Source organism: Rubrivivax gelatinosus IL144 (assembly GCF_000284255.1).
Lineage (GTDB): Bacteria > Pseudomonadota > Gammaproteobacteria > Burkholderiales > Burkholderiaceae_C > Rubrivivax > Rubrivivax gelatinosus_A.
Map to the genome: position 1 here is coordinate 386,690 of NC_017075.1, position 57,391 is coordinate 444,080.

The 57,391-nt window shown below is 72.0% G+C and carries 48 protein-coding genes (2 of these 48 cut by a window edge); 33 read left to right on the top strand and 15 right to left on the bottom strand.

The genetic code is table 11. The features are described from left to right. The 4 genes from RGE_RS01840 to RGE_RS01855 form a co-directional block, all read right to left on the bottom strand. Positions 1-274, bottom strand: the beginning of a protein-coding gene (locus RGE_RS01840) for a lysylphosphatidylglycerol synthase domain-containing protein (RefSeq protein ID WP_014426597.1). 656 nt of this gene lie to the left of the window's left edge; only the first 274 of its 930 coding nucleotides appear in the window; the start codon lies at positions 272-274; the stop codon falls past the left edge of the window. 28 nt (positions 275-302) lie between these two features. Then, on the bottom strand, positions 303-1,547 hold the full coding sequence (gene clsB, locus RGE_RS01845; protein ID WP_014426598.1) for a cardiolipin synthase ClsB: 1,245 nt from the start codon (positions 1,545-1,547) through the stop codon (positions 303-305). Further along, positions 1,544-2,299 carry an endonuclease/exonuclease/phosphatase family protein gene (locus tag RGE_RS01850; RefSeq protein ID WP_014426599.1) on the bottom strand — a complete coding sequence of 252 codons (756 nt, stop codon included), beginning with the start codon at positions 2,297-2,299 and terminating at the stop codon, positions 1,544-1,546. Before RGE_RS01850 ends, clsB begins: the two co-directional genes overlap by 4 nt. A gap of 334 nt (positions 2,300-2,633) precedes the next feature. Next, the gene (locus RGE_RS01855; RefSeq protein WP_014426600.1) at positions 2,634-4,853 is read right to left on the bottom strand and encodes a dehydrogenase; all 2,220 of its coding nucleotides are present in this window, start codon (positions 4,851-4,853) and stop codon (positions 2,634-2,636) included. A 74-nt stretch (positions 4,854-4,927) separates the two neighbouring features. On the opposite strand from RGE_RS01855, the gene RGE_RS01860 reads away from it, so the two are divergent. Further along, a complete protein-coding gene (locus RGE_RS01860; protein WP_043784499.1) occupies positions 4,928-6,223 on the top strand; it encodes an iron-containing alcohol dehydrogenase in 1,296 nt (431 codons plus the stop codon). On the opposite strand, the gene RGE_RS01865 is transcribed toward RGE_RS01860, so the two are convergent. From RGE_RS01865 to RGE_RS01875, 3 genes are read right to left on the bottom strand one after another with little or no spacing between them, the layout of a single operon-like run. Beyond that, complete coding sequence (locus RGE_RS01865; RefSeq protein WP_014426602.1) at positions 6,224-6,916, bottom strand: anaerobic ribonucleoside-triphosphate reductase activating protein; 693 nt, start codon at positions 6,914-6,916, stop codon at positions 6,224-6,226. Continuing rightward, entirely contained in the window at positions 6,903-7,121 is a 219-nt protein-coding gene (nrdD, locus tag RGE_RS01870) for an anaerobic ribonucleoside-triphosphate reductase (RefSeq protein WP_014426603.1), read from the bottom strand. Before nrdD ends, RGE_RS01865 begins: the two co-directional genes overlap by 14 nt. Positions 7,122-7,147: 26 nt before the next feature. Beyond that, a complete protein-coding gene (locus RGE_RS01875; protein WP_014426604.1) occupies positions 7,148-9,190 on the bottom strand; it encodes a ribonucleoside triphosphate reductase in 2,043 nt (680 codons plus the stop codon). A gap of 278 nt (positions 9,191-9,468) precedes the next feature. On the opposite strand from RGE_RS01875, the gene ubiU reads away from it, so the two are divergent. From ubiU to RGE_RS01910, 7 genes are all read left to right on the top strand, one after another. Next, entirely contained in the window at positions 9,469-10,488 is a 1,020-nt protein-coding gene (gene ubiU / locus RGE_RS01880) for a ubiquinone anaerobic biosynthesis protein UbiU (protein WP_014426605.1), read from the top strand. A 4-nt stretch (positions 10,489-10,492) separates the two neighbouring features. Further along, positions 10,493-11,422 (top strand): U32 family peptidase, encoded by a 930-nt coding sequence (locus tag RGE_RS01885; RefSeq protein WP_014426606.1) that lies wholly within the window; start codon positions 10,493-10,495, stop codon positions 11,420-11,422. Next, positions 11,419-11,871, top strand: coding sequence for a ubiquinone anaerobic biosynthesis accessory factor UbiT (gene ubiT, locus RGE_RS01890; RefSeq protein ID WP_014426607.1), 453 nt, complete (start codon positions 11,419-11,421; stop codon positions 11,869-11,871). The genes RGE_RS01885 and ubiT overlap by 4 nt, the downstream gene beginning before the upstream one ends. Before the next feature lie 174 nt (positions 11,872-12,045). Continuing rightward, on the top strand, positions 12,046-13,788 hold the full coding sequence (locus RGE_RS01895) for a methyl-accepting chemotaxis protein (RefSeq protein ID WP_014426608.1): 1,743 nt from the start codon (positions 12,046-12,048) through the stop codon (positions 13,786-13,788). A 185-nt stretch (positions 13,789-13,973) separates the two neighbouring features. After that, the gene (locus RGE_RS01900; RefSeq protein WP_014426609.1) at positions 13,974-15,380 is read left to right on the top strand and encodes a bifunctional enoyl-CoA hydratase/phosphate acetyltransferase; all 1,407 of its coding nucleotides are present in this window, start codon (positions 13,974-13,976) and stop codon (positions 15,378-15,380) included. Next, positions 15,377-16,558, top strand: coding sequence for an acetate/propionate family kinase (locus RGE_RS01905; RefSeq protein ID WP_014426610.1), 1,182 nt, complete (start codon positions 15,377-15,379; stop codon positions 16,556-16,558). The genes RGE_RS01900 and RGE_RS01905 overlap by 4 nt, the downstream gene beginning before the upstream one ends. A 16-nt stretch (positions 16,559-16,574) precedes the next feature. Continuing rightward, complete coding sequence (locus RGE_RS01910; protein WP_014426611.1) at positions 16,575-18,344, top strand: PHA/PHB synthase family protein; 1,770 nt, start codon at positions 16,575-16,577, stop codon at positions 18,342-18,344. On the opposite strand, the gene RGE_RS01915 is transcribed toward RGE_RS01910, so the two are convergent. After that, complete coding sequence (locus RGE_RS01915; protein WP_014426612.1) at positions 18,341-18,532, bottom strand: hypothetical protein; 192 nt, start codon at positions 18,530-18,532, stop codon at positions 18,341-18,343. The two genes, RGE_RS01910 and RGE_RS01915, sit on opposite strands and share 4 nt — an antisense overlap. A gap of 175 nt (positions 18,533-18,707) precedes the next feature. Next, on the bottom strand, positions 18,708-19,775 hold the full coding sequence (selD, locus tag RGE_RS01920) for a selenide, water dikinase SelD (protein WP_043784503.1): 1,068 nt from the start codon (positions 19,773-19,775) through the stop codon (positions 18,708-18,710). Positions 19,776-19,896: 121 nt separating this feature from the next. Between selD and RGE_RS01925 the strand changes: the two genes are divergently transcribed. Genes RGE_RS01925 through RGE_RS01945 form a run of 5 tightly spaced genes read left to right on the top strand, consistent with a single transcriptional unit; the run spans position 19,897 to position 24,209 of the window. Continuing rightward, positions 19,897-20,757: a putative selenate ABC transporter substrate-binding protein gene (locus RGE_RS01925; protein WP_014426614.1), complete on the top strand. Its 861-nt coding sequence runs from the start codon at positions 19,897-19,899 to the stop codon at positions 20,755-20,757. Positions 20,758-20,768: 11 nt separating this feature from the next. Then, positions 20,769-21,584, top strand: a complete 816-nt coding sequence (locus tag RGE_RS01930; RefSeq protein ID WP_014426615.1) for a phosphonate ABC transporter ATP-binding protein — start codon at positions 20,769-20,771, stop codon at positions 21,582-21,584. After that, on the top strand, positions 21,578-22,399 hold the full coding sequence (locus RGE_RS01935) for a PhnE/PtxC family ABC transporter permease (protein WP_014426616.1): 822 nt from the start codon (positions 21,578-21,580) through the stop codon (positions 22,397-22,399). Before RGE_RS01930 ends, RGE_RS01935 begins: the two co-directional genes overlap by 7 nt. Continuing rightward, positions 22,396-23,160, top strand: a complete 765-nt coding sequence (gene phnE, locus RGE_RS01940; protein ID WP_043783707.1) for a phosphonate ABC transporter, permease protein PhnE — start codon at positions 22,396-22,398, stop codon at positions 23,158-23,160. The genes RGE_RS01935 and phnE overlap by 4 nt, the downstream gene beginning before the upstream one ends. A 41-nt stretch (positions 23,161-23,201) precedes the next feature. Beyond that, positions 23,202-24,209 (top strand): NAD-dependent epimerase, encoded by a 1,008-nt coding sequence (locus RGE_RS01945; RefSeq protein WP_014426618.1) that lies wholly within the window; start codon positions 23,202-23,204, stop codon positions 24,207-24,209. On the opposite strand, the gene RGE_RS01950 is transcribed toward RGE_RS01945, so the two are convergent. Both RGE_RS01950 and RGE_RS01955 read right to left on the bottom strand, forming a co-directional pair. Further along, on the bottom strand, positions 24,197-25,006 hold the full coding sequence (locus RGE_RS01950; protein ID WP_232504974.1) for a S1C family serine protease: 810 nt from the start codon (positions 25,004-25,006) through the stop codon (positions 24,197-24,199). The genes RGE_RS01945 and RGE_RS01950 overlap by 13 nt on opposite strands. A 120-nt stretch (positions 25,007-25,126) precedes the next feature. Continuing rightward, positions 25,127-26,440: a PilZ domain-containing protein gene (locus tag RGE_RS01955; RefSeq protein ID WP_014426620.1), complete on the bottom strand. Its 1,314-nt coding sequence runs from the start codon at positions 26,438-26,440 to the stop codon at positions 25,127-25,129. Between the two features lie 230 nt (positions 26,441-26,670). Between RGE_RS01955 and RGE_RS01960 the strand changes: the two genes are divergently transcribed. From RGE_RS01960 to RGE_RS01975, 4 genes are read left to right on the top strand one after another with little or no spacing between them, the layout of a single operon-like run. Next, on the top strand, positions 26,671-27,333 hold the full coding sequence (locus RGE_RS01960; protein WP_014426621.1) for a hypothetical protein: 663 nt from the start codon (positions 26,671-26,673) through the stop codon (positions 27,331-27,333). Positions 27,334-27,353: 20 nt separating this feature from the next. Then, positions 27,354-27,635: an HPr-rel-A system PqqD family peptide chaperone gene (locus RGE_RS01965; RefSeq protein ID WP_232505045.1), complete on the top strand. Its 282-nt coding sequence runs from the start codon at positions 27,354-27,356 to the stop codon at positions 27,633-27,635. After that, complete coding sequence (locus RGE_RS01970) at positions 27,632-28,549, top strand: HprK-related kinase A (RefSeq protein WP_014426623.1); 918 nt, start codon at positions 27,632-27,634, stop codon at positions 28,547-28,549. Before RGE_RS01965 ends, RGE_RS01970 begins: the two co-directional genes overlap by 4 nt. Continuing rightward, the gene (locus RGE_RS01975; RefSeq protein WP_014426624.1) at positions 28,546-29,652 is read left to right on the top strand and encodes a nucleotidyltransferase domain-containing protein; all 1,107 of its coding nucleotides are present in this window, start codon (positions 28,546-28,548) and stop codon (positions 29,650-29,652) included. The genes RGE_RS01970 and RGE_RS01975 overlap by 4 nt, the downstream gene beginning before the upstream one ends. 1 nt (position 29,653) lies before the next feature. Here the strand turns inward: RGE_RS01975 and prsT are convergent, their stop codons facing one another. The 4 genes from prsT to RGE_RS01995 all read right to left on the bottom strand — a co-directional run bounded on the left by prsT (position 29,654) and on the right by RGE_RS01995 (position 37,410). Beyond that, the gene (prsT, locus tag RGE_RS01980; RefSeq protein ID WP_014426625.1) at positions 29,654-32,419 is read right to left on the bottom strand and encodes an XrtA/PEP-CTERM system TPR-repeat protein PrsT; all 2,766 of its coding nucleotides are present in this window, start codon (positions 32,417-32,419) and stop codon (positions 29,654-29,656) included. Between the two features lie 69 nt (positions 32,420-32,488). Then, positions 32,489-33,862 (bottom strand): PEP-CTERM-box response regulator transcription factor, encoded by a 1,374-nt coding sequence (gene prsR / locus RGE_RS01985; protein WP_014426626.1) that lies wholly within the window; start codon positions 33,860-33,862, stop codon positions 32,489-32,491. Next, positions 33,859-35,961: an XrtA/PEP-CTERM system histidine kinase PrsK gene (gene prsK / locus RGE_RS01990; protein ID WP_014426627.1), complete on the bottom strand. Its 2,103-nt coding sequence runs from the start codon at positions 35,959-35,961 to the stop codon at positions 33,859-33,861. The genes prsR and prsK overlap by 4 nt, the downstream gene beginning before the upstream one ends. A 66-nt stretch (positions 35,962-36,027) precedes the next feature. Further along, positions 36,028-37,410, bottom strand: a complete 1,383-nt coding sequence (locus tag RGE_RS01995; protein WP_014426628.1) for a TIGR03013 family XrtA/PEP-CTERM system glycosyltransferase — start codon at positions 37,408-37,410, stop codon at positions 36,028-36,030. A 502-nt stretch (positions 37,411-37,912) separates the two neighbouring features. Between RGE_RS01995 and RGE_RS02000 the strand changes: the two genes are divergently transcribed. The 16 genes in view from RGE_RS02000 to RGE_RS02075 are tightly spaced (at most 37 nt apart) and all read left to right on the top strand, a layout consistent with a single transcriptional unit that may run on beyond the window. Then, on the top strand, positions 37,913-38,506 hold the full coding sequence (locus RGE_RS02000; protein ID WP_043783710.1) for an XrtA/PEP-CTERM system exopolysaccharide export protein: 594 nt from the start codon (positions 37,913-37,915) through the stop codon (positions 38,504-38,506). A gap of 34 nt (positions 38,507-38,540) precedes the next feature. Then, positions 38,541-40,127 carry an XrtA system polysaccharide chain length determinant gene (locus tag RGE_RS02005; RefSeq protein ID WP_014426630.1) on the top strand — a complete coding sequence of 529 codons (1,587 nt, stop codon included), beginning with the start codon at positions 38,541-38,543 and terminating at the stop codon, positions 40,125-40,127. Positions 40,128-40,134: 7 nt separating this feature from the next. Continuing rightward, a complete protein-coding gene (locus RGE_RS02010) occupies positions 40,135-41,082 on the top strand; it encodes an XrtA-associated tyrosine autokinase (RefSeq protein WP_014426631.1) in 948 nt (315 codons plus the stop codon). A 4-nt stretch (positions 41,083-41,086) separates the two neighbouring features. Beyond that, positions 41,087-42,586: a TIGR03016 family PEP-CTERM system-associated outer membrane protein gene (locus RGE_RS02015; RefSeq protein WP_014426632.1), complete on the top strand. Its 1,500-nt coding sequence runs from the start codon at positions 41,087-41,089 to the stop codon at positions 42,584-42,586. Positions 42,587-42,588: 2 nt separating this feature from the next. Further along, positions 42,589-43,692 (top strand): XrtA/PEP-CTERM system-associated ATPase, encoded by a 1,104-nt coding sequence (locus RGE_RS02020; protein WP_014426633.1) that lies wholly within the window; start codon positions 42,589-42,591, stop codon positions 43,690-43,692. Continuing rightward, positions 43,689-44,810, top strand: a complete 1,122-nt coding sequence (gene wecB / locus RGE_RS02025; RefSeq protein WP_014426634.1) for a non-hydrolyzing UDP-N-acetylglucosamine 2-epimerase — start codon at positions 43,689-43,691, stop codon at positions 44,808-44,810. Before RGE_RS02020 ends, wecB begins: the two co-directional genes overlap by 4 nt. A 13-nt stretch (positions 44,811-44,823) precedes the next feature. Further along, on the top strand, positions 44,824-45,687 hold the full coding sequence (locus RGE_RS02030) for an XrtA system polysaccharide deacetylase (RefSeq protein WP_014426635.1): 864 nt from the start codon (positions 44,824-44,826) through the stop codon (positions 45,685-45,687). 6 nt (positions 45,688-45,693) lie between these two features. Further along, complete coding sequence (locus tag RGE_RS02035; protein ID WP_014426636.1) at positions 45,694-46,731, top strand: FemAB family XrtA/PEP-CTERM system-associated protein; 1,038 nt, start codon at positions 45,694-45,696, stop codon at positions 46,729-46,731. Between the two features lie 2 nt (positions 46,732-46,733). Next, positions 46,734-47,945 (top strand): TIGR03087 family PEP-CTERM/XrtA system glycosyltransferase, encoded by a 1,212-nt coding sequence (locus RGE_RS02040; protein WP_014426637.1) that lies wholly within the window; start codon positions 46,734-46,736, stop codon positions 47,943-47,945. An 11-nt stretch (positions 47,946-47,956) separates the two neighbouring features. Then, the gene (xrtA, locus tag RGE_RS02045) at positions 47,957-49,510 is read left to right on the top strand and encodes an exosortase A (RefSeq protein WP_014426638.1); all 1,554 of its coding nucleotides are present in this window, start codon (positions 47,957-47,959) and stop codon (positions 49,508-49,510) included. Between the two features lie 37 nt (positions 49,511-49,547). After that, entirely contained in the window at positions 49,548-50,828 is a 1,281-nt protein-coding gene (locus RGE_RS02050) for a nucleotide sugar dehydrogenase (protein WP_014426639.1), read from the top strand. A gap of 22 nt (positions 50,829-50,850) precedes the next feature. Continuing rightward, positions 50,851-52,032 (top strand): TIGR03088 family PEP-CTERM/XrtA system glycosyltransferase, encoded by a 1,182-nt coding sequence (locus RGE_RS02055; RefSeq protein ID WP_014426640.1) that lies wholly within the window; start codon positions 50,851-50,853, stop codon positions 52,030-52,032. A gap of 4 nt (positions 52,033-52,036) precedes the next feature. Then, on the top strand, positions 52,037-53,980 hold the full coding sequence (locus RGE_RS02060) for an XrtA/PEP-CTERM system amidotransferase (RefSeq protein ID WP_014426641.1): 1,944 nt from the start codon (positions 52,037-52,039) through the stop codon (positions 53,978-53,980). Positions 53,981-53,982: 2 nt separating this feature from the next. Then, positions 53,983-55,191, top strand: coding sequence for a TIGR04063 family PEP-CTERM/XrtA system glycosyltransferase (locus tag RGE_RS02065; RefSeq protein ID WP_043783713.1), 1,209 nt, complete (start codon positions 53,983-53,985; stop codon positions 55,189-55,191). Between the two features lie 2 nt (positions 55,192-55,193). Continuing rightward, positions 55,194-56,426, top strand: a complete 1,233-nt coding sequence (locus tag RGE_RS02070) for a glycosyltransferase (RefSeq protein WP_014426643.1) — start codon at positions 55,194-55,196, stop codon at positions 56,424-56,426. Positions 56,427-56,431: 5 nt separating this feature from the next. Beyond that, positions 56,432-57,391 carry the 5' portion of a phenylacetate--CoA ligase family protein gene (locus RGE_RS02075; protein WP_014426644.1) on the top strand. 429 nt of this gene lie beyond the right edge of the window, so only the first 960 of its 1,389 coding nucleotides appear in the window; the start codon lies at positions 56,432-56,434; its stop codon lies off the right edge, out of view.

Sequence of the window (57,391 nt, forward strand, 5' to 3'; positions counted from 1 at the left end):
GGTTGAAGGCGTAGGAGATGAAGCCGACCGCGGCCACGCGGGGCGCGGCCAGGCCGTGGCCGGTCAGGTGGCGGCCGATCAGGTCGTAGGTGGCGTAGAGCGCGTGGCTGGCCGCCGCCAGCGCCGCGGCGAGCGCGAGCGTCGCCGGCTCGACGCGCTGCAGCGCGTGCCAGGCCGCGCCCCAGTCCATCGAGCGCGCGACGTTGGCGACGAGCGCACCGACGGCGACGACGAAGGCGATGCCGAGCCAGCGTCGGGCACGCGCCCAGCGCACAGGCGTGGCGGGGGCGGGCGCCGCCGCCTCATCCGACATGCAGGCCCCGCGCCTCGTCGGCGCGTTCGGCCGGCGCCGGTGCAGCGCCGGGCGGCGCCTCGACGAGTTCCAGCGTCGGCCGGTGCGCCGGCAGCACGCGCGCCCAGAGCGGGAAGCGCTGGGCGAAACGCAGCACGAAGTAGCTGCGCATGCGCACCCACAAGCGCCAGCGCGGCGTCGGCTCGGGCTGCACCTCCTCGCAGCTGTGGCGGATCAGGTGTTGCAGCCGCTCGCGCAGCTGCGCGGCGAAGCCGCGGTCGCGCAGGATGACGTTGGCTTCCAGATTCAGCGACAGGCTCAGCGGGTCGAGGTTGCTCGAGCCCACCGTCGCCCAGTCCTCGTCGACCACCGCCACCTTGCCGTGCATCGGCCGGTCGCAGTACTCGTGGATGTGCACGCCGTCGCGCAGCAGGTGGTCGTAGAGCAGGCCGGCGGCGGTCTTCACGATCGGCATGTCGGGCGTGCCCTGAAGGATCAGACGCACGACGACGCCGCGCCTGGCCGCGCGGCGCAGTTCCTTCAGGAAGCGCCAGCCGGGGAAGAAATAGGCGTTGGCGATGATCACGCTGTGGCGTGCGGCGCGCAGCGCGGCGCGGTACTGGCGTTCGATGTCGGCGCGGTGCTCGAGGTTGTCGCGCGTGACGAGCATCGCCTGCACCGGCCCCTCGGCGCGCGGCGGCGGCAGCCGCGGCCGCTGCACCGGCGGCTCGCCGCGTGTGCCGCCGCGGATCGCGCCGATCGCGAACTGGCGGATCGTCTCGACGACCGGCCCGCGCAGCCGCACCGAGTAGTCCTGTTTGGCCTCCGGCCCGTAGTCGGCGAGGTGGTCGGCCGAGTAGTTGATGCCGCCGACGAAAGCCGTCTCGCCGTCGACGACGACGATCTTGCGGTGCATGCGGCGCAGCACGTTGAAACGCTTGCCGAACAGCCGCCAGCTGGGATCGAAGCTGCGCAGGCGCACGCCGGCGGCGCGCAGCGAGCCGGTGAACTCGGGCGAAAGGTCCGGCGAGCCGAAGCCGTCGACCATCACGTCGACCTGCACACCGCGCTGCGCGGCCTCCAGCAGCGCCGCGTGCAGCGCCAGCCCGACCTTGTCCTCGAACAGGATGAAGGTCTCCAGCAGCACCTCGTGGCGGGCGTTGCGGATGGCGTCGAAGACGGCCGGGAAGAAGGCCTCGCCGTTTTCGAGCAGCTCGACGGCGTTGCCGTCCTGCCAGCGCGGCCGCCGCTTCACAGCGCGATCTCCGCGGCCAGCGGCGCGTGGTCCGACAGATGCGCCCAGGGCCGCCGCGGCAGCGGCAGCGGCCGGTGGCCGCGCGTGTTGCGCACGTAGATGCGGTCCAGGCGCAGCAGCGGGAATCGCGCCGGGAAGGTGCGTGCCGAACGCCCGTGCGCCTTCACGAACACCTCGTGCAGACCCAGGCCGCGCTCGAGCACCGGGTGGGCGCGGTCGCGCCAGTCGTTGAAGTCGCCGGCGACGACCAGCGGCGCGCCGTCGGGCACCTCGCGGCGCACCAGCGCGCACAGGTGCTCGAGCTGGCGGCTGCGGTGCGCCTCGCTCAGCCCCAGGTGCACGCAGACCGCGTGCACCAGCGCGCCGTCGGCCGGCAGGCGCAGCGTGCAGTGCAGCAGCCCGCGCGCCTCGTGGCCGTCGATCGAGACGTCGTGGTTGCTGTGGGCGACGATCGGGTACTTGGACAGCAGCGCGTTGCCGTGGTCGCCGTGCGGGTAGACGGCGTTGCGGCCGTAGGCGAACTGCGGCCACAGCTGGTCGGCGATGAACTCGTAGTGCGGCGCCTGCGGCCAGCGTGCGACGCCCTCCGAATGGCGGCGGTGCGTGCCCTGCACCTCCTGCAGGAAGACGAGGTCGGCGTCGACGGCGCGCACCGCGTCGCGCAGCTCGTGCAACACGAAGCGGCGGTTCAGGGCGTTGAATCCCTTGTGCGTGTTGACGGTCAGGACACGGATCGACGGCGGGCTCTTCATCGGGGCGAAGCGGGCAACAAGTCCGCCGCCAGTGTCCGCAGGCGCAGCCGCCATGCCGTGTAGGAAGAGGCCGTTGGCCGACGCCGGTGGCGGCCGTGCCGCGCTGCCGGTCAGCGTGCCGGCGGGCGCGGCGCACGCGGCGTCACCCGCCAGGGCGGCGGGCGTCGGGCCGCGGCGGCGCGGTGTGGTGCCCGCGGCCGGCCGGCGGCCAGGCCGCAGAACGAGCGGCTGGGCGGAAGGCGCGCGGCGCTCACCGGCTAAGGCCTGCGGAATCGAGGGTCATGGCCCTCCGGGGCAAGGCCCATGCCCGTGCCGGCCCTCGGCCGGCGTCGGATCAGGCGACCGGTTCGCTGCGCACGCGCGCGCGCCGGGCGGCGCCGTTCAGCGCCGGCTGCTTCGCCGCCGGGGCGGCGGGCGCGCGCCGCGTGCGGGCGCCGTTCTTCGCCGCCGGGCGGGCGGCGGGTTCCGGCGCCGGCGCTTCGGCGGCCTTGGCACGCCGCTTGGGCCGGGCCGCGGGGGCCGAGGCGGCCTCGCCCTGGCGCTTGCGCGCCGCCAGGGCCAGCCGGCGCACGCGGGCGATGTCGCGCTCGGTGATGACGCCGTTGACGCCGGAGATCGCGGCCAGCTTCATGCCGTGCTTCAAGCCCAGCTTGTAGATCTCGCGCACCTTCTCCCACTCGATCGCGCGGCCGACGGTGAAGTTCTCGAAGCGGCCTTCCAGCGCCAGCACGATGGTCTCGGCCAGGCAGGCGTAGGCCACGCCGGGCGGCAGGCCGATGTTCTTCATCTTCACCTGGCCGGGCAGCTGGATCTCGCCGGACTCGATGACCAGCACGTCGGGGCGCTTGGCCACGTCCTCGGGCGACAGGTCCAGCGGCCGCGCGACGTCGGTGATCACGCAGCCGGGCTTGACCTTCATGATGTCCAGCACCTTCTTGCCGGCGCCCGAGGTCGCGGTGACGATCATGTCCATCTCGGCGACGTGCGTGTCGGCCTTGGCGCTGAGCACGATCTTCGCGTCGGGCGTTTGGCGCAGGATGGACTCCTGCAGCGCCAGCAGCTTGGCGGTTTCGGGCGAGACCAGCGTCACCTCCTCGGCGGCGCGCACCAGCAGCCGCGCGCAGGCCGAGCCGATGGCGCCGGTGGCGCCGACGACCATGGCCTTGAACTTCACGCGTTCGTCGCCCTTGGGCGGCTCGACGAGCCTCAGCCGCAGCAGCGCGTCGTGCGCCGCCCACAGCGCGCCCGAGGCGCTGTAGCTGTTGCCGGTGGTGATCGGCAGCGTCGCGCGCCGCGCCACCGTCGCGCCGGCGTCGCCGACGACCTTGGTGAACGCGCCCAGGCCCATGATCTGCGCGCCGAGCTTGCGCGCCATCTCGGCGGCGGCGAGCAGCCGGCGGTAGGTGAACTCCGGCGGGTGGCTCATGATCTCGCGCGGCGTGCCGCCCACCGAGATCAGCCAGCCCTCGGCCTCGGCGCCGGTCGGCGAGCGGATGCCCTCGATCTTCGAGTAGACGAAAGGCGGCGCGTAGGCCATCGCCTTTTCCAGCGAGTCCATCAAGAGCGGCGGCGAGACCTTGGACAGCATCTCGATCGGCTTGACCTTCTTGAAGTACTCCTGCGACAGCGGGTGGATGACGAAGGCGAAGCGGTTCTTGCGCTGGTAACCGTTGGGATAGAGCACGCGCGGGCGCGCATCCAGGGTCTGGATCAGCTCGAGGTAGTCGTCGTCGTACAGCGTGCCCGGCGCCTTGCCGGTGGCCGCGAGGATCATCGCGTCGAGCAGCTCGTGGCCGAGCACGTGGCCCTGTACCACCGGGGAGGCGTCGACGACCATCGCCACGCCCTTCTCGCGGAAGGCTTCCAGCCGCGCGTCGTTGACGGTCGCGGTGACGATCGTCTTGCCGGCCAGCTCCTCGGTGCCGAAGCGGTCGAGCTCGTGCACCGGCGCGACGATGACGGTGGCCTTCTTCATCGCCTGGCGCAGCACGTGGTCGGTCCAGCGTTCCAGCAGCGCCGTGCTCGGCAGGCGCTTGGGCGCCCAGCCGGCGACGTAGTGCGAGCCGGTGGCGTACAGCGACAGCGCGTCCAGCGAGGTCAGCAGCTTGGGCACGCCCAGCTGCAGCAGCGGGTCGGCGAAGAACAGGTTGGGCGTGAACTCGGCCATCGCCGAGGCCAGCTTGCGGTTGGCGACGCCGGAGAAGAACAGCACCAGCGCGTTGTCGAAGTAGCGCCCGAGATCGGCCTGCACGTGGCGCAGCGCCCATTCGAGATAGATTTCGGCCAGGTGGTCGCCGGTGGTGCAGGGCGCGTGCTTCAGCGTGGCGGCCAGCTCGGCACCGCCGGTGGTCGCGCCGACGCTGCGTGCGTCGGGCCCGGCGCCGATGCCGATCGCGGCGGCGCGACGGTCCCAGTAGGCCAGGCGGCGGGCCGCGACCGCGTCGTCGCCGTCGGTGCCGATGCGCCGCACGCGCAAGGGCTGGCCGAGCAGCGTGGTGCGGAAGTCGAAGTCCTGCGCGGCTGCGCCGAGGCTGATGCCGATCACGCTCTTCATACGTTGTTCGCGCCAGAGTGGACCCGGAACGGGCATGGTGGAGGGTTGACGAGATGGCCAACTTGATCGGGGACATGGCCCGCAGCGTCGGGCTGCCCAAGCTGAAGCAGGCGGCAGGCCTGGTGACGAAGCGGCTGCCGATACCGCAGCCCCTCTTGATCGTAGGGCCGGGAGCGAGCGCCAAGCTCGGCCAGGCGATCGGGGATTTCACCCATCGGAAGGTCATGCTGGTCACCGACGCGACGGTGATGAAGCTCGGCCTGGCCGAACCCTTGCGCGCCGCGCTGGCCGCGGCGGGCACCGAGGTCGTGGTCTTCGACCGCGTCGAGCCCGACGCGCCGATCCCGGTCATCGAGGCCGGCATCACGCTGCTGCGCGACGAAGGCTGCGACGCGATCGTCGCCTTCGGCGGCGGCTCGGTGATGGACGCGGCCAAGGTCATCGGCCTGGCGGTGGCCAACGGCAAGCCGCCGCGGGCGCTGGTCGGCTACTTCAAGGGCCTGCACGGCCCGCTGCCGTTGTATGCAGTGCCAACCACCGCCGGCACCGGCAGCGAGGTCACCGTCGCCGCGGTGATCTCCGACCCGAAGGCGCAGCGCAAGCTGGTCGTCGCCGACACGCGCCTGGTGCCGCGCATGGCGGCGCTGGACCCGCAGCTGATGGTCGGCCTGCCGCCGGCGATCACCGCGGCCACCGGCATGGACGCGCTGACGCACGCCGTCGAGGCCTACATCGGCGATTGGTGCACCGACACCACCGACCGCTGGGCGCTGGCCGCGGTCGGCATGGTCTTCGAGCAGTTGGAGCGCGCCGTCACCGACGGTCGCGACCTCGTCGCGCGCGAGCGCATGGCCTTGGCCTCGACCTACGCCGGCCTGGCCTTCACACGCGCCAACGTCGGCAACGTGCACGCGATCGCGCACCAGTTGGGCGGCCTGTACCACGTGCCGCACGGGCTGGCCAATGCGATCGTGCTGCCGGCGGTGCTGCGCTTCTCGGCGCCGAACTGCGAGCCGCGGCTGGCGGCGCTGGCGCGGCGCTCCGGGGTCGGTGCGCCTGACGACGGCGACACGACGCTGGCGCACAAGTTCATCGACGCGGTGGCCGAGCTGAACCGGCGCATCGGCATCCCGGGGACGGTCGAGGCGCTGCGTGCCGCCGACATCCCCAAGCTCGCCCAGGCCGCCTGCCGCGAAGCCGACGCCAACTACCCGGTGCCGCGCGTGATGACGCCCGGCGACTGCGAGGCCATCCTGCGTTCGCTGCTGCCGGCCAAGGCGCCGGCGCGCAAGCGCACGGCGGCCAAGACAGCCGCCAAGCCGGCGGCGAAGAAGACTGCCGCGCGCAAGAAGGCCGCCGCGCCGGCCTGATCAGCGCAGCGCGAGCTCGGGGCCGAGTTCGCGCAGCCAGGCCAGCACCGCCGGCTCGGGCCAGTGCCAGGGCTGCTCGAAACCCGGCGTGCCGTCGCGCGGGTGCCACTGCTGCAGCACCCAGCGTTTCGCGCCGGCGCGCTTCAGCGTCAGCGCCATCCTGGCCAGCGTCTCGTCGGACTGCAGCGCCGGGTGGTAGGTGGTGCGCACCTCGTGGTCGACGCCGCTGGCGACGACGGCGGCCAGCGCCTCGTGCACCGGCGCGCCGCTGCACGGGCGGCCGGTCAGCGCGTCGTGGCCGGCGAGGTCGGTCTTCAGGTCCAGGCCGACCCAGTCAAGCGCCGGCAGCAGCGCCTCCAGCTTCTTCGGGTAGATGCCGGCGCTGTGCAGGCCGACGGCGAAACCCAGGCCGCGCGCGGTGGCCACGGCCTCGGGCAGCGCCGGGTCCAGCGTCGGCTCGCCGCCGCTGAAGACGACGCCGTCGAGCAGCCCGCGGCGGCGCGCCAGCGTCGCGACGACTTCGTCCCAGGCCGGGCCGGCGGCGCCGTCACGCGGCTGCAGCGCCGGGTTGTGGCAGTAGACGCAGCGCCAGGGGCAGCCCTGAACGAAGACGACCGCCGCGAGGCGGTCGGGCCAGTCGCTCGTGCTCAGCGGCTGGAAGCCGCCGATCGCCAGGGCCTCAGGCGCAGCCACACTCGACGGTGGCCGTGACGTCGGCCGCGGCGGCCGGGCGGCCCGGCTCGTCGAAGTAGCGGCGTTCGAGGAACTCGCCTTGCTTGCCGATGTTGAACGAGGCCATCGGACGGTGGTAGCCCATCACGCGCGTCCAGACTTCGCAGCGGGTGCGTTCGTGCTCTTCGAGCTGCGGGTGGACGAGGGGGGTCTGGCTGTGGCTCATGCTCTTCCTTTGTGGTGGTCGGGCCGTCAGGCGGCCGGGGCGGCGCGTGCGGCCTTGGCGGCCTTGCGTGCCAGGGCTTCCTCGTCGCACTTGGGGCAGAACGCGTGCTCGCCGGCGAGGTAGCCGTGTTTCGGGCAGATCGAGAAGGTCGGCGTCACCGTGATGTAGGGCAGCCGGTAGCGTTCGAGCGAACGCCGCACCAGGTCGCGGCAGGCGCGTGCCGACGAGACGCGCTCCCCCAGGTACAGGTGCAGCACGGTGCCGCCGGTGTACTTGCGCTGCAGTTCCTCCTGGCGCTCCAGCGCCTCGAAGGGGTCGGTCGTGAAGCCCACCGGCAGCTGCGAGGAGTTCGTGTAGTACGGGCGCTCGGCCGTGCCGGCCTGCAGGATGCCGGGCAGGCGCTTCCTGTCTTCCTTGGCGAAGCGGTAGGTCGTGCCTTCGGCCGGCGTCGCCTCCAGGTTGTAGAGGTGGCCGGTCTCCTCCTGCAGTTCGACGATGCGCGCGCGGATGTGGTCCAGGTAGCGCACCGCCATCGCGTGGCCCTCGGGCGAGGTGATGTCGTGGCGGTCGGCCGTGAAGTTGCGGATCATCTCGTTGATCCCGTTCACGCCGATCGTCGAGAAGTGGTTGCGCAGCGTGCCGAGGTAGCGCTTGGTGTACGGGAACAGGCCGCTGTCGATGTGGCCCTGGATGACCTTGCGCTTGATCTCCAGGCTGGTGCGCGCGATGTCGATCAGGCGGTCGGTGCGCGCCAGCAGGCCGGCTTCGTCGCCGGCGTGCAGATAACCCAGGCGGGCGCAGTTGATCGTCACCACGCCCAGCGAGCCGGTCTGCTCGGCCGAGCCGAACAGGCCGTTGCCGCGCTTCAGAAGCTCGCGCAGGTCCAGCTGCAGCCGGCAGCACATCGAGCGCACCATGTTCGGCTGCAGGTCCGAGTTCAGGAAGTTCTGGAAGTACGGCAGGCCGTACTTGGCCGTCATCTCGAACAGCGGCAGCGTGTTCGGGTGCTCCCAGTCGAAGTCGCTGGTGATGTTGTAGGTCGGGATCGGGAAGGTGAACGAGCGGCCCTTGGCGTCGCCTTCCATCATCACGTCGATGTAGGCGCGGTTGATCATGTCCATCTCGGCCTGGAGATCGCCGTAGGCGAACGGCATCTCCCGGCCGCCGATCACCGGCACCTGCTCGCGCAGGTCCTCGGGGCAGGTCCAGTCGAAGGTGAGGTTGGTGAACGGCGTCTGCGTGCCCCAGCGCGACGGCACGTTCAGGTTGTAGATCAGCTCCTGCAGGCTCTGGCGCACCTGGTCGTAGCTCAGCCCGTCCTTGCGGATGAAGGGCGCGAGGTAGGTGTCGAAGGAGCTGAAGGCCTGGGCGCCGGCCCATTCGTTCTGCAGCGTGCCCAGGAAGTTGACGATCTGGCCGACGGCGCTGGACAGGTGCTTGGGCGGGCCTGCCTCGACCTTGCCCGGCACGCCGTTCAGGCCTTCGTGCAGCAGCGTGCGCAGCGACCAGCCGGCGCAGTAGCCCGAGAGCATGTCCAGGTCGTGGATGTGCAGGTCGGCCTCGCGGTGGGCGATGCCCACTTCGGGCGGGTAGACGTGGTTGAGCCAGTAGTTGGCGACGACCTTGCCCGAGACGTTGAGGATCAGCCCGCCCAGCGAGTAGCCCTGGTTGGCGTTGGCGTTGACGCGCCAGTCCTGGCGCGCCAGGTACTCGTTGACCGAGCGCTCGACGTCGACGGCGACGCTGCGGTCCTGGCGCAGCGCGCGGCGCTGCTCGCGGTAGACGATGTAGGCGCGCGCGGTGTCGAAGTGGCCGGCGGCCTGCAGCACACGCTCGACCTCGTCCTGGATCTGCTCGACGCCGGTGACGCGGCGGTGCAGGCGCTCGGTGACCTGGCGCGTCAGCTCGGCGGCGCGTTCGGCGTCGTACTCGCCGGTGGCGGCGCCGGCACGCGCCAGCGCGTCTTCGATCTTGGACGGGTCGAAGGCGACGGTGCGGCCTTCACGCTTGATGACCGCCAGCGGGGCGGTCTGGGTGTCGGCTGAGGGGGGCAGGGCGGCGTCTGACATGCGCGTGGACACTAGCTATGGTGTGTAGGCGCCGAACGATACCCAACCGCTAGCGTCCATCGGGCGAGAACTCGGCTGCGCTTGATGCAGTGCAAGTTCGCTGCGCGAGGGGCTTGCGCCGGCCGCCGCGTGGCGCTTGGCCCGCCCGGCCGCGGTCGGCAGACCCTGCTGACGGTGTGGTGTCCATGCCGTTTCGGGGCGTCTGCCGGTGCGCGGTTCGCACCGCTCTTGACGTCCCGCAAGCCGTCGGCGGAGCCGGCGCCTAGACTCCGCCCGCCATGCAACAGCCCCCCTTCGCGGCGCCCGAACTGGTCTGCCCCGCGGGCTCTCTGCGGGCCCTCCAGTTGGCCGTCGACGCCGGCGCCGACACGGTCTACCTGGGCCTGAAGAACGCCACCAACGCCCGGAACTTCGCCGGCCTGAACTTCGACGACGCCCAGGTCCGAGAGGGCATCGCCTACGCACACAAGCGCGGCCGCAAGGTCCTGATGGCGCTGAACACCTTCGCCCAGTCGGCGGACGTGACGCCCTGGTACCGCGCGGTCGACACGGCGGTGGACTTCGGCGCCGACGCGCTGATCTGCGCCGACACCGCGGTGATGGCCTACGCCACGCGCACGCACCCCGAGCTGCGTCTGCACCTGTCGGTGCAGGCCTCGGCGACGAGCTACGAGGCGATCAACTTCTACCAGCGCCACTACAACATCCAGCGCGCGGTGCTGCCGCGCGTGCTGACGCTGCAGCAGGTGCAGCACGTGCTGCGCAACACCTCGGTCGAGATCGAGTGCTTCGCCTTCGGCAGCCTGTGCGTGATGGTCGAAGGCCGCTGCACGCTGTCGTCCTACGCCACCGGCCAGTCACCGAACAACGTCGGCGTCTGCTCGCCGCCGTCGGCGGTGCGCTGGACCGACACGCCGACGGGCGTCGAGTCGCGCCTGGGCGGCATGCTGATCGACCACTACGCGCCCGACGAGCCGCGCGGCTACCCGACGATCTGCAAGGGCCGCTTCGTCGTCGAAGGCAAGCGCGACTACGCCATCGAGGAGCCGACCAGCCTGAACACGCTGGCCATCCTGCCCGAGCTGATGAAGATGGGCGTCAAGGCGCTGAAGATCGAAGGCCGCCAGCGCAGCCCCGCCTACACCGAGCAGGTGACCAAGGTCTGGCGCCAGGCGATCGACGCCGCCAAGGCTTCGCCCGACCGCTTCAGCGTGCAGCCGACCTGGACCGCCACGCTGGGCCACCTTGCCGAAGGCCAGCAGCACACCCTCGGCGCCCTGGACCGCCCGTGGCGGTAAGAGCATGAGTTCCGAACGCATTTCGCTCACCGTCGGCCCGGTGCTGACCTACTGGACGCGCCAGGCGCTGATGGATTTCTATGCCGGCGTCGCCGAATCGGCCGCCGACACCGTCGTGCTGGGCGAGGTCGTCTGCTCGCGCCGCTACGAGTTCAAGCTCGACGACTGGCTGGACCTGGCCGCCGACCTGCGCGCCGCCGGCAAGGAGATCGTGCTCGCGACGCAGGGCCTGATCGAGTCCGAGGCCGACCTGCGCGTCGTGCGCCGCATCGCCGAGCAGCGCGACTACCTCGTCGAAGCCGGCGACGCCTCGGCGCTGGCGGTGCTCGAGCCCGCCGGCGTGCCGTTCGCGATCGGCCCGCACCTGAACGTCTACAGCCGCGCCGCGCTCGAAGAGCACGCCGGTTTCGGCGCCGTGCGCTGGACGGCGCCGGCCGAACTGCCGCTGGAAGCGATGGGCCGCGTCAACCCGGCCGCCGACCCGGTCAAGGCCGGCGAGACGCCGGTGGCGACCGAGGCCTTCGGCTTCGGCCGCATGCCGCTGGCGTTCTCGGCGCGCTGCTTCACCGCGCGCCACCACCGGCTGAGCAAGGACCAGTGCGAGTTCCGCTGCCAGGACTACCCGGACGGCCTGCTGCTGTCGACCAGCGACGGCAAGCCCTTCCTGGTGCTCAACGGCATCCAGACCCAGGGCGCGGCGCAGCATTGCCTGATCGAGCAGCGCGAGCAGATCGTCGCCAACGGCGTGCGCCGTCTGCGGCTGTCGCCTTGCTCGCAGCACTTCACGACCGTCGTTGCCTGCTTCGAGCAGGTGATGAACCAGGGCGCACCGGCTGCCGCCGCGCGCCGTGAACTCGAGGCCATCGCACTGCCGGGCGGCCTGGCCAACGGGTACGCGCAAGGTCGCGCCGGCATGGAATGGAAAGCCGCATGAGCACCAAGTCCCACGCCTTCGTCGCGCCGCGCTCACTGGCCGAGCTGCACGCGCTGGCTGCCGCCAAGGTCAAGCCCCTCGTGCAGCGCCTGCCGATGCAGCCGCCCAGCATGGTGCTGGCGCTGGCGATGAACAAGCTCTTGCTGCCGCGTCTGCCGGCCGACGCCAAGGCGGCGCTGTCGGGCCGCAGCGTCGAGGTCGCGGTCACCGACCTGGGCCTGGCGATGAAGCTGCAGCTCGGCGAACGCGGCTTCGTGCTCGCGCCGCAGAGCAAGCCGGTCGCGCTGCGCATCGCCGCCGCGCTGCCCGACTACCTGCGCCTGCTGCGCGGCGAGGACGACGCCGACCGCCTGTTCTTCGAGCGCGCCCTGGTGATGGAAGGCGACACCGAGATGGGCCTGGTGCTGAAGAACACGCTCGACGCGCTCGGGCCGCTGTTCCGCTTCTGACCGGGCGCAAATGATCGTGGGGTCGAAATTGCGCTTTCGCGCAATTTGACCGCTTCGGAGCGTTTCAAGGCCGATAAACCGGTCTTTTGCAACGACCGCCGTCGCTGTTCTTCCCGATGATCGTCGCAGGCGCCCCCGCCCGGGGTGCCGGCTCGATCCTCGAAGAAGAACGGCATGAACATCACCGCTTTCACCGTGCGCACCCGGCTGCTGGTCAGCTTCGGGGCGCTCGCTTCCCTCGTGCTCGTGGTCTGCGGCTTCGCGCTGCATGCCCAGTGGAAGAGCTACCGGGTCTTCGCCAGCTACGTCAACGAGGATGCGCAGCGGCTGCAGCTCTCCAACCGGGTGCTCGATGCGGCCAATGCGCGTGCGATCGGCGCCCGTGACCTGGTCATCGTCGACTCCGAGACCGAGCGCGCCGCGCTGAAGTCGGCCGTCGGCCAGGCCGACCAGCGTGTGCAGCAGAACCTCGCGCGCCTGAAGCAGGCGCTCGCCACCGCCGACGACATCGGCGAGCGTGAGCGCGAACTCTTCAGCACGATCGAACGCATCGAGGCCGAGTACGGCCCGGTGGCGCGCGCGATCGTCGATCTCGGCGCCTCGGGCCGGCGCGAGGAGGCGATCCGCCGCATCGACGAGCAGTGCCGCCCGCTGCTGGCGCGGCTGATCGCCGCCGCCGACGCCTATGTCGAACACGGCAACAAGCTGGCGGCCGAGCACGTCGCGCTGGCCGACGCCGCGTTCGCCGCGCAGCGCTGGCTGCTGGTCGGTGTCGGCCTGGCCGCGATGCTGCTGGCCGGCGTGCTGGCCCACCTGGTGACGCGTGGCATCACGCGGGCGCTGGGGGCCGAGCCGGGTGAACTCGGCGCGGCGGCTTCGCGCGTGGCCGACGGCGACCTGGGTCCGGTGCCGGGTGCCGAACACGCGCCGGCCGGCAGCGTGCTGGCTTCGCTGGGCGCGATGCAGCGCAGCCTGGCGCAGATCGTCGCCCAGGTGCGTTCGGCTTCCGATTCGATCGCCACCGGTTCGGCGCAGATCGCCACCGGCAACGCCGACCTGTCGCAGCGTACCGAGACCCAGGCCTCCAACCTGGCCGAGACCGCGGCCTCGATGGACGAGATGAGCGCCTCGGTGCGCCACAACGCCGAGACCGCGCAGCAGGCGACGCAGCTCGCCGGCTCGGCCAGCGGCGTGGCGCGCCAGGGCGGCCAGGTCGTCGGCGCGGTGGTCTCGACGATGCAGGAGATCAGCGACAGCTCGCGCCGCATCGCCGACATCACCGGCGTCATCGACGGCATCGCTTTCCAGACCAACATCCTGGCGCTCAACGCCGCCGTCGAAGCCGCGCGTGCCGGCGAGCAGGGCCGCGGCTTCGCGGTCGTCGCCGGCGAGGTGCGCTCGCTGGCCCACCGAGCCGCCGAGGCGGCACGCGAGATCAAGTCGCTGATCGGCAGCTCGGTCGAAAAGGTCGAGGCCGGCTCGCGCCTGGTCGGCGACGCCGGCCGCACCATGGACGAGATCGTCGCCCAGGTGCAGCGTGTGGCCGACCTGATCGGCGAGATCGGCCATGCGACGACCGAGCAGACCGCCGGCATCGCCCAGGTCAGCACCGCCGTCGGCGGCCTGGACCAGGCGACGCAGCAGAACGCCGCACTCGTCGAAGAGAGCGCCGCGGCCGCCGAGAGCCTGCGCCAGCAGGCCGCGCGGCTGACCACGCTGGTCAGCGTCTTCCGCCTCGGCGCCGGCGAGGCCGCGCCGGTGGCCGCCGTGCCCGCCGCTGCGGCGCGGCCGACTACGACGGCGCCGCAGCGCCCGGCGCGCCCCGCGCCGCTGCCGACCACGAAGAGCCGGCCGGCTTTGCCCGCTCCGGCGGCTGTCGCGCCGGCCTCGGCCGGCGACGACTGGACCAGCTTCTGAGTCGGCGGCGGCGCTGTCGCGCGACCCCGACGGCTCGCTTGATGCACGTCATGTGCAGTGCAGCAAAACGGCTTGCACTGCGCGCCGCCGCACGGCGCTAGGCTGAGCGCCTCACACGGCGCGGCCGCTGGCGGCCAGAATCGGTCTGTCGGGCGCATCGCCGAGACGCCAGCGAGGACGGATTCATGGGTGCTCACGAAGGCCTGATCGAGAACCTGACCTACGACGAGCTGCGTCCGGGCCAGCGCGCGCAGATGATGCGCACGCTGTCGATGGACGACATCAACGCCTTCGCGCTGGTCTCCGGCGACGTCAACCCGGCGCACGTCGATGCCGAGTACGCCGAGGGCACGCGCTTCAAGGGCGTCATCGCGCACGGCATGTGGGCCGGCGCGCTGATCTCCAGCCTGCTGGGCACCGAGTTCCCCGGCCCGGGCACGATCTATCTCGAGCAGAGCCTGCGTTTCCACCGCCCGGTGCACGTCGGCGACACGCTGACGGTGGGCGTCACGGTGGCCGAGAAGGACGACGCGACGCGCAACGTGGCGCTCGACTGCATCGTGCTGAACCAGCATGGCGACCAGGTCGTCACAGGCCGCGCGCTGGTGCGCGCGCCGACGCAGAAGATCGTGCGTCCGCGCACGGCGATGCCGACGATGCACCTCTTCGACCCCGAGGCGCGGCTCGAAGCCTGGGTGCAGACGCTGAGCGGCCACCTGCCGGTGCGCTGCGTCGTCGTGCACCCCTGCGACGAAGGCTCGCTGCACGGCGCGCTCGACGCGCGCGCGCACGGGCTGATCGAGCCGGTGCTCGTCGGCCCGGCGCTGCGCATCCGCACGCTGGCCGAGCAGATGCAGGTTTCGCTCGACGGCCTCGAACTCGTCGACGTGCCGCACAGCCACGCCGCCGCGGTCGCCGCCGCGGCGCTGGCCGCACGCGGCGAGGCGCAGATGCTGATGAAGGGCAGCCTGCACACCGACGAGCTGATCAAGGCCGTGCTCGACGAGAGCTCGCTGCGCACCGGGCGTCGCATGTCGCACGTCTACCGCTTCGAGGTGCCGGCGTATCCGAAGCCGCTGCTCGTCACCGACGCGGCGATCAACATCGCGCCGACGCTGGCCGAGAAGGCCGACATCGTGCGCAACGCCGTCGAGCTGGCGCACGCGCTGGGCGTGCACCAGCCGTTGGTCGCGCTGCTGTCGGCGGTGGAGACGGTGACGCCGCGGCTGGCCTCGACGCTGGACGCCGCGGCGCTGTGCAAGATGGCCGACCGCGGCCAGATCACCGGCGCGCTGCTCGACGGCCCGCTGGCCTTCGACAACGCGATCTCGGTCGAGGCCGCGCGCATCAAGAACATCGAGTCGCCGGTGGCCGGCAACGCCGACATCCTGGTCGTGCCCGACCTGGAGGCCGGCAACATGCTCGCCAAGCAGCTGGAGTACCTGGCCGGCGCGGCGAGCTGCGGCGTCGTGCTCGGCGCCCGCGTGCCGATCGCGCTGACCAGCCGCGCCGACGCGCCGATCTCGCGCATGGCCTCGGCGGCGCTGGCCGGCGTCGTCGCGCGCGCCATCGCGGCCGGGAAGGCACGATGAGCGGCGCACCGCGCGACGCGGTGCTGGCGCTCAACGCGGGGTCCTCGTCGCTGAAGTTCGGGGTCTACGAGCGCCAGGGCCCGGCCCTGTGGACCGGCCTCTTCGAAGGCCTGGAGCCCGGCGGCACGCCGAGCTGGCACCTTGCCGGCGAAACCGCGCGCGCGCTGCTGCCGGCGCCGGGGCAGGACGGTTTCGCCGCCGCGCTGGACGCGCTGCTGGCCTTGTTGGCGGCGCGCGGGCGGCGGCTGGCGGCGGTGGCGCACCGCGTGGTGCACGGCGGCGAGCGCTGCGTCGCGCCCTGCGTGCTCGACGCCGAACTGCTGGCCTATCTGCACACGCTGGAGCCGCTGGCGCCGCTGCACCAGCCGCACAACCTGGCCGGCGTCGCCGCGATTCACCGCGCGCAGCCGGCGCTGCCGCAGCTGGCGTGTTTCGACACCGCCTTCCACGCGAGCATGCCCGAGGTCGAACGCCGGCTGCCGCTGCCGCGCGACTTCGAGTCGCGAGGCCTGCGCCGCTACGGCTTTCACGGCCTGTCCTACGAGTCGGTCGCCGGCACGCTGGCCACCGTCTCGCCGCGCGCCGGCGGCCGGCTGCTGATGGCCCACCTGGGCAACGGCGCCAGCCTCTGCGGCGCGATCGGCGGGCGTTCGGTCGCCTCGTCGATGGGCCTGTCGGCGCTGGACGGGCTGATGATGGGCACCCGCAGCGGCGCGCTCGACCCCGGCGTGCTGCTCTACCTGTGGCGCGACGGCTGGACGCTGGAGCAGGTCGAGCGCCTGCTCTACAAGCAGTCGGGCCTGCTCGGCGTGTCCGGGCTGTCGGCCGACATGCGCACGCTGCGCGCCAGTGCCGAACCGGCGGCGGCCGAGGCGATCGCGCTCTTCACCCACCGCCTGCTGCGCGAAGCCGGCGCCATCGTCGCCGTGCTCGGCGGGCTGGAGCTGCTGGCCTTCACCGGCGGCATCGGCGAACACGACGCGCAGCTGCGCGAAGACGTCGCCGCCGGGCTGGGTTTCACCGGCCTGGTGCTCGACCCCGCCGCCAACCGCGCTGCGCCGCCCGACCGGCCGGTGCCGGTGCACGCTGCCGGCAGCGCGGTCGAGGTCTGGGTCGTGCCGACCGACGAAGGCCGCGTCGCCGCCGACGCCGCCTTCCGCCATCTCGACGCTGCCTGAGTTCCGAGGAGTCCGCATGCACAACCCGAACGTCGCCGCCGCCGTGCTGGCCGATCCCGCGCTGGACCCGGCGCTGGCCGCGGCGCGCCGCCTCGACAGCCATTTCCACGCCGCCGTCGCGCCGGCCTTCTCAGGCCTGTCGCCGATCTCGCTGGCGCTGGCCTGGCAGGACTGGGCGCTGCACCTGGCGACGCAGCCGGCCACCGCGCTGGCGCTGTTCGCGCGTGCCCAGCAGTCCTGGCTGCAGGCCTGGGGCGAGATGCTGGGCCATGCCGAACCCGGCAACGGCGACGCGCGTTTCGCCGCCCCGGCCTGGAAACACTGGCCCTGGGCGCCGGCGGTGCACGGCTGGCACGCCGCCGAACGCTGGTGGCAGGACGCGACCGACCTGCGCGGCGTCGATCCGCACCACCGCGAGGTCGTGCGCTTCTTCGCCCGCCAGTGGCTGGACATGCTGGCGCCGTCGAACGCCGGCCTGGCCAACCCCGAGGTGCTGCAGCGCACCGCCGAACGCGGCGGCGCCAACCTCGTCGACGGCACGCTGCACGCGCTGGACGACTGGCGGCGCCAGCACGGGCTGGAGCCGCTGCGCACGCCCGAGCGGCGTTACGAACCCGGTGTCGACGTCGCCGTGACGCCGGGCCAGGTGGTCTGGCGCAACCACCTCGTCGAGCTGATCCAGTACCTGCCGCTGACCGCCTCGGTGCAGGCCGAGCCGGTGTTCATCGTGCCGTCGTGGATCATGAAGTACTACATCCTCGACCTGTCGCCGCACAACTCGTTCGTGAAGTGGCTGGTCGAGCAGGGCCACACGGTCTTCATCCTCAGCTGGCGCAACCCCGACGAGTCGGACGCGCTGCTGGCGATGCAGGACTACCTGGAGCTCGGCATCTTCGACCCGCTGGCGCAGATCGCCCGGATGATTCCGGGGCGGCGCGTTCACGCCTGCGGCTACTGCCTGGGCGGCACGTTGCTGTCGCTGGCCGCGGCGGCGCTGGCGCGGCCGGGGCGCATCGCACGCGCCGAGCTGCTGCCCGAGCTGGCCAGCGTCTCGCTGCTGGCTGCCGAGACCGACTTCAGCGAACCCGGCGAGATGGGCGTGCTGATCGACGAGTCGCAGGTCACGCTGCTCGAGGACATGATGGCCGAACGCGGTTTCCTCACCGGCGCGCAGATGGCGGGCTCCTTCGCCTACCTGCATTCGCGCGACCAGGTCTGGTCACGCCGGCTGCGCGAGTTCTGGCTCGGCGAGCCCGACAGCCCCAACGACCTGATGGCCTGGAACGCCGACCTGACGCGCATGCCGGCGGCGATGCACAGCGAGTACCTGCGCCGCTGCTACCTGCGCAACGAGATCGCCGAAGGGCGTTTCCCGGTCGAGGGGCGCGCGGTGTCGCTGTCGGACATCGCGGCGCCGATGTTCGTCGTCGGCACCGAGAAGGACCACGTCTCGCCGTGGAAGTCGGTCTACAAGATCCACCGCCTGGCCGACACCGCGATCAGCTTCGTGCTGACCAGCGGCGGCCACAACGCCGGCATCGTCAGCGAGCCCGGCCACGCCAACCGGCGCTACCGCATGGCCACGCGCGAGGCCGACGGCGCCTGGGTCGACCCCGAGGCCTGGGCCGAGCAGGCGGCGCGCCACGAAGGCTCGTGGTGGACCGCCTGGCACGACTGGCTGCTGGCCCAGGGCAGCGGCGAAACCGCCAAGGCGCGCACGCCGGCCAAGGCCGACGTCGTCTGCGCCGCGCCGGGCACTTACGTCCACCAGTGCTGGCGTGACTAAGGCGGGTCGGCGGACCGCGCGACGAAACGCGTGACCGCGGCGATCAGCGCGCGGTGCGGCAGGTCGCCGCAGCCTGGCAGTTCCAGCAGCACCGTGCCGGGCGGCGCGTCGCGGCCGATCCCGCGCCACCCGATGCGCACGGCGCGGCCGTCGGAGCGCAGGTCGCAGAACGAAGTCGGTGGCGGCATCGCGCGACCACTACCCGGCGTGCCGGCTTGAGCCTTCGGTCGCCGGGGCCTTGGCGCGGCTTTTTGGCGCTGCGGCTGCGCCCGGCCCAGAATGGCTTCGCTGCCTGACGGTTCCGGACGTCGGGTGGTCAGGAAGATCGAGTTACGGGGCCCTCGCGGCCCCGTTTTTTTGGCCTCAGCGAACGCGCAGCCGCGGCGCCGGGCCGGCGGCCGGCACGACGCGGCCGACGACCGCGGCCTCGCCGAAGCCGTGTTCGCGGAAGATCGCCAGCACCGCGTCCAGCGCCTCGGGCGTGCAGGCGGTGAGCAGGCCGCCGCTGGTCTGCGGGTCGGTCAGCAGCGCGCGGTCTTCGGCGGCGAAGCCCTCGGGCAGTGCGACTTCGGCGCCGTAGCTGGCCCAGTTGCGGCCCGACGCGCCGGTGACGAAACCCTGGCCGGCGAGCGAACGCACGCCCGGCAGCAGCGGCACCGCGGCCCAGTCGAGCTCGACGTCGTGGCCCGAGCCGCGTGCCATCTCCAGCGCGTGGCCGGCGAGCGCGAAACCGGTGACGTCGGTCAGCGCATGCACCGCGTCCAGCGCCGCGAGGTCGGGCCCCGGCGTGTTGAGCTTGGTCGTCGTCGCGATCATCCGGTCATAGCCCTCGGCACCGAGCGCGCCCTTCTTCAGCGCCGCCGACATCACGCCGACGCCCAGCGGCTTGCCCAGCACCAGCAGGTCGCCGGGCTTCGCGCCGGCGTTGCGGCGCACACGCTGCGGGTGCACCAGGCCCAGCGCCACGAGGCCGTAGATCGCCTCGACCGAGTCGATCGAGTGGCCGCCGGCGATCGGGATGCCGGCCGCGCGGCAGACCGAGGCGCCGCCTTCGAGCACCCGCCCGATGGTGGCGGTCGACAGCACCGCGATCGGCATGCCGACCAGTGCCAGCGCCAGGATCGGCTTGCCGCCCATCGCGTAGACGTCGGACAGCGCGTTGGTCGCCGCGATGCGGCCGAAGTCGAAGGGATCGTCGACGATCGGCATGAAGAAGTCGGTCGTCGCGACCAGCGCCTGCTCGTCGTTCAACTGGTAGACCGCGGCGTCGTCGCTGGTCTCGATGCCGACCAGCAGCTCGGGCGGCACCGGCATCGCGGAGGCGCCGCGCAGGATCTCGGTCAGCACGCCCGGGGCGATCTTGCAGCCGCAGCCGCCGCCGTGCGACAGCGAGGTCAGGCGGGGTTCGGCGGCGGCGGGAGGTGTGGTCATCGGCGGCTTTCGCAAGAACAGGTCGGCCGCGAGCATAGTCCGGCCCGGGAAACCGAGCGCCTGCGCGGGCCGGGCCGAAATTCCATAATCGCGCCCCCCAACTGCGCCCCAGGGAGAGCCGATGTTCCACCGCCTGATGTCCCGCGCGCTGCGCGCCGCCGTCGTCGCCGCCGCTTTCGCCGCCGTGGGCGCCCACGCCCAGCAGGTGCTGCGCGTCACCGCGATCCCCGACGAGTCGCCGACCGAACTCGCGCGCAAGGCCGCGCCGCTGGTCAAGTACCTCGAAAGCAAGCTCGGCATGAAGGTCGAGTACACGCCGGTGACCGACTACGCCGCGGCCGTCGAGACCCTGGTCACGCGCAAGATCGACCTCGCCTGGTTCGGCGGCTTCACCTTCGTGCAGGCCAACATCCGCTCCGGCGGCCAGGTGATCCCGCTGGTGCAGCGCGAGGAGGACCAGAAGTTCCGCTCGGTCTTCGTCACCGCCGACCCCGCGGTGCGTTCGCTGGCCGACATCAAGGGCCGAGACTTCAGCTTCGGCTCGCAGAGCTCGACCTCGGGCCACCTGATGCCGCGCAGCTTCCTGATGCAGGCCGGCATCGAGCCCGACCGCGACTTCCGCCGCGTCGCCTACAGCGGCGCGCACGACGCCACGGTGGCCGCGGTCGCCGCCGGCAAGGTGGCCGCCGGTGCACTGAACATCTCGGTCTGGGAGAAGCTGGTGGCCGACAAGAAGGTCGACACCGAACGTGTGCGCGTCTTCTACACGACGCCTGCCTACTACGACTACAACTGGACCGTGCACGCCCAGATGCCGGCGGCGCTGCGCGAGAAGCTCAAGGCCGCCTTCCTGGCGCTGTCGCGCGATAGCGCCGAAGGCCGCGAGGTGCTGGAGCTGCAGCGTGCGACGCGTTTCGTGCCGACCAGCCCGGACAACTACAAGGGCATCGAGGCCGCGGCACGCGCCGCCGGCCTGATCTGAGCCCGGCAGCGATGCGCATCGCGCTGGCCGCCGCCGTCGGCCGCCACCCGGCGGCGCGTGCCGACGCGCCGGCGGCGATCGCCGGCCTGACGCTGGACATCGCGCCCGGCGAGGCGCTGGCCGTCATCGGCCCTTCGGGCGCCGGCAAGACGACGCTGCTGCAGCTCATCGCCGCGGCGCTGCGGCCTTCGGCCGGGCGTGTCGAACTCGACGGCACCGACCCGTGGACGCTGCCGCGCGCCGCACTGCAGCGGCTTCGCGGCCGGCTGTTCCTGGCGCCGCAGACGCCGCCGCTGCCGCCGCGCCAGCGCGTCGTCACCGCGGTGACGGCCGGCCGGCTGCCGGCGATGGGCTTCTGGCAGAGCCTGGCGGCGCTGGTGCATGCGCAGGACATCGGCGCCGCCGAGGCGGCGCTGGCGCGTTTCGACCTCGCCGACAAGCTCTTCGAGCGTGTCGACCGCCTGTCCGGCGGCGAGCGCCAGCGTGTCGGCCTGGCGCGTGCGCTGCTGTCGCCGGCGGCACTGTGGCTGGTCGACGAGCCGCTGTCGGCGCTGGATCCGGCGCGTGCCGCGCAGGCGCTTGCCGCCTTGCGCGACGAGGCTGCGGCACGCGGCGTGACGCTGGTCGCATCGCTGCACCAGGTCGACGCGGCGCTGGCCTCGTTCCCGCGGGTCGTCGGCCTGCGCGACGGCCGCCTGGCTTTCGACCTGCCGGCCGCCGAGGTGACGCCGGCGAGGCTGCAGGCCTTGTACGCGGCGCGCGAGGACTTCGCGCCGGTGATCGAGGATCTGCCGGCCGAACGCCCGCTGGTCGCCGGCCGATGCTGAACCCGGCGCGCCGCGACCCGGCCTGGGCCGGCCGGGTCTTCTGGACCGGCGCCGTGCTGGTGCTGCTCTGGCCGCTGGTCGTGGCCACCGAGTTCCGGCCGCTGCGGCTGTTCGAGCCCGAGACGCTGGCCGTCAGCGCGCGCTTCCTCGCCGCCTTCTTCCCGCCGGCGCTCTCGCCCGAGTTCCTGGCCCTGGTCGCGAAAGCGACCTGGCGCACCGTCGCGATCGCCACCGCCGGCATCACGCTGGGGCTGCTGATCGCCGTGCCGGGCGCGCTGCTGACGGCGCGTGTGCTGTCGCTCTCGGCGCTGGCCGGGCCGATGGCGGCGCTGCCGGCGGTCCTGCGCCAAGCGGTGCGTGGGGTGCTCGTCGTGCTGCGCAGCGTGCCCGAGCTGGTCTGGGCGCTGGTCTTCGTGCGCGTCGTCGGCCTGGGGCCGACCGCGGGGGTGCTGGCGATCGCGCTGACCTACGGCGGCATGCTCGGCAAGGTCTACGCCGAGATCCTCGACAGCGGCGAGGCGGCGCCGGCGCAGGCGCTGCTGCGCCAGGGCGCGGGCCGGCTGCAGGCCTTCTTCTGGGCGCTGCTGCCGCAGAACGCGCACGAACTCGCCTCCTACACCGTCTACCGCTGGGAATGCGCGATCCGTTCGTCGGTGGTGCTCGGTTTCGTCGGCGCCGGCGGCCTGGGCCAGGAGCTGGACGGCTCGCTGAAGATGTTCGCCGGCGCCGAGGTGGCGACGATGCTGATCGTCTTCGTCGCGCTGGTGGCGCTGGCCGACCGCGCCAGCGCGACGATCCGCAAGGTGCTGGGATGAGCGTGCCGCGGCCCCCCGTCGACTGGCGCGTGCGTGTGCTGCTGGCCGCACTGGCGGCGCTGGTCGTCGCCAGCTTCGTCTCGCTGGACCTGCAGTGGCGCGCCTTCTTCTCGGCCGAGGCGCTGGGCTCGATGGCGCGTTTCGTCGCCGAGTTCTTCCCGCCGACGCACGACCCGGTGTTCGTCGCCAAGGTCGCGCGCGGCGCCGGCGAGACGCTGGCGATGTCACTGCTGGGCACCGCGCTGGCGGCCGTCGGCGGCCTGCTGCTGGCGCTGCCGCGCCGCGGCCGGTGGCTGGCGCGATGGCTGATGAACGCGCTGCGTGCGGTGCCCGAACTCGTCTGGGCGGCGCTGCTGCTGGTCGCCGCCGGCCTGGGGCCGATGACCGGCACGCTGGCGCTGGCGCTGCACACCACCGGCGTGCTCGGGCGCTTGTTCGGCGAGGCGATCGAGAACGCGCCGCCCGGTCCGGCCGAGGCGCTGCGCGCCCAGGGCGTCGAAGGCTGGCGCGTCGCCGCCTGGGCGACGCTGCCGCAGGTGCTGCCGCAGCTCGTCAGCTACACGCTGTACCGCTGGGAGAACAACATCCGCGCCGCCGCGGTGCTGGGCGTCGTCGGCGCCGGCGGGCTGGGGCAGATGCTGGCTTTCCACCTGGGCCTGTTCCAGATGGGGCGCACGGCGACGGTGCTGCTGGCGATGATCGTGCTGGTGCTGGCAGTCGACGCGGCGAGCGTGTTCACGCGCCGTCGGCTGATGCGCTGAACGGCGGGCCCGCCGGGAGGCTACATGCCAAAATCCCGGCGATGAAGATCCTGCTCACCGGCGCCGCCGGTTTCATCGGCATGACCACGGCGCTGCGCCTGCTGGCGCGCGGCGACGAGGTGGTCGGGCTCGACAACCTCAACGACTACTACGACGTCCGCCTGAAGCTCGACCGCCTGGCGCGGCTCGAGCCGCTGCCGGGCTTCCGCTTCGTCAAGCTCGACGTCGCCGACCGCGCCGGCATGGAGGCGCTGTTCGCCGCGGAGCGTTTCGACCGCGTCATCCACCTCGCCGCGCAGGCCGGCGTGCGCTATTCGCTGCAGAACCCGCACGCCTACATCGACAGCAACGTCGTCGGCTTCATGAACATCCTCGAGGGCTGCCGCCACACGCAGGTGCAGCAACTCGTCTACGCCTCGAGCTCCAGCGTCTACGGCGGCAACACGAAGATGCCGTTCTCCGAGCACGACAGCGTCGACCACCCGGTCAGCCTGTACGCGGCGACGAAGAAGGCCAACGAGCTGATGGCGCACACCTACAGCCATCTCTACGGCCTGCCGACCACCGGGCTGCGCTTCTTCACGGTCTACGGCCCCTGGGGCCGGCCGGACATGGCGCTGTTCCTGTTCACCAAGGCGATCCTCGAAGGGCGTGCGATCGACGTCTTCAACCACGGCCGCATGAAGCGCGACTTCACCTACGTGGACGACATCGTCGAAGGCGTGATCCGGGTGCTCGACCGCACGGCCGAACCCGACCCGGCCTACGTCGCCGACGCGCCGGACCCGGGCACCAGCAACGTGCCCTACCGCGTCTTCAACATCGGCAACCACCAGCCGGTGGAGCTGATGGAGTTCATCGGCCACATCGAGGCCGCGCTGGGCCGCCAGGCGCAGAAGAACCTGCTGCCGCTGCAGGACGGCGACGTGCCCGCGACCTATGCCGACGTCGACGCGCTGTCGGCCTGGACCGGCTTCGTGCCGGCCACCGACCTGCGCACCGGCATCGGCCGCTTCGTCGACTGGTACCGCGGCTACTACCGCGTCTGAGCCGAGGCCGTCGGCTCGGCCGGCGCCGGCAGCGTCTGCGCGAGCAGCTCGCGCACGTGGCGCACCGGGATCGCGTAGCTGATCCCGGACGGGAACTGGATCGCGTTCTCGCGCGTGCCGCGCACCAGCACCATGTTGACGACGGCGACGACATCGCCGGTCTCGGCGTCGAGCACCGGCCCGCCGCTGTTGCCCGGATAGGCGGTGGCGTCGAGCTGGAAGATGTCGAACGGGCCTTCGCGCAGCTTCTGCAGCGCGCGCGGGTCGAGCTGGCGCGAGGTCGAGGCCGGCAGCGCGATCGCGGTGATCGCCGAGATGATGCCGCGGTGCGTGACCGGCGAATAACCTAGCGCACCGGCGATCGGGAAACCGACCAGCGCGACCGACATGCCTTCGCGCGCGCCGTCGCTGTCGGCCAGGGCCAGCGGCGGCAGCGCGGGCCCCTCGATCTTCAGCAGCACCAGGTCGTGGGCGCGGTCGGCGCCGACGATCTTCGCCGAGCGGGCCTCGGAGACGCGGCCGCCGCGTGCCACGAGCACCGACAGCCGCGAGAGCTGCTCGACCTCGTTGGCACCGGGCAGCACGTGCTGGTTGGTGATGACGTAGCTGCCGTCGGCGACGACGAAGCCGCTGCCGCGGAACGAGAAACGCGGGCTGTCCAGCGGGTTGAAGGTGCCGACGGCGACGACGCCCGGTTTCACCGAGGCGATGACGTCGGGCAGGCCGGCCTGGGCGGGCAGGGCGAAGGCCAGCAGCGCGGCGGCGAGCCACGCGCGGCGGCGGGTGTCGGGTTTCAAGTCGCCGTCCTTCGGCCGCGGAGACTCACGCGGGCGGACGGGCCGGGGATCCGGGTCGGAAGCGGGGCGCGCACGGTGCGGGCAGCATAGCATCCGGCCGGGCGCCGGCCGCCCCCGCATTCAGGCCGCGCGGCGGTCGGATCGTTCCGCCGATGCAGGCGCCTCGGGCGCCAGGTCGGCGTAGGTCGTGCCGGTCTCCAGCAGGCGCACGCAGCGCAGCCAGGCCGGGTCGGGCGCCTCGACGCGGAAGCCGTGGTAGTGGCCGACGGCGGTCGGCACCCGGCGCACGACTTCGGCGAGCACGGCCGACTCGACGCCTTCGCCGAGCTGCACCTTGAGCCAGCCGCGGGCGCCCAGCGGCAGGTCGTTGGCGCCGTGGGCCTGGAAGCCCTGCTGCGAGAGTTCGACGACTTCCAGCGCCTGCGGGCGGTCTTCCAGCGACAGCACCGCCGGGCACTTGAGCGAATAACGCGGGTGGCGGCGCAGCGAGGCGCTGCCGGCCTGGTGGCCGTAGGGCAGCGGCGGCAGCACGGCGGCGTACTCGGGGTTGTCGTAGATGCTGTGCAGCAGCCCCAGGCGGCGCGTGTCGAGCTGGGCGAAGCAGTCGGTGCGCTGGGTGAAGAAGTAGTCCAGCAGCGCCGGCGTCATCACCGGGTCGTTGGTCGTGAAATAGCGGCGCTCCGGCAGCTTGGCGTTGGGCAGCGTCGAGGTGATGAAGTAGCGGTAGAGGTCCTTGCGCGGCGCGCGGCCGTCGTAGCCGTCCTTCAGCAGCGTCGGTGCCTCGTGCAGGTCCAGCGTGGCGCCGACCGCCGGCGCGCCGTTGGCGAAGTCGTAGTGGTCGACCTCGGAGGCCTGCAGGCGGCGGAAGAACAGCAGCGACTCGTAGAGCTCGATCTTCGCCGGGTTCACGGCGATGACCAGGTGCCGGGTGTCGAAGCAGTGCACGCAGTAGTCGTGCATGAACTTCATCATCGGGAACAGGATCTTGCCGCCGGTGGAGCGGAACTTCGGGTGCACCGCCAGGGCCGAGATCTCGGCGATGCGCCCCGGCTGGGCGCGCACCGCGGTCAGGTCGAAGACCGACTGCAGCGGGAAGCCGAAGACGCCTTCGCGGATCATCGACAGCGTGCCGACGACCTCGCCGTCCCAGAAGGCGGCGATCGTCGTCGTCGTCGGCAGCGCGTGGTAGGGCGTCACGCGCAGGCCCGAGGGGTGCGGCTTCATGAAGCCGCTGGCGACGTAGGCGTCGTGCAGCAGGCGGAAGCACGCCTCCAGGTCCTGGCGCGAGTCGACGATGCGCAGTTGCAGCCGCGAGTCCGGCGCCGGGTCGCAGTCGACCATGCGACGGAAGATCGCGTGGCGGGTCGTCTCGGGCAACATGCCCATCGCCGACCGGACCCCGGCGTGGAGGTTCTTGCGCAGACTGGTGCTCATGCCTCGGTTACGGCGCGCGAAGGTGCGAGCTTGAGACTTTGCAACAGCTTGTCGCAATTGAGCGTCGGTGCTTTCATGCGAGAAGGACTGCACACGTGGGGGCCCGGGGCGGCGCCGACCACCGATTCAAGGGCCCGTTGCAAGCTGTGTCAGCCCGGGGTGGCGCACTACACTTCGGCGACCGGACCCGCTCCAGGGTTTCCGCCTGCGCCGAATCCGAGGGAGCCGTGATGAACGACAGCCAACACCCCGTCGAATCGCCCGAACCGGGCCACGACCCGGCCGCCCCGGCCGCGGGCTTCTCCGCCCGCCGGCGCCGGCTGCTGAGGATCGCCGGCGGCGCCGCCCCGGCCTCGCTGATGCTCGTGGGCCGGCCGGTGCACGCCACCTACAACTGCGTCTCGACCTCGGCCTGGGGCTCGGCGATGGTCTCGGCCAGCGCCACCGCCGGCAGCTCGCACAGCACGCCGATCGACTGCTGGTCCTATTCGCACTGGTGCAACAACACCAGCTACGGCAGCTACGGCAAGCCTTGGGACAAGCTCTGCTCCAAGCTCAACAAGTACCAGGGCGACTTCACCAAGGCCAAGGCGAACATCAAGATCAGCGACTGCGGCATCGTCACGCCGACCGGCCTGGACAAGAGCTACAAGGTCTACGACGCGCTGATGGGCACCTGCACCGGCTCGTCCGACTTCACGAAGAACATCATGGTCGCCCTGCTGAACCAGATGTTGCTGGGCACGTCCAGCCTGTCGCCGACGCGCTGCGCGCCGGCGCCGGACGTCTACACGATGGCCGGTGGCAACTACCGCCTGCCTTCGGGCAAGTCCTGGGGCAAGACCGAGATCAACGACTACGTCAAGAAGAACTACCTGTCGCGTCCGAACTGACGCGGCCGGCCGTGCTCTGGATGCTCGCGCCCCGGCCCGCGGTGCTGCTGCGCACCTGGGACGACGACGCGAGCGGTATCGCCTACGACGACCGCAACGGCGACACTTTCGTGCTCGGGCCGCTGGCCCTGGAGCTGATCACCATGCTGCATGAAGGCGGCGCCCGCGCCCCCGAGGCCTTGCTCGCCGAACTGGCCCGCGGCCTCGGCGGGCAGGCGCCGGCCACGCTGGCGGCCGACATCGAGGCCGAACTGGCCCGGCTTTCGGAACGCGGATTGGTCCTGTCGCTGCCGTCCACTTGAAGCTCTCGGAACTCGATCGGGCGTCGCTGCAACGGCGCCTGCAGGGCGGCGGCCTGTGCCTGGACCTGCACCCGTTCACCGCCCGCGTGCGCTCGCCGCTGCCGGCGCTGGCCGACGCGGTGGCGCTGCTCTACGCCGATTTTCCGCTCGCGCCCGACGACGGCTTCGTCGACTTCCACCTCGAGATCCGCGCCTTGCCGCGCTGGCTGCCCTGGCGCGAGCGCCGCGCGCGCTTCGTCTTCGACGGCCTGCCGGCCTTCGTCGGCCTGCCGGCGCGCCAGGCGCCGACGATGCTCGAATGGGGCCTGAACTGGTGCGTCGCGGCCCATGCCCACCAGTTCCTGGTCTGCCACGCCGCGGTGCTCGAGCGTGACGGCCAGGCCCTGGTGCTGCCGGCGCCACCGGGATCGGGCAAGAGCACGCTGACGGCGGTGCTGGCCCACCGCGGCTGGCGGCTGCTGTCTGACGAGCTCGCGCTGCTCGACCCGGCGACCGGCCTGGTGCACGGCATGGCGCGCTCGGTGAACCTGAAGAACGCGTCGATCGAGCTCGTCGCCGGCCATCTGCCCGAGGCCGTGATCTCGCCGCCGGTGCCCGACACGCTCAAAGGCACGGTGGCGCTGATGCGCCCGCCGGCCGAGGCCGTGCGCCGGCGCGCCGAACCCGCCTTGCCCGCCTGGGTCGTGCTGCCGCGCTGGCAGGCCGGCGCGCGCGCCGCCTTCGAGCGCATCGACCGCGCCGAGGCCGCGCTGCTGCTGGCCGAACAGTCCTTCAACTACCACGTGCTCGGCCGCGAAGGCTTCGAGGTGCTGACGGCGATGGTCGGCCGCACGCGCTGCCTGCGTTTCGTCTACGGCGCGCTCGACGAACTGGTGCCGGCCTTCGAGGCGCTGGCCGCGGGGGACGTGGCGTGAGCCGCAGCCTGCTCGTCGAGGTGCTGCTGGCGCCGGCGCGTGCCGCGGCGCTGCCGCCGGCCGGCTGGGATCTGCTGGTGCGCCAGGCGCGCCGGGCCAACCTGATCGCACGGCTGCACGACGTGCTGGCCGACGCCGGCGTGCAGGCGCCGCCGGCGGCGCAGGCGCACCTGACGGCCGCGCGCCGCATCGCCGATGCCCAGCGCCAGCGCATGCGCTGGGAGCTCGACCGCGTCGCCGAAGCCCTGGCCGGCGCGACGCCGCAGGCCGTCGTGCTCAAGGGCGGCGCCTACCTGGCGCTGGACCTGCCGCTGGCGCGTTCGCGCCTGTACGGCGACCTGGACCTGCTGGTGCCGCGCGAGGCGCTGGCCGAGGTCGAGAGCCGGCTGCTGATCCACGGCTGGGTCGTCGAGTCGCTGTCGGCCTATGACGAGCAGTACTACCGGCGCTGGATGCACGAGCTGCCGCCGATGCGCCACCGCCGCCGCGGCACCGTGCTCGACGTGCACCACACGCTGCTGCCGCTGACCTCGCGCACCGCGCTGGCGACGCCGGCCCTGTTCGAGGACCTGCGCCCGCTGGCCGCCTGGCCGGGGCTGTCGACCTTCGCCCCGCCGGACCTGCTGCTGCACAGCGCGACCCATCTGTTCCACGAAGGCGAGTTCGCCAACGGCCTGCGCGACCTGTTCGACCTGGACGCGCTGGTGCGCCACCACGGCCGCGACGCCGGCTACTGGGAGCGCACCGTCGAACGCGCCGGCCGCCTCGGCCTGCGCCGGCCGCTGCACTACGCGCTGCGCCACAGTGAACGTGCGCTGGGCACGCCGGTGCCGCCCGAGGTGCAGCGCGAGCTGGCGCGCGCGGCGCCGCCCTGGCCGCTGCCCGCGCTGCTGGACGCCTGCTACGCGCGCGCGCTGCAGCCCCAGCACCCGAGCTGCGAGACGCCGGGCGCGCCGGCGGCGCGGCTGGCGCTGTACGTGCGCTCGCACTGGCTGCGCATGCCGCTGCCGCTGCTCGTGCGCCACCTCGCGCGCAAGGCTTGGCGGCGCCTGACCGGCGCCGAGCTGCGCGAGCAGGAAGCCGCGCAGCGCCAGGACGGCTGACTCAGCTCACCTTCTTCAGCAGTTCCGCGACCTCGGTCTGGCCGTCGAAGCCCGGCCCCAGCTTGGCGAGCTTGTCGAGTTCGGCGCGTGCGCCGGCCTTGTCGCCCGACTGCAGCAGCAGCTTGGCCAGCGTCAGGCGCAGCGCCGGCGCCTCGGGGGCGCGCTGCACCGTGTCCTTCTGCAGTGCCAGCGCGCGCGGCAGCTGGCCTTCGGCGGCGGCGGCCAGCGCCAGCGTGTCGCGCAGCGCCGCCTGGCCGGGCGCGACGGTGTTGGCCTTCTCGGCCATCGCCAGCGCGCCGGGCTTGCCCTGCTTGAGCAGCAGCCAGGCGACGTTGTTCAGCGCCAGCGGGTTGTTCGGCTGGCGCGAGAGCACCTCGCGGTAGCGCGCCTCGGCGCCGGCCCAGTCCTGGCGCGCCAGCGCCTCGTCGCCGAGGTGGAAGCGGAAGGCCAGGTCCTCGGCATGCTGCTTCTGCCAGCCGGCGGCGAAACGCTCGGCCTCGTCGCCGTGGCCGGTGGCGCGCAGCGCGGCGTGCAGCCGGATCGCGGTGTCGGCGCCGGGCGCCTTCTGCACCGCGCTGCGCAGCACGGCCAGCGCGGCCTCGGGCTTGCGCCGCGCCAGCTCGACCTCGGCTTCGGCCAGGTAGCCGACGGCCTCGGCCGGGCGCTGCTTCTGGATCTCGCGCGCCAGCGCGACGGCCTCGGCGTAGCGGCCGTCGGCCGTGTACAGGCCGATCAGCGCGCGCTGCGCGGGCACCAGCTTCGGTGCCAGGTCCAGGGCGGACTTCAGGGCGCGCTCGGCGGCCGCCGGATCCTTCAGGCCCAGATGGGCGTCGCTCTGGCCCAGCAACCCGGCGGGCGAACGCGGCAGCATCTGCGACAGCTTCTGGAAGCTGGTCAGCGCCTGCTGGTAGTCCTGGCTGGCGAGTTCGGCGCGAGCCTGCGCGGCCAGCAGGTCGGCGCTGGACGGCAGCGCGGTCGTCGCATCGCGCGCGGCCGCCAGCGCGCCGCGGGCGTCGCGGCGGGCGAGGCGGTCGTCGATCAGCCGCAGCCGCGGCAGCGCCTCGTTCGGCGCGGCCTTCACGGCGGCCGCGAGCTGGGCGCTGACCGCGTCGGCGCCGGCACCGGTGCGCTCCAGCCATTCGGCCAGCGCCAGCATCGCGCGCCAGTTCTTCGGGTCGCGCGCGATCTCGGCGTCGAAACGCTGGCGCGCCGCGGCGGCCTTGCCGTCGGCGAGGTCGAGCGCGGCCAGGCTGGCGACGGCCGGGAAATAGGTGGCGTCGCGCTTGGCGGCGCGCTCGAAGGCGGCGCGTGCGCCGGCACGGTCGCCGCCGGTGAGCAGCACGCGCCCGCGCAGCAGCTCGGGCGTCGGGTCGTGCGGCCGCTTGGCGTCGAGCGCGTCGATCGCCTTCAGCGCCTTGGCACGGTCGCCGCGGCGCAGCAGCGAGGCGATCAGCGCCATGTCGGCGCCGACGCCGCTGTCCCCGGCGGCCAGCGTCTCCAGCTCGCCCAGCCCGGCGGCGTCGCCGCGGCCGATCTTGCCCATCGCGAGCGCGGTGCGCGCCCGCGGGTCCTGCGGCGCCAGCTTGGCGGCCTGGGCGAACGCGGCCTCGGCCTGGTGCGCCTGGCCGTTCTGCAGGTGGGCCTGACCGGCCAGCAGCAGCGTCTCGGCGCGCGGCTTGCCGCCGTCGAGTTCGGGCTGCAGCAAGGCCAGCGCCTTGTCGGCCTGGCCGCCGCGCAGGTAGATCTGGGCCAGCAGCCCGGTGGCCAGCGGCATGCCCGGCTGCAGCTGCACGGCCTTGGCGAGCAGCGTCTCGGCCTGCGGCAAGGCGCGCAGCTGGTACTCGGCAGCGCCGGCGAGCTGCAGCACGACCGGGTTGTTGGGCGTCGCCTGCACCAGCGGCTGGGTCAGCTTGCGCACGCCTTCGTAGTCGCCGCGCAGGTAGGCGATCTGGGCCTGCAGCAGCTTGGTGCCGGCCACGTCGGGCAGGGTCTTGGCCAGCTGCTGCACGTGGGCCTCGGCAGCGTCGAGCTGGCCGCCGGCCACGAGCAGGCCGACGAGGGCCTGGTGGGCCGTCATCTTGCGCGCATCGGCCTCGACGGCGCGGCGGTAGGCGGCCAGCGCGGCATCGCGGTCGTGGCGGCCGTACTGTTCGAGCTGGCCCTTCAGCAGCCAGGCGTCGGCCTGCTTCGGGTCGGCGGCGGTCATGCGGTCGACGAGCGCCAGCGCGCCGTCGACGTCCTGCCGCGACGCCAGCATGCGCGCCTTCAGCAGCATCGCCGGCGCCCAGTCGGGCTGGGCCTTCAGCGCCGCGTCGACGGCCGCGGCCGCCTTCTCGGCCTGGTCGAGCTTCAGGTAGGCCTGGGCCAGCGTCGTCGCCAGGTCGGCGTCGGCGGCCGGCTGGCCCAGCGTGGTGTCGGCCCAGGTCTGCACGATGCGGCGCTCTTCGCCGGTGGCCAGCAGCGCACGCGCCAGCGGCGGCACGACGCGGGCCTCGGGCAGCTTGAGCTGGGTGGCCTTGCGCAGCTCGACGCTGGCGCCGGCGGCGTCGCCGCTGGCCAGCAGCGTCGTGCCCAGCAGCAGCCGGGCCTCGGCGAGATCGGGGTTCTTCTGCAGCGCCGACTTCAGCGAGATCGTCGCCGACTTGGTGTCGTGTTGCGCCAGCGAGTCCTTGGCCGTGGCCAGCAGTTCGTCGGCGGACGGGCCGCCGCAGGCGGCGAGCAGGGCCGCGACGGCGAGCGTGGCGGCGGAGCGGGTGAGGGTCTTCATGTCAGGGTTCGGAACCGTTGCATCTTCGGGCGTCGGGCAGGGGGATCGGCGCCGCCCGGGGCGCCGCCGTCACTTGATCGCCAGACGGTGCATCAGGTCGTAGAGCGTCGGCCGGCTGATGCCCAGCAGCTCCGAGGCCTTGACGATGTTGTTGTTGGCCCGCGCCAGCGCGGCGATCACCGTCTGGCGCTCGGCGGCCTCGCGCGCGGCGCGCAGGTCGAACTCGGACGCGTCGCCGGCGCTGTCGTCGCGCGTCGGCACCTTGAGGCCCATGTCCTGCGCCGTGACGCGTGTGCCATCGGCCATGATCGAGGCGCGCTTGACGACGTTGAGCAGCTCGCGCACGTTGCCCGGCCAGGCGTGGGCGGCGATGGCCTGCAGCGCGTCCTCGCTGAAGACCAGCGAGCCGCGGCGCTGCTCCTGCGCGAAGCGGCGCAGGAAGGCGTGCGCCAGCAGCACCGCGTCGCCCTGGCGCGAGCGCAGCGGCGGGATCTTCACCTCGATCTCGGCGAGGCGGTAGTACAGGTCCTCGCGGAAGCGGCCTTCGGCGATCAGCGCCTGCAGATCCTGGTGCGTGGCGCCGACGACGCGCACGTCGACCGGGATCTCCTGGCGCGCGCCCAGGCGCTCGATCTTGCGTTCCTGCAGGAAGCGCAACAGCTTGGCCTGCAGCGCCGCGGGCAGGTCGCCGATCTCGTCGAGCATCAGCGTGCCGCCGTTGGCGGTCTCGATCTTGCCCGGCGTCGTCTTCGCGGCGCCGGTGAACGCGCCCTTCTCGTAGCCGAAGAGTTCGCTCTCGAGCAGGTTCTCGGGGATCGCCGCGCAGTTGATGGCGACGAAACGCCCGCTGCGCCGCGAGGCCTGGTGCAGGCCCTGTGCCAGCACCTCCTTGCCGGTGCCGCTCTCGCCGAGCAGCAGCACCGTCGCGTCGCTGGAGGCGACGCGCTCGACCATGCGCGAGATGCGCAGCATCTCGGGGTCGCGCGTCATCAGCCCCGACAGCGCGTCGGGCTGCTGCAGCGCCTGCAGGCGGCGGTTCTCGGTCTGCAGTTCGGCCAGGCGCATCGCGCGTTCGATCGTCAGGCCCAGCACCTCGGGGTCGAAGGGCTTGGCCAGGAAGTCGTAGGCACCCAGCGCGACGGCGCGCAAGGCGTTGGCCTGGTCGTTCTGGCCGGTCAGGACGATGACCTTGACGTGCGGGTCCAGGTCCAGCAGCTGCTCGAGCAGCTTGAAGCCTTCGGAGACCGAGTCGGGGTCGGGCGGCAGGCCCAGGTCCATCGTGACGACGGTGGGCTGCACGCGGCGGTACTGCAGGATCGCGGCTTCGCGGTCGGCGGCGGTGGCGCAGTCGTAGCGATCGAGCGACCACTTGATCTGCTTCTGCAGCGCGAGGTCGTCCTCGACGATCAGCACGCGGCCGGCGGTGTCGGGGTTCAGGCTCATGCGGACATCCGGAGGTCGGAAGAGGCGTGGGTCTCGAACAGCGGCATCAGCAGCGTGATGACGGTGCCTTCGCCGACGCGGCTGGCGACGTCGATCGTGCCGCCGAGCTCGCGCAGGTACTGGAAGCTCTCGTAGGAGCCGATGCCCATGCCGCTGGTCTTGGTGCTGCTGAACGGGCGGAAGAGCTTGTTGCGCACGAAGTCCTCGCTCATGCCGCAGCCGGTGTCGCCGACCACGATGCGCACCTGGCCGCCGTGGCGCGCCGCGTGCACCCAGACGCGGCCTTCGGGCGGCGTGGCGTCGAGCGCGTTGTGCACCAGGTGGCCGAGCACGCGCTCGAGCCGCTCCTCGTGGCCGCGCGTGGCCAGGCCCTCGGCGCAGTCGGCCTCGATCGTGCGCCCGGCGCTGCGCGCGGTGGCGGCGATGCGGCGCACGATGGCGGCGATCTCGACGCCGCGTGCGCCGCCGGGCGGCGTCGCGCCTTCACGCAGCTGCAGCATCAGGCGGCGCATCTTCTCGAGGGAACTCTCGACCGTCATCAGCATGTCTTGCTGGAACTCCGGGTTGGCGTGCAGGCGCTGGGCATTCTTCATCATCAGCGACAGCTGGGTGACGATGTTCTTCAAGTCGTGCACGACGAAGGCCGACATGCGGTTGAAGGCCTCGAACTTGCGTGCCTCCAGCAAGGCCTCGGTGGCCTGCATCTGCGCCAGGATGCCGGCGGCCTGGCGCGCGGCGGTCTTCAGCAGGTCGCGCACCTCCCAGTTCAGCTCCAGCGGCGTGCGCGGCCGGCCCAGCGTGACGAAGCCCAGCAGCTCGCCGGCCACCGGCAGCGGCACGACGAGCCAGGTGTCCGCCGCCTCCTGCAGCCAGCCCGGCAGCGCCAGGTTGCCGTAGCGCCGCGGGGCGTCGCGGAACTCGTCGAGGTCGATGACCCAGCCGGGCTCGCCGAGGAAGGCGACGAGCGCCGAATCGCGGCCTTCGGCGGCGCCGACCTCGGCGGTGTTCCAGCGCGCCGCCTGGCGGTAGACCTCGTCGGCAGCGCCGCGCAGCCACAGGCTGCCCGACGGCGACTCGACCATGTTCGCCAGGCCGCGCACGACCAGGCCGCCGATCTCCTGCGGCGAGCCGCGCGAGGACAGCATCGCGGTGAAGCGCAGCCACTCCTCGCGGTAGTCGTAGCGGTAGCTGAAGAAGTGCTTGCCGACGAAGACACGCAGCCGCGCGCGCGCCGCGCCGGACAGCACCAGCACGCCCAGCCCCAGCACGCCGACGGCGGCGAGCACGATCTGCAGGCCGCGGCCCCAGTCGCCGCCGAAGTAGCGCACCCAGTAGCCGAGGCCGGCCATCACCAGCAGGTAGGCGCCGACCAGGATCAGCGTCGCCGAGTAGAAGGCCGCCGAGCGCGAGACCTGCAGGCCGCGGATCCAGTCGCGCCGGCGCCGGGCCGCGACCAGCAGCCAGGGCATCGCCAGCGCGACGACCAGGCCGCGCACGCCCAGCGCGTCGGCGTCCAGGCGGCCGAAGAGCACGCCCTCGGCGTAGACGTAGAGGTCGAAGGCGAACAGCAGCGCCAGCCCCAGGCACACCGGCTTGGCGTTCCAGCGCGAGTCCTCGGGCAGGTTGCGGAAGATCTGCTCGACCAGCACCAGCCCGACGACGGCGATCAGCAGCCAGCCGCCGAACAGCAGGCGCAGCAGCGCCGCGGGCTCGCGCGCCAGCGCGATGCCGACCAGCGCGCACAGCGCGACCAGCAGCGCCAGGCCGGCGGCGCTGCGCAAGGGGCGCAGCGCCGGGTCGGCCGCGTCGCGACCGGCGGGCTCGAGCAGCGCGAGCATGAAGCGCAGCCACAGGCCCAGGCGCAGCAGGTCCAGCAGTGCCGCAGCGTAGCCGCCGGCCAGCGTCGGATGGGCGGCCTGCCAGAACGACGCCAGCGCCCAGGCCACCGTGGCCACCAGCGCGGCGAGGAAGTTCTGGGCACTGCGGCCGTGCTGCTGGCGCCACTCGGTGCCGCGCGCGAGCGACAGCACGAAGCCGGCGTGGACCAGCGCCGCGAGCGCGAAACCGAGCAGGGCGAGTTCGGCCTCGGGGCGTTCCATGGTTCAGGCTGCGCCGGCGGGCGCTCCGTGGACGGAGCGGAGGATTCTAGGATCCCCGCCGGAGGGTCAGCGCGCCCCCTTGCCCGTCAGCACCACGCCGACCGTCTCGAACAGCACGACGAGGTCGAGGAACAGGGAATGGTTCTTCACGTAGTAGAGGTCGTACTGCAGCTTCTGCTGCGAGTCCTCGACGGTGGAACCGTACTGGTAGCGCACCTGGGCCCAGCCGGTGACGCCCGGCTTGACGCTGTGGCGCACGGCGAAGAACGGGATCTCGCGCGTCAGCTGCTCGACGAAGAACGGCCGTTCAGGGCGCGGGCCCACGAGGCTCATCTCGCCCTTGAGCACGTTGAAGAGCTGCGGCAGCTCGTCGATGCGCAGCAGCCGGATGACGTGGCCTACGCGCGTGACGCGGTCGTCGCGCGCGGTCGCCCAGCGCGGCTTGCCGTCCTTCTCGGCGTCGGTGCGCATGCTGCGGAACTTGGTCACCATGAAGCTGGCGCCGCCGAGGCCGACCCGCTCCTGGCTGTAGAAGACTGGGCCGCGGCTGTCGAGCTTGATCACCAGCGCGGTGAGCAGCATCACCGGGGTCGCCAGCACGATCAGCAGCGTGCTGAACAGGATGTCGAAGAGGCGCTTGATCGCCGTGCGCAGCGCGCCCTGGTTGAAGCCTTCGCCGAAGATCAGCCAGCCGGCGTTGACGAAGTCGATGCGGATCTGGCCCAGGCGCTTCTCGAAGTGCGTGGACAGGTCGTAGACCTTGACGCCGAAGAGCTTGCAGTCGAGCAGCTGGCGCAGCGGCATGCTGCCCGAGCGGCGCTCGGTCAGCGCGACGATGATCTCGTCGACGCCGAGCTGCTTGGCCAGGGCCGGCAGCGGCAGCTCGGAGTTCAGGATGCGGCTCTCGTCGACCGCCGCTTCCTTCTCGTTCGGGCCGGGCACGAAGCCGACGATCTCGATGCTCGGATCGGAGGACTCCAGCGTCTGCGCGACGATGTGGGCCGCCGTGCCCGAGCCGAAGATCATCACGCGAACGCGGTCGCGTTCGCGTGCACCCCAGTGCGTGACGTAGACCCGGCGCGCCACCACCGCGGCGACGCCGGCCATCGCCGCGACCTGCACGACGTGGCGGTCGGGCGTGGCCTCGGGCAGCAGGCCGAAGGTCAGCCAGGCCAGCGGCAGCGCGATGACCAGCATCGCGACGGCGCGGGCGCAGGTCTGCACCGGCGTCAGGTGGGGGCCGCGCTGGTAGATGCCGGTGGCGGCGCTGATGACCACCATGCCGGCGGCCAGCGACAGCACGTGCGGCCCGGCCACCGACAGCAGGTCGACCGCGTGGCCGAACGGCACGATGAAGACGGCGACGAGCATCAGCACCAGCAGGGCGCAGTCCGACGACACCTGGAGGACGGTCTGACGGTGCACGTAGTGGCTGAAGATGCGGATCATGATCGCTTCCGGGATGACGGCTTCGTGACGACTTTCACCCGGCGCGCGAGCGCGTTTTGGTGATGTCGACGACCGGTGCCGTGGCCCGGCCGGAGGGTGTGTTGCGTTTGCAAGCAGGCGTGACCTGTGCGGCCACTGTAGGGATCGCCACGAGGCGGCTACAACCCCCGGCTCGCGGGATCGGCGTCCCTAGCGCGTTGCCGGTTTCAAAACCGTGATTTCGGTCATGAATCCGGCGCCGTTCCCCCTGTCATGGGAGGACGTCGCGGCACGGGGCATGCATTCGGTGGCGGTATCGGTCAGGGGGTTCGGGATCGGGCCGCGGCGGGCCCTCGGATCGTGGAATCTTGCCGCCCGGAACCTTGGAACAGGGGGGCGCCGACGGGATTTTGCTTCAACCTGTTATGCCATGATTCCCGGCCTGATCCGGCCCTCGGCCACACGGAATTCCCCGGGAGATCTCGTGAAGCTCATGTCTGAAACGGCAGCGTCCGCCTGCCGCATGTTTGGTGTGCTGGTCGCCGTGGCGAGCCTGGCCGCGTGCTCGGCGATCAAGTCGTATCCGCCGGCTCCGGCCCAGGCTGCCGAACAGGACTACACCTACATCATCGGTGCCGGCGACTCGGTCAACATCATCGTCTGGCGCAACCCCGAGTTGTCGATGTCGGTGCCGGTGCGCCCCGACGGCAAGGTCTCGGCGCCGCTGGTCGACGAGGTCGTCGCCCAGGGCAAGACCTCGGTGCAGCTGGCCCGCGACCTGGAGCAGGTGCTGTCCAAGTACGTGCGCGACCCGATCGTCACGGTGCTCGTCAACGGCTTCGTCGGCCCCTACAGCGAGCAGATCCGCGTCGTCGGCGAAGCCGCGCGGCCGCAGTTCCTGCCGTTCAAGTCGAAGATGACCGTGCTCGACGTGATGATCGCCGCCGGCGGCCTCACCGACTTCGCGGCCGGCAACCGCGCCTCGATCCTGCGCACCTCCGAAGGCAACAAGCAGTACTCGGTGCGCCTGGACGACCTGATCAAGGACGGCGACGTCTCGGCCAACGTCGAGATGCGCCCGGGCGACATCCTGATCATTCCGCAGAGCTTCTTCTGAGCCCGGCCTCGCGCCCGCCGATCCCGCCGTCCTCATGCAAGAACTCGTCCGCCAAGCACTCGCCATCCTGCGCGGCATCTGGAACTACCGCTGGCAGGGGCTGATCGCTGCCTGGGTGGTGGGTCTGGTCGCCGCCGTCGTCGTCTTCCGCATCCCCGACCAGTACGAAGCCTCGGCGCGGATCTACGTCGACACGCAGTCGATCCTCAAGCCGCTGATGTCGGGCCTGACGGTGCAGCCCAACGTCGAGCAGCAGATCTCGATGCTGAGCCGCACGCTGATCAGTCGTCCGAACATCGAGAAGCTGATCCGCATGGCCGACCTCGACCTGTCCGAAGGCTCGGCGGTCGAGCAGGAAGACCTGATCCAGCGCCTGACCAAGGACATCCAGATCCGCAACACCGGGCGCGACAACCTCTATTCGCTGGTCTACCGCGACCGCGAGAGCGAGAAGGCCAAGCGCGTGATCCAGTCGCTGGTCTCGATCTTCGTCGAGTCCAGCCTGGGTGCCAGCCGCAAGGACACCGACTCGGCCAAGACCTTCCTGAACGACCAGATCAAGCAGTACGAGCAGAAGCTCGAAGAGGCCGAGGCGCGGCTCAAGGAGTTCAAGCTGCGCAACATCGAGATGCAGCCCGACGACGGCAAGAGCGCGACGTCGCGGCTGTCCGAGGCGTCGGCGGCGCTGCAGCAGGCCCAGCTCGAGCTGCGTGAGGCCGAGAACGCGCGCGACGCCGTCAAGGCCCAGCTCGCCGAGGAGAAGCGCAACGCCGAGGCCGGCACCGGCCACGCCGCGGCCGACGACGCCGCGCTCGGCATCTCGACGCCCGAGCTCGACGCGCGCATCGACGCCCAGAAGCGCAACCTCGACACGCTGCAGCAGCGCTTCACCGACCAGCACCCCGAAGTCATCATCACCAAGCGCCTGATCCGCGAGCTCGAGGAGCAGAAGAAGAAGGAGATGGCCGAGCTGCGCAAGTCGGCGCAGGCCGCGGCCGCCGTCAACCCGGCCGCCGGCGGCAACGTCGCGGTGCAGGAACTCTCGCGCATGCTGGCCGCTGCCGAGGTGCAGGTCGCCTCGCTGCGCACCCGCGTCGGCGAGTTCCAGGGGCGCCTGGCGCAGGCCCGCTCTGGGCTGAAGCTGGCGCCGCAGATCGAGGCCGAGGCCGCGCAGCTCAACCGCGACTACGACGTCTACAAGAAGAACTACGAGGACCTGGTGGCGCGCCGCCAGTCGGCCATCATGTCCGGCGAACTCGAGGTCGCCTCGGGCGTCGCCGACTTCCGCCTGATCGACCCGCCGCGCGTCGCGCCGGAACCGGTGGCGCCCAACCGCCTGCTGTTGCTGCTCGGCGCGCTCGGTGTCGCGCTGGCCGCCGGGCTCGGCGTCGCCTTCGCCGGCAGCCAGCTGCGCCCGGTCTACAACGACGCCATCGAACTGCGCACCAAGACCGGCCTGCCGCTGCTCGGCGTCGTGTCGATGGTCCTCAGCGACGAGGACCGCCGCCGCGAACGCAAGATGACGCTGCGCTTCCTCGGCGCCTCCGGCGGCCTCGTCGGCCTGTACGCCCTTGGCATCGTCGCGGTGGCCCTGCTGGCCCAGCGCGCCGCCGCCGCGTGAGATCCGTATGACCAGTCTGATCGAACAGGCCGCGCAGCGCCTCGAGCAACTCCGCCAGGCGGGCGTCGCGATTCCCGACGTCGCCGGGCCGGCGGTGCCGCAGGAGCGCCCGGCGCCCGCCCCGGAGCGTGTCGAGCCGGTGGCCACCTCGCGCCGCGTCGAGCTCAAGCTCGACGAGCTGAACGCCGCCGGCATCGTCACGCCGAACTCGCCGCGCACCGTCGTCGCCGACCAGTTCCGCGTCATCAAGCGCCCGCTGATCGCCAACGCGGTGGGCAAGGGCGCCGCCATGCTCAAGCACGGCAACCTGATCATGGTCACCAGCGCGGTGGCCGGCGAAGGCAAGAGCTTCACCTCGGTGAACCTGGCGATGAGCATCGCCGCCGAACTCGACCACACGGTCGTGCTCGTCGACGCCGACGTCGCGCGCCCGTCGCTGCTGCGCGTGCTCGGGCTGCCGCCCAGCGCCGGCCTGCTCGACGTGCTCGAAGGCAAGGCCGAGCTGTCGGACGTGCTGCTGCGCACCAACGTCGACAAGCTGACCGTGCTGCCCAGCGGCACGCCGCACGCCAAGGCGACCGAGCTGCTGGCCAGCGAGGGCATGGCGCGCCTGCTCGACGAGATGGCGACGCGCTACCCCGACCGCATCATCATCTTCGACTCGCCGCCGCTGCTGCTGACGACCGAGTCGCGCGTGCTGGCCTCGCACATGGGCCAGATCGTCGTCGTCGTCGCCGCCGGGCGCACTCACCAGTCGGCGGTGCAGCAGGCGCTGGACACCATCGACGCCTGCCCGGTGCGGCTGCTGGTGCTCAACAAGGCACGGACCGATGCCGTCGGCTACGGCGCGGGCCAGGGTTACGGCTATGGATACGGTTACGGCTATGGCCAGGACGCGGAGGCCGGCTCCGAAGGAGAGGCGTCCGAGCCTGCGGCGCCCAAAGCCGGGGACTAGCGCGATGGCGCGTCCGACGATCGTCCGCCCGCAGCCGCGGCTGGCGCTGCTGGCCATGGCCGCGCTGCTGGCCGGGCCGGCGCTGGCGCAGGAGCGCGAGGCGTTCAAGCTCGAACGTTCGATCAACCTGCAGCAGACCTTCACCGACAACGGCAAGCTCAGCGACAACGATCGCCAGGCCGAGTCGATCACCGAGGTCAGCCCCGGCATCCGCCTGTCGGGGCGATCCGGCCGCGTTCAGGGCTCGCTGGACTACCGTCTGGACCTCGTGCAGTACGCGCGCGATTCCGGCCGCAGCACGGCGCACCACCAGTTGGCTGCCGACGGCGGCGCCGAACTCGTCGACCGCCACGTCTTCCTCGACGCCAGCGCCAGCGTGTCGCAGCAGTCGATCTCGGCTTTCGGCGTGCAGTCCGGCGGCACCGGCCTGGACAACGCGAACAGCACCGACGTCGCCTCGGTGGCCGTCTCGCCGTCCGCCAAGGCGCGCCTGGGCGGGCTGATCGACCTGTCGGCGGTCGCCAACTGGCGGGCCACGCGGGCCAAGGACAGCACGGCCGGCGACAGCAACGACTGGGACGCCTCGGTGCGCGCCGGCGCCCAGCACGGCATCTTCGGCTGGAGCGTCGCCGCGACGCGCCAGACCAGCGACTACGCCGGTAGCGAAAGCTACATCAGCGACAGCGTCGTCGGCACGGTGTCGCTGTCGCTGACGCCGCGGCTGCAGGTCTTCGCCACCCACGGCGAGGACCGCTCGGACATCCTGGGCAACGGGACGCAGAAGTCGTCGAGCAACGGCTGGGGCTTCAACTGGGTGCCGGGCGTGCGCACCCAGATCTCGGGCCAGGCCGATCGCCATTTCTACGGCAACTCGCACAGCTTCAACCTCAGCCACCGCTTCCGCCGGGCGCTGATCGCCTACACCGATTCACGCGGCGTCTCGGGCCAGGACACCGAGGCGCTGGGCCCGCTGCGCCAGCGTTATCTGCAGATCTATTCGAGCTGCATGGCGGTGGTCAACAACGCCGCGACCTGCGAGCAGCTGACGCGTGCGCTGATGGGCTTCGATCCGTCGGTCTCGCTCGGTTTCCTGAACAGCGCGCCGTCGCTGCAGCGCACGCAGTCGCTGGTGATGTCGATCACCGGCACGCGCAACACCTTCGCGCTGGCGGCTTCGCGCAACCAGTCGGAGCGCCTGGGCGACCAGCAGTACGACGCCGGCGACCTGGCCATCGTGCCGCGCGTGCGCCAGTACGCGCTGACCGCCGACTGGAGCCACCGCCTGAGCACGCAGTCCTCGCTGGCGCTGACGGCGTCGTGGCAAAAGACCCCGGACGAAGACACGCAGCCCGGCAACGACCTGCGCCGCGTGGAGCTGTCGCTGACCAACACGCTGGGCCAGCGCACCACCGGGACCCTGTCGGTGAGACGCGTCTGGTTCGACAGCGAGACGAGCCCCTACCGGGAATCCGCGATCATCGGATCGCTCAACTACCGGTTCTGATCATGTACGAAGCGTTCTACGGGTTGAGCAGCAAGCCGTTCCAGCTCAACCCCGACCCGAGCTTCTTTTTCGGCAGCAAGCAGCACCGCCGCGCCAAGGCCTACCTGGAGTACGGTGTCTCGCGCAACGAGGGCTTCATCGTCATCACCGGCGAGATCGGTGCCGGCAAGACGACCGTGCTGCGCTCGCTGATCGACGGCCTGCACGGCAGCAACGTCATCGCCGGCCACCTGGTGACGACCCAGCTCGGCGCCGAGGACACGCTGCGCATGGTCGGCGCGGCCTTCGGCTTCCGCGTCAAGGACGTGCCCAAGAGCGAGCTGCTGATCACGCTGGAAGCCTTCCTCATCAGCCAGACCAGCAAGGGCAAGCGCTGCCTGCTGATCGTCGACGAGGCGCAGAACCTGACGCCGCGCGCGGTCGAGGAGCTGCGCATGCTGTCGAACTTCCAGTTCGGCAACCAGGCGCTGCTGCAGAGCTTCCTCGTCGGCCAGCCCGAGTTCCGCGAGATCCTGCAGCGCCCGGAGATGGAGCAGTTCCGCCAGCGTGTCGCGGCCACCTGCCACATCGGCCCGCTGGACGCCGAGGAGACGCAGCGCTACATCGAGCACCGCCTGAAGTGCGCCGGCTCGACCGGCAAGCCCAGCTTCGACCCGGCGGCCTTCGACGGCATCTACCAGGCCACCGGCGGCATCCCGCGGCGCGTCAACACCGTCTGCGACCGGCTGCTGCTGGCCGGCTTCCTGGCCGGCAAGACGCACCTGACGGCCGACGACGTCGCCGAGGTCGTGCGCGAGTTCCAGCAGGAAGCCGAGGTGCCGAACAAGCCGGTCAAGGCCGTCGCCGGCGCCGAGGCCCTGGCGGCCGCCGCGGCCGCGGTCAGCGCCTCGCTGGACGTCGACCTGTCGAGCCTGCAGCTGCCGGCCGAGGACGCCGAGGCGATGACGCGCCAGATCCAGGCGCTCGCCGCCGACCAGCGCGGCGACCAGCTGCAGCGGCTGGAGAAGAGCCTGCTGCGCCTGGAGCGCATCAACCTGCAGACGCTGGCGATGCTGACCAAGCTCGTCGAAGCCGCCGCCGCGGCCAAGCCTTCGGAGAAGCCGTGAACGGTCCCGTGCTCTGTGTCGTCGGCGCGCGGCCGAACTTCATGAAGATCGCGCCGATCCTGCGTGCCTTCGCCGCACACCAGCCGCCGATTCCCGCGCTGCTGGTGCACACCGGCCAGCACTACGACCAGGACATGAACGACAAGCTGTTCGTGGACTTGAACCTGCCGCGCCCGGACTTGAACCTCGAGGTCGGCTCGGGCAGCCACGCGGTGCAGACCGCCGAGGTGATGCGCCGCTTCGAGCCGGCGATCGACGCCCACCGGCCGAGCTGCGTGCTGGTCGTCGGCGACGTCAACTCGACGCTGGCCTGCGCGCTGGTGGCCGCCAAGAAGAGCGTGCCGGTGGTGCACGTCGAAGCCGGCCTGCGCAGCTTCGACCGGCGCATGCCCGAAGAGATCAACCGCGTGCTGACCGACCAGCTCGCCGACCGGCTCTACACGACCGAACGCGGCGCGCTGGACCACCTGCTGCGCGAAGGCGTGGCCGCCGAGCGCGTGTGTTTCGTCGGCAACGTGATGATCGACACGCTGCTCGCCTGCCGCGAACGCGCGCGCAGCGCCGCCGCGACGCTGCAGGCCCACGGCCACGACGCCGCACGCCTGGCCGGCGCCGCCGGCTACGGCGTCGTCACGCTGCACCGGCCGTCCAACGTCGACGACGCCGCGACGCTGCAGGAGGTGCTCGAGACGCTGTCGCTCGTCGCCGAGCGGCTGCCGCTGGTCTTCGCGCTGCATCCGCGTACCCGCGCCAACGTCGAGCGTTTCGGCCTTGGCCACTTGCTCGACCCGGCGCGCGTGACGCTGCTGCCGCCGCAGGGTTACCTGGAGATGCTGGGGCTGATGGCCGGCGCCACCGTCGTGCTCACCGACTCCGGCGGCCTGCAGGAAGAGACCACCGCACTCGGCGTGCCCTGCCTCACGATGCGCGAGAACACCGAGCGCCCGATCACCGTCGACGAAGGCACGAACACGATGGTCGGCCGCGACCGCGCCGCGATCCTCGCCGGCGTCGACGAGATCCTCGCCGGCCGCGGCAAGCGTGGCCGCGTGCCCGAGCTCTGGGACGGCCACGCCGCCGAGCGCATCGCCGCCGATCTGGCGCGCTGGCTGTCGTGAGGCACCCGCTCCGATGCTCGCCCCCGCGATCACGAACGCGCTGACGATCGACGTCGAGGACTACTTCCAGGTCTCGGCGTTCGCGCCGTACATCCGCCGCAGCGACTGGGACGCACGCGAGTGCCGCGTCGAGCGCAACGTCGAGCGCATCCTGGCGCTGCTCGACGCGCGCGGCGTCAAGGCCACCTTCTTCACGCTGGGCTGGGTCGCCGAACGCTACCCGCAGCTGGTGCGCCGCATCGTCGAAGGCGGCCATGAGCTCGCCAGCCACGGCTACGGCCACCAGCGCGCCAGCGACCTGGACCGCGCCGCCTTCCACGACGACGTCGCGCGCGCCAAGGCGATCCTCGAAGACCTCGGCGGCGTCGCCGTGCGCGGCTACCGCGCGCCCAGCTTCTCGATCGGCAAACGCAACCTCTGGGCCTTCGACACGCTGGCCGAGACCGGCCACGCCTACAGCAGCAGCATCTACCCGATCCGCCACGACCACTACGGCATGCCCGACGCGCCGCGTTTCGCCCACCGCGTCGCCGGCGGCCTGCTGGAAGTGCCGGTGAGCACCGTGCGCCTGGGCGGGCGCAACCTGCCGTCCAGCGGCGGCGGCTATTTCCGGCTGCTGCCCTACGCCGCCTCGCGCTGGCTGATCGCCCGCGTCAACCGCGAAGACCGCGAGGCCGCGGTCTTCTACTTCCACCCCTGGGAGATCGACGCCGGCCAGCCGCGTGTGCCCGGCATCGATGCCAGGACGCGTTTCCGCCACTACGTGAACATCGCCCGCATGGAGCGCAAGCTCGAGAGCCTGCTCGACGACTTCCGCTGGGGCCGCATGGACACGATCTTCCTCGACCGGGACGCCGCCGCGGCGCGCCCGGCCTGAACCGCCGTGACCACCGTCCAGCGTCTTGCCCCCGGAGACGGCCGCCTCGCCGCGGCCTGGGACGAGTACGTCTTCGCCCACCCGCAAGCGACCTTCTTCCACCGCGCCGGCTGGCAGCGCGTGCTGCGTGAGGTGTTCCGCCACGACACGCATTTCCTCTATGCCGAGCGCGGCGGCCGCATCGTCGGCGTGCTGCCGCTGGCGCGCGTGAAGAGCCTGCTGTTCGGCCATTCGCTGGCCAGCCTGCCGTTCGCGGTCTACGGCGGCGTCGTCGCCGACGACGAGGAGACCGCGCTGCTGCTGGAGGCCGCCGCCGAGCGCCTGGGCCGCGAGGCCGGCGTCGAGCACCTGGAGCTGCGCCAGCTGGCGCGCAGCCACGAAGGCTGGCCGCGCCAGGAGCTCTACGTCACCTTCCGCAAGGAGATCCTGCCCGACGAGGAGGCCAACATGCTGGCCATCCCGCGCAAGCAGCGCGCGATGGTGCGCAAGGGGCTGAAGAACGGGCTGACCAGCGCCTTCGACGACGGCGTCGAGCGCTTCTTCGCGCTCTACGCCGACAACGTGCACCGCCACGGCACGCCGGCGATGCCCCAGCGCTGGTTCCAGGCGCTGCGGCGCGAGTTCGGCGAGGACTGCAGCGTGCTCACCGTCTGCGCGCCCGACGGCCGGCCGCTGTCCTCGGTGCTGAGCTTCTATTTCCGCGACGAGATCCTGCCGTACTACGCCGGCGACGACGAAGCCGCGCGCGACCTGGCCGCCAACGACTTCAAGTACTGGGAGCTGATGCGCCACGCCTGCGCGCGTGGGCTGAAGACCTTCGACTACGGCCGCAGCAAGCAGGGCACCGGCCCTTACGCCTTCAAGAAGAACTGGGGTTTCGAGCCGACGCCGCTGGCCTACGAGTACCGGCTGTTCACGCGCGAGTCGGTGCCGCAGCACAACCCGAGCAACGCCAAGTACCAGCTGCTGATCCGCGCCTGGCGAAAGATGCCGCTGGCGATGGCCAACGCGATCGGCCCGCACATCGTGCGCAGCCTGGGGTGAGCATGGCGCGGCTGCTCTTTCTCGCCCACCGCCTGCCGTACCCGCCCAACAAGGGCGACAAGGTGCGCTCGTACCACCTGCTGCGCCACCTGCTGGCGCGCCACGAGGTGCACGTCGGCACCTTCGTCGACGACCCCGAGGACGAGGCCCACGTGCCGACGCTGGCGCGCGACTGCGCCAGCCTGTTCGCGCCGCGCCTGCACCCGCTGCGCGCGCGCGCCGCCAGCCTGGCCGCGTTGCTCGACGGCCGCGCGCTGACGCTGCGCTACTACCAGGACGCGGCGATGGCGCGCTGGGTGCGCCGCACCGTCGCCGAACGCCGCATCGACGCCGTCGTCGTCTTCTGCTCGGCGATGGCCCAGTACGCCGAAGGCCTGGGGCTGCCGACGCTGGTCGACTTCGTCGACGTCGACTCGGCCAAGTGGACCCAGTTCGCCACCGACCGCGGCGGCCCGCTGGCCTGGCTGTACCGGCGTGAAGGCGAGCGCCTGCTGGCCTACGAGCGCGAGGTCGCGGCGCGCTTCCAGCGCTCGTACTTCGTCACCGAACGCGAGACCGAACTCTTCCGCTCGCTGGCGCCCGAATGCGCCGGCGCCGTCGACGCGCTGGCCAACGGCGTCGACGCCGAGTTCTTCGCGCCCGACCCGGCGCGCGCCTCGCCGTACCCGCCCGGCGCGCCGGCCGTCGCCTTCACCGGCGCGATGGACTACTGGCCCAACGTCGATGCCGTCGTCTGGTTCGTGCAGGAGGCGCTGCCGGCGTTGCGCGCCGCGTTTCCGGGGCTCAGGCTGCACGTCGTCGGCCGCAACCCGGCGCCGGCGGTGCGTGCGCTGGCCGGCGAGGCGGTCAACGTCACCGGCACCGTGGCCGACGTGCGGCCCTGGCTGCAGCATGCCGACGTCGTCGTCGCGCCGCTGCGCCTGGCGCGCGGCATCCAGAACAAGGTGCTGGAGGCGATGGCGATGGCACGTCCGGTGGTCGCCGCCACCGGCTGCGGCTCGACGGTCGGCGCCGTCGACGGGCGCGAGATCGTGCTCGCCGCCGACGCGCCGGCCTTCGTGCGCGAGGTCGGCGCGCTGCTCGCCGACCCGGCGCGGGCCGCGGCGCTGGGCGCCGCCGGCCGCGAGCGTGTGCTGGCCGACTATTCCTGGGGCGCCAACCTGGCGCGCATCGACGACCACCTCGCCGCGGCGCTGGCCGTGCGCGCCGCCTGAAGCTGCCGACGATGAGCGCCGTTCCCGCCCCCGTGTCCCACGCCTCGCCCTGGCGCAGCGCGCTGGCCGTCTTCGTGCCGCTGCTGGCGGCGATCGGCTGGTTCTACCGCGACACCGCGCTGGCGATGGCCGACGTCTGGTGGCGCTCGGAGACCTTCGCCCACTGCCTGCTGGTGCCGCCGATCGTGCTCTGGCTGGTCTGGCGCCAGCGCGCCGTGCTGGCGGCGCTGGCGCCGCGGCCGCAGCCCTGGCTGCTGCTGCCGATGCTGGCCGTCGCCGCGTTCTGGCTGCTGTCCGAACTGGTGGCGGTCAACGCCGCGACGCAGTTCGCCTTCGTCGCGACGCTGGTGCTGGCGGTGCCGGCTGTGTTCGGCTGGCCGGTCGCGCGCACGATCTTCTTCCCGCTGATGTTCGCGTTCTTCGCCGTGCCCTTCGGCGAGTTCGCGCTGCCGTGGATGATGGAGTGGACCGCCGACTTCGTCGTCGGCGCGCTGCAGATGACCGGCGTGCCGGTCTACCGCGAAGGCCAGAACTTCGTCGTGCCCAGCGGCACCTGGTCGGTCATCGACGAGTGCAGCGGCATCCGCTACCTGATGGCCTCGTTCATGGTCGGCTCGCTGTTCGCCTACCTGAGCTACAGCTCCTGGCGCCGGCGCGCGGCCTTCATGGCGGTGTCGATCGCCGTGCCCATCGTCGCCAACTGGCTGCGCGCCTACCTGATCGTGATGCTGGCCCACCTCTCGGGCAACAAGCTCGCCGTCGGCGTCGACCACATCCTCTACGGCTGGGTGTTCTTCGGCGTCATCATCCTGGCGATGTTCTTCATCGGCTCGCGCTGGTCGCAGGCGCCGGCGCCGGCGCGCGTGCCGGCGGCCGACGAGGCGCTGGCCGCGGCGCCGCCGGCGCGGCGCGTCGCGCTCGCGGCCGTCGCGGTGGCCGTCGTCGCGCTGCTGCCGCACGGCGTGCTGGCGATGCTCGAGCGCGCCGAGGGCGATGCGCCCGCAGCGCGGCTGGCGCTGCCCGAGACCCTGGGCGCCTGGCACGCGGCCGGCACCGACGTTCCCGACTGGTCGCCCGACTATGACGACGCCTCGGCGCGTGCACGCCGTGCCTACGCCGGCCCGGCCGGCCGCGTCGGCGTGCTGCTGGACTACTACCGCGGCGAGGACGATTCGCTGAAGGTGGTCAGCACCCACCGCCTGCTCGTCGGCATGCGCGACCCGGCGTGGAGCGTGCCGCAGCACGAGACGCGCAGCGTCGAGCTCGACGGCCGGCGCGTCGCGCTGCGCCGCTCGGAGATCCACGCCCGCGTGTCGCTGTCGGGCAGCGCCGAGCGCCGCCTCGTCGTCTGGCGCCTGTACTGGATCGACGGCCGCTTCATCGGCGGCGACGTCGAGGCCAAGATCGCCGGCGCCCTGGCGCGCCTGGCCGGCCACGGGAACGAAGGCGCGACACTGCTGCTCTATGCCGACGTCGACGATGCCGACGCCGCGATCGAGGCCTTCCTGCGCGAGCAGCACGGCGCCCTCGGTTCGCTGCTCCAGCGCACGCACGACAGCCGTTAACGTCTCACCCCAAATCACTGCAGAAAGCGAGAACACCGTGAACACTGTCGCCGTCATCGGTCTGGGCTACGTCGGCCTGCCGCTCGTCGTCGAGTTCGGCAAACAGATGCGCACCATCGGCTTCGACATCGCGCAGCACAAGGTCGACGCCTGCCTGGCCGGCACCGACCCGTCGCGCGAGCTGCCCGACAGCGAGATGGCGGCCGCCACGCACGCCGTCTACACCAGCGATCCGGCGCTGCTGGCCGAGGCCGACGTCATCATCGTCGCCGTGCCGACGCCGGTCGACGAGGCCCACATCCCCGACTTCAAGCCGCTGATCGGCTCGTCGACCAGTGTCGGCCGGCACATGAAGAAGGGCGCGATCGTGGTCTACGAGAGCACCGTCTACCCCGGCGCCACCGAGGAGGTCTGCATCCCGGTGCTGGAGCGCGAGTCGGGCCTGAAGTGGAAGCGCGACTTCTTCGTCGGCTACAGCCCCGAGCGCATCAACCCGGGCGACCGCGAGCACACGCTGACCAAGATCCTGAAGATCGTCAGCGGCGACACGCCCGAGACGCTGGAGAAGGTGGCGCAGCTCTACGAGCGCATCATCGTGCCGGGCGTGCACCGCGCTAGCAGCATCAAGACCGCCGAGGCCGCCAAGGTCATCGAGAACACCCAGCGCGACCTGAACATCGCGCTGATGAACGAGCTGGCGATCATCTTCGACAAGATCGGCCTGGACACCAGCGAGGTGCTGGAAGCCGCCGGCACGAAGTGGAACTTCCTGAAGTTCAAGCCGGGCCTGGTGGGCGGCCACTGCATCGGCGTCGACCCGTACTACCTGACGCACAAGGCCGACATGCTGGGCTACCACCCGCAAGTCATCCTCGCCGGGCGGCGCATCAACGACGGCATGGGCAAGTTCATCGCCGAGCAGACGATCAAGCAGATGATCGCCTCGGGCAGCTACGTCAAGGGCGCGCGCGTCAACGTGCTCGGCCTGACCTTCAAGGAGAACTGCGGCGACCTGCGCAACAGCAAGGTCATCGACATCATCCACGAGCTGGAGAGCTACGGCGTCGACGTCTTCGTCACCGACGCCCAGGCCGAGCCCGAGGAGGCGATGCACGAGTACGGCGTGCGCCTGGTGCCCTTCGAGGAGCTGCCGCGTGCCGACGCCATCGTCGCCGCGGTCGCGCACCGCGAGTACGCCGAGCTGTCCACCGACGACCTGTGCCGCAAGCTGGTCAAGGGCGGCGCCTTCATCGACGTCAAGGCGGCCTTCGACGCCCGGGCGCTGGAAGCGGCGGGCTGCCGCGTCTGGCGCCTGTGACCGTGGAGGGCAGGGCACGGCGATGAGCGTCCACGCCGCGGGCGACACGCGCCCGCTCGTCCTGCACCTCGTCTACCGCTTCGACACCGGCGGCCTGGAGAACGGGGTCGTCAACCTGATCAACCACATGCCGGGCGAGACCTACCGGCATGCGGTGGTCGCGCTGACCGAGGTCGTGCCCGGGTTCGCCGCACGCATCCGGCGCGACGACGTCGAGTTCGTCTCGCTGCACAAACCGCCCGGCCACGGCATGAAGCTGTACCCGCGGCTGGCGCAGCTGTTCGCCGACTGGCGCCCGGCCGTCGTGCACACGCGCAACCTCGCCGCGCTGGAGTGCCAGGTGCCCGCCGCCTGGGCCCGGGTGCCGGCTCGTGTGCACGGCGAACACGGCCGCGACGTCGACGACCCCGACGGCACGCGCGCCAAGTACCAGTGGATGCGGCGGGCCTACCGGCCGTTCGTGCACCGCTACGTGGCGCTGTCGCGCGACCTCGCCGGCTACCTGCAGCAGCGGGTCGGCGTGCCGCCGGCGCGCATCGCCCAGGTCTACAACGGCGTCGACGTGACGCGTTTCGCCGCCGCCGCCGCCGGCCGCGTCGCGCCGCCGGGCTGCCCGTTCGCCGACCCGGCGCTGTTCGTCGCCGGCACCGTCGGCCGCATGCAGACCGTGAAGGCGCAGCCGCTGCTGGCGCGGGCCTTCGTGCGCGCGCTGGAGCTGGCGCCGCAGCTGCGCGGCACGCTGCGGCTGGCGCTGGTCGGCGACGGTCCGCTGCGCGCCGAGGCCCAGGCGGTGCTCGACGCCGCCGGCGTCACCCCCCTCACCTGGATGGCCGGCGAGCGTTCCGACGTGCCGGATGTCATGCGTGGCCTCGACGGCTTCGTGCTGCCGTCTCTGGCCGAGGGAATCTCCAATACCATTCTCGAGGCGATGGCCTCGGGCCTGCCGGTGCTGGCGACGGCCGTCGGCGGCAACCCCGAGCTGGTCGTCGACGGTGTCACCGGCTCGCTCGTGCCGGCCGGCGACGTCGACGCGCTGGCGGCGGGCCTCGTCGCGCAGGCGTCCGACCGCGGCCGCAGCGCGGCGATGGGCACCGCCGGCCGCGCACGCGTGCAGGCGCAGTTCAGCCTGCAGGCGATGGTGGACGCCTACCGGTCGCTGTACGACCGGCTGCTGTCCGGATCTGCAACCCGAGCCAAGGACTGAGACCATGTGCGGCATCACCGGACTCTTCGACACCCGCGGCACGCGCGACGTGCCCGTGGCGGTGCTGCAGCGCATGAACGACGCCCAGTGGCACCGCGGCCCCGACGAGGGCAGCGTGCACGTCGAGCCCGGCGTCGGCTTCGGCCACCGGCGGCTGTCGATCATCGACATCGCCACCGGCCAGCAGCCGCTGTTCAACGAGGACGGCTCGGTCGTCGTCGTCTTCAACGGCGAGATCTACAACTACCAGGAGCTGATCCCCGAGCTCCAGGCGGCCGGCCACGTCTTCCACACCAAGAGCGACACCGAGTGCATCGTGCACGGCTGGGAGCAGTGGGGCGAGCGCTGCGTCGAGCGTTTCCGCGGCATGTTCGCCTTCGTGCTCTGGGACCGCAACCGCCAGACGCTGTTCATGGCGCGCGACCGCCTGGGCGTCAAGCCGATGCACTACGCGCTGCTCGACGACGGCACGCTGCTCTTCGGCTCGGAGCTGAAGTCGCTGCTCGCCCACGGGGGCCTGAAGCGCGACCTCGACCCGCTGGCGGTCGAGGAGTACTTCGCGCTCGGCTACGTCGCCGAGCCGCGCACGATCTTCAGCCAGGCGCGCAAGCTGCCGCCGGCGCACACCTTGTGCATCCGCCGAGGCGAGCCGCTGCCCGAGCCGCGCGAGTACTGGGACGTGCATTTCACGCTCGGCAATCCCACGTCCGTCGAGGACGCCTGCGAGGAGCTGCAGCACCGTCTGCGCGAGTCGGTGCGGCTGAGGATGATCGCCGAGGTGCCGCTGGGCGCCTTCCTGTCCGGCGGCGTCGATTCCAGCGCCGTCGTCGCGACGATGGCCGGCCTGTCCGAGGGCCCGGTCAACACCTGCAGCATCGCCTTCGACGACCCCAAGTTCAACGAGAGCGCGTTCGCGCAGCTCGTCGCCGACCGCTACCGCACCGACCACCGCGTCGAGACCGTCAAGTCCGACGACTTCGACCTCATCGACACGCTGGCGCGGCTGTACGACGAACCCTATGCCGACAGCTCGGCGATCCCCACCTACCGCGTCTGCCAGCTCGCGCGCAAGCACGTCACGGTGGCGCTGTCGGGCGACGCCGGCGACGAGAACTTCGGCGGCTACCGCCGCTACCGCCTGCACCTGATGGAAGAGCGCATGCGCGGCGCGCTGCCGGCGGCGGTGCGCCAGCCGGTGTTCGGCATGCTCGGCCGGCTCTATCCCAAGGCCGACTGGGCGCCGCGCGTGCTGCGCGCCAAGACCACCTTCCAGGGCATGGCGCGCAGCTCGGTCGAGGCCTATTTCCACTCGGTCTCGATCCTGCGCGGCGACATGCGCCGCCAGCTCTTCAGCCCGGCCTTGAAGCGCCTGCTCGGCGGCTACGACGCGCAGAACGTCTTCGAGCACCACGCCGCGCGCGCCGGCACCGACGACCCGCTGGCGCTGATCCAGTACCTGGACCTGAAGACCTACCTCGTCGGCGACATCAACACCAAGGTCGACCGCGCCAGCATGGCGCACAGCCTGGAGGTGCGCGAGCCGCTGATGGACCACAAGCTCGTCGAGTGGCTGGCCACGCTGCCCTCGTCGCTGAAGGTCCGCGGCCAGGAGGGCAAGTTCCTGCTGAAGAAGGCGATGGAGCCGATGCTGCCCGACGAGGTGCTGTATCGGCCGAAAATGGGGTTCTCGGTGCCGCTCGCACGCTGGTTCCGCGGCCCGCTGAAGGACCGCGTGCGCGACGCCGTGCTCGGCGAGCGCCTGTCGGCGACGGGCTGGTTCGAGCGTTCTTATCTGCAGCACCTGGTGGACGCCCACCAGGCCGGCACTCGCGACTACAGCGCGCCGCTGTGGACGCTGCTGATGTTCGAAGCTTTCCTGCGCAACGTCGTCGATGCCGGCGCCGTCGGCGCGCAGGGCATCCCACGAGAGGCCGAAGCGCTGGCATGACATTGCGCGTCCTGCACGTCCTGGATCACTCCATCCCGCTGCACAGCGGCTACACCTTCCGCACGCTGTCGCTGCTGACCGAGCAGCGCCGTCTGGGGTGGGAAACGTTCCACGTGACCAGTCCCAAGCACGCCACGACCGTCCCCGAGGAGACGGTCGAAGGCTGGCATTTCTATCGCACCCTGGTGCCGGCCAGTGCCGGCGGCGTTCCGGGGCTCAACGAGATGGCGCTGATGCGCCGGCTCGAGAAGCGCATCAACGAGCTCGCGCTCAAGCTGCGTCCGAACATCATCCACGCCCACTCGCCGGTGCTCAACGCGCTGCCCGCGCTGCGCGTGGCCAAGCGTCAGCGCATCCCGGCGGTCTACGAGGTGCGCGCCTTCTGGGAGGACGCCGCCGTCGACCACGGCACGACCACCGAAGGCAGCCTGCGCTACCGCCTGACGCGGCGCATGGAGACCGCGGCGCTGAAGGAGGCCGCGCACGTCTTCACGATCTGCGAAGGCCTGCGCGGCGACATCGTCGGCCGCGGCGTGCCGGGCACCAAGGTGACGGTGATCCCGAACGCGGTCGACGTCGACGACTTCGAGCCCGGCGGCGTGCCCGACGCGGCGCTGAAGACCCGCCTGGGCCTGGACGACGCCACCGTCGTCGGCTTCATCGGCAGCTTCTACGCCTACGAAGGCCTGGACCTGCTGCTCGACGCCGTGCCGCAACTCGTCAAGCGCCGGCCCGATCTGCGCGTGCTGCTGGTCGGCGGCGGCCCGCAGGAGCAGCTGCTGAAGGAGCGCGCCCAGTCGCTGGGCGTGGCCGACAAGGTGGTCTTCACCGGCCGCGTGCCGCACCAGGAGGTGCAGCGCTACTACGACCTCGTCGACGTGCTCGCCTACCCGCGCCACAGCATGCGGCTGACCGAACTCGTCACGCCGCTCAAGCCGCTGGAGGCGATGGCGCAGGGGCGGCTGTTCGTCGCCAGCGACGTCGGCGGCCACAAGGAGCTGATCCGCAACCGCGAGACCGGCTGGCTGTTCCAGGCCGGCAGCGCGGAAGCGCTGGCCAACGCCATCGACGACCTGCTGGCGCGCCGCGACCAGTGGCCGTCGCTGCGCGCCGCGGGCCGCGAGTTCGTCGAGCGCGAGCGCACCTGGGCCAACTCGGCCGGCCTCTACCGCCCGGTCTACGAGCGCCTGATCGCCGCCGGGGGGCGCTGACCGTGGCCGACGGCCCGCGGATCGTCGTCTTCAGCAGCCTCTTTCCGAGCGCCGTGCAGCCCGGTGCCGGCCTCTTCGTGCGCGAGCGCATGTTCCGCGTCGGCCGCGAGCTGCCGCTGGCCGTCGTCGCGCCGACGCCGTGGTTCCCGCTGCAGTCGCTGCTGCGGCGCTTCAGGCCGGGCTTCCGCCCCGGCGCGCCGGCGCACGAGACGCAGCAGGGCCACGAGGTCTGGTTCCCGCGTTTCTTCAGCGTGCCCGGCGTGTTCAAGGGCCTGGACGGGCTGGCGATGGCGCTGGCCGCCTGGCCGCGGCTGGCGCGCCTGAAGCGCGCAGGCCGGCTGGACCTGATCGACGCCCACTTCGCCTACCCCGACGGCTACGCCGCGACGCTGCTCGGCCGCTGGCTGGGCGTGCCGGTGACGATCACGCTGCGCGGCACCGAGCAGCGCCAGGCGCGCGACCCGGCGCTCGCGCCCAAGGTCCGCGCCGCGCTGCAGCGTGCGACGCAGGTCTTCGCGGTGTCCGAGTCGCTGCGCCAGGTGGCGCTCGGCCTGGGCATCGCCGCCGACAAGGTGCGCGTAGTAGGCAACGGCGTCGACCTGGCGCGCTTCGCGCCGCTGCCGCGCGCCGAGGCGCGTGCCGCGCTGGGCCTGACGGTCGACGCGCCGGTGCTGGTCAGCGTCGGCGGGCTGTGCGAGCGCAAGGGTTTCCACCGCGTCATCGAGCGCCTGCCGGCGCTGCGCGAACGTTTCCCCGGCCTGGTCTACCTCGTCGTCGGTGGCCCCAGCCCCGAAGGCGACCTCGGCCCGCAGCTGCGCGCCCAGGTGGCCGCCGCCGGGCTGGACGAGGCCGTGCGTTTCCTTGGGGCCCTGCCGCCCGACGCGCTGCGCGGGCCGCTGTCGGCGGCCGACGTCTTCGTGCTCGCGACGCGCAACGAAGGCTGGGCCAACGTGTTTCTCGAAGCGATGGCCTGCGGCCTGCCGGTCGTGACCACCGCCGTCGGCGGCAACGCCGAAGTCGTCTGCCGCGCCGAACTGGGCCACGTCGTGCCCTTCGGCGACGGCCAGGCGCTGGAATCGGCCGTCGCCGACGCGCTGCTGCGCGACTGGGATGCCGACACGATCCGCCGCTACGCTGCGGCCAACACCTGGGACCGGCGTGTCGCCGAGCTCGTCGCCGTCTTCCGCGCGCTGCACGCCGGCGCCGGCGCACGAGCGGCCGCCGCGGCCCCCTGAACACCATGAGCGGGCTCTACACGCGTTTCACCTCCGGCGTCCTGTTTCCGCTGCATGAGCGCCTGAAGCGCCACGACAGCGTCGCGGTGCGCCGCGCTCTGGAGGCCAGCCAGTGGTGGCCGCCCGAGCGCCTGGAGGCGCTGCGTGTCGAGCGCCTGCGCGCGCTGCTCGTGCAGGCCGGCCAGCATGTGCCGTACTACCGCGAGCTGTTTGCTGCATCCGGCTTCGACCCGGCGGCCGTCACCTCGGTGGCCGACCTGCAGCGCCTGCCGTTCCTGACCAAGGCCGTCGTGCGCGCCCAGGGCGAGCGCCTGCGCCACGAGCAGGCCGAAGGGCTGGCGCGCTTCAACACCGGCGGCAGCTCGGGCGAACCGCTGATCTTCTTCATCGGCCGCGAACGTGTCAGCCACGACGTCGCCGCCAAGTGGCGCGCCACACGCTGGTGGAACGTGGACATCGGCGACCCCGAGATCGTCGTCTGGGGCAGCCCGATCGAGCTCGGCGCCCAGGACCGCGTGCGCGCCTGGCGCGACCGCCTGCTGCGCACCGAGCTGCTGCCGGCCTTCGAGATGAGCGAGGCCAAGCTGGACGGTTTCGTCGCCGCGATCCGCGCGCGCCGGCCGAAGATGCTGTTCGGCTACCCCAGCGCGCTGAGCCACATCGCGCGCCACGCCGAGCGCCGCGGCCAGCGCATGGACGACCTCGGCATCGAGGTCGCGTTCGTCACCAGCGAGCGCCTGTACGACGACCAGCGCGAGACGATCTCGCGCCTGTTCGGCTGCCGCGTCGCCAACGGCTACGGCAGCCGCGACGCCGGCTTCATCGCCCACGAGTGCCCCGCGGGCGGCCTGCACCTGACGGCCGAGGACGTGATCGTCGAGATCGTCGCGCCCGACGGCCGCGTGCTGCCGCCGGGGCAGTCGGGCGAGATCGTCGTCACGCACCTGGCGACGAAGGACTTCCCG

Bases quoted from the DNA above. Each gene is read 5' to 3' on its own strand.
- RGE_RS01995 (WP_014426628.1), bottom strand. From the start codon at position 37,410: ATGATCCGCATCTTCAGCCACTACGTGCACCGTCAGACCGTCCTCCAG.
- RGE_RS02020 (WP_014426633.1), top strand. From the start codon at position 42,589: ATGTACGAAGCGTTCTACGGGTTGAGCAGCAAGCCGTTCCAGCTCAAC.
- RGE_RS02015 (WP_014426632.1), top strand. From the start codon at position 41,087: ATGGCGCGTCCGACGATCGTCCGCCCGCAGCCGCGGCTGGCGCTGCTG.
- RGE_RS01900 (WP_014426609.1), top strand. From the start codon at position 13,974: ATGGGTGCTCACGAAGGCCTGATCGAGAACCTGACCTACGACGAGCTG.
- RGE_RS02010 (WP_014426631.1), top strand. From the start codon at position 40,135: ATGACCAGTCTGATCGAACAGGCCGCGCAGCGCCTCGAGCAACTCCGC.
- RGE_RS01960 (WP_014426621.1), top strand. From the start codon at position 26,671: ATGAACGACAGCCAACACCCCGTCGAATCGCCCGAACCGGGCCACGAC.
- ubiU (WP_014426605.1), top strand. From the start codon at position 9,469: ATGCAACAGCCCCCCTTCGCGGCGCCCGAACTGGTCTGCCCCGCGGGC.
- RGE_RS02005 (WP_014426630.1), top strand. From the start codon at position 38,541: ATGCAAGAACTCGTCCGCCAAGCACTCGCCATCCTGCGCGGCATCTGG.
- RGE_RS01905 (WP_014426610.1), top strand. From the start codon at position 15,377: ATGAGCGGCGCACCGCGCGACGCGGTGCTGGCGCTCAACGCGGGGTCC.
- RGE_RS02000 (WP_043783710.1), top strand. From the start codon at position 37,913: ATGTTTGGTGTGCTGGTCGCCGTGGCGAGCCTGGCCGCGTGCTCGGCG.
- RGE_RS01860 (WP_043784499.1), top strand. From the start codon at position 4,928: ATGGCCCGCAGCGTCGGGCTGCCCAAGCTGAAGCAGGCGGCAGGCCTG.
- RGE_RS01910 (WP_014426611.1), top strand. From the start codon at position 16,575: ATGCACAACCCGAACGTCGCCGCCGCCGTGCTGGCCGATCCCGCGCTG.
- RGE_RS01915 (WP_014426612.1), bottom strand. From the start codon at position 18,532: ATGCCGCCACCGACTTCGTTCTGCGACCTGCGCTCCGACGGCCGCGCC.
- RGE_RS01875 (WP_014426604.1), bottom strand. From the start codon at position 9,190: ATGTCAGACGCCGCCCTGCCCCCCTCAGCCGACACCCAGACCGCCCCG.
- ubiT (WP_014426607.1), top strand. From the start codon at position 11,419: ATGAGCACCAAGTCCCACGCCTTCGTCGCGCCGCGCTCACTGGCCGAG.
- RGE_RS01895 (WP_014426608.1), top strand. From the start codon at position 12,046: ATGAACATCACCGCTTTCACCGTGCGCACCCGGCTGCTGGTCAGCTTC.
- RGE_RS01925 (WP_014426614.1), top strand. From the start codon at position 19,897: ATGTTCCACCGCCTGATGTCCCGCGCGCTGCGCGCCGCCGTCGTCGCC.
- xrtA (WP_014426638.1), top strand. From the start codon at position 47,957: ATGAGCGCCGTTCCCGCCCCCGTGTCCCACGCCTCGCCCTGGCGCAGC.
- RGE_RS01850 (WP_014426599.1), bottom strand. From the start codon at position 2,299: ATGAAGAGCCCGCCGTCGATCCGTGTCCTGACCGTCAACACGCACAAG.
- RGE_RS02055 (WP_014426640.1), top strand. From the start codon at position 50,851: ATGAGCGTCCACGCCGCGGGCGACACGCGCCCGCTCGTCCTGCACCTC.
- RGE_RS01935 (WP_014426616.1), top strand. From the start codon at position 21,578: ATGCTGAACCCGGCGCGCCGCGACCCGGCCTGGGCCGGCCGGGTCTTC.
- RGE_RS01955 (WP_014426620.1), bottom strand. From the start codon at position 26,440: ATGAGCACCAGTCTGCGCAAGAACCTCCACGCCGGGGTCCGGTCGGCG.
- RGE_RS02040 (WP_014426637.1), top strand. From the start codon at position 46,734: ATGGCGCGGCTGCTCTTTCTCGCCCACCGCCTGCCGTACCCGCCCAAC.
- selD (WP_043784503.1), bottom strand. From the start codon at position 19,775: ATGACCACACCTCCCGCCGCCGCCGAACCCCGCCTGACCTCGCTGTCG.
- nrdD (WP_014426603.1), bottom strand. From the start codon at position 7,121: ATGAGCCACAGCCAGACCCCCCTCGTCCACCCGCAGCTCGAAGAGCAC.
- RGE_RS01945 (WP_014426618.1), top strand. From the start codon at position 23,202: ATGAAGATCCTGCTCACCGGCGCCGCCGGTTTCATCGGCATGACCACG.
- RGE_RS01965 (WP_232505045.1), top strand. From the start codon at position 27,354: ATGCTCGCGCCCCGGCCCGCGGTGCTGCTGCGCACCTGGGACGACGAC.
- prsT (WP_014426625.1), bottom strand. From the start codon at position 32,419: ATGAAGACCCTCACCCGCTCCGCCGCCACGCTCGCCGTCGCGGCCCTG.
- RGE_RS01855 (WP_014426600.1), bottom strand. From the start codon at position 4,853: ATGAAGAGCGTGATCGGCATCAGCCTCGGCGCAGCCGCGCAGGACTTC.
- RGE_RS01930 (WP_014426615.1), top strand. From the start codon at position 20,769: ATGCGCATCGCGCTGGCCGCCGCCGTCGGCCGCCACCCGGCGGCGCGT.
- prsK (WP_014426627.1), bottom strand. From the start codon at position 35,961: ATGGAACGCCCCGAGGCCGAACTCGCCCTGCTCGGTTTCGCGCTCGCG.
- RGE_RS01885 (WP_014426606.1), top strand. From the start codon at position 10,493: ATGAGTTCCGAACGCATTTCGCTCACCGTCGGCCCGGTGCTGACCTAC.
- RGE_RS02030 (WP_014426635.1), top strand. From the start codon at position 44,824: ATGCTCGCCCCCGCGATCACGAACGCGCTGACGATCGACGTCGAGGAC.
- phnE (WP_043783707.1), top strand. From the start codon at position 22,396: ATGAGCGTGCCGCGGCCCCCCGTCGACTGGCGCGTGCGTGTGCTGCTG.
- prsR (WP_014426626.1), bottom strand. From the start codon at position 33,862: ATGAGCCTGAACCCCGACACCGCCGGCCGCGTGCTGATCGTCGAGGAC.
- RGE_RS02060 (WP_014426641.1), top strand. From the start codon at position 52,037: ATGTGCGGCATCACCGGACTCTTCGACACCCGCGGCACGCGCGACGTG.